Below are 55,778 nucleotides of genomic sequence, written 5' to 3'. Positions count from 1 at the left end.
GTCGGACGGCGAGACCTCGATGTACCCGGACACCCGCGCCGCCCGCCTGGGCAGCGAGGAGACCCTGGTCCACGCCGCCTGCTGCTGATCCAGGGCCGGACCCCCGATCCAGGGGCGTCACACCGGACGACTGCGACGCCCACCTGGACGCGCACTCCGGCACGCTGGGCGCGGGCGAGGCGGTCCCCGCGCCGGACCGGCTGTTCCGCCGGCCGTCTGACGTCTCAGCAGCCCGTCTGCCGGATGCGGGCCCGTACGGCTGCGCGGTCGATCCCGAGCTGTGCCATGAGATCCGCCGCGGGATCCGGCTTCTCACAGTCTAGGAGTGCGAGCAGCAGGTGCTCCGGTGCGATGCGCCGGCTGCCGCTCTTCCTCACCTCGGCGAGGGCGCGCGGAAGGACCGAGCGGGCGCCGGAGGTGAAGGGTGTGCGTTTGCGCGAGGCAGGAATCGGTGGGCGTTCGATTCCCTGGACGTCGATGCCGATCGCGGCCAGTGCGGAGCGGTCGAGGGCACCGAGAGCGGTACGCGCGGTCTCCACGTCGGCGCCGAAGGCCCGGACGGTGACCGAGCCGGGCTCGTGGAGCACACCGAGGAGGAGGTGCTCGGTGCCGATGCGGCGGTCGCCGCGCAGCCTGGCTTCTTCGACCGCCGAGCTGACTGCCGTGCGGGCACCGGCCGCGAAATGTTCGAACACTGTCGTCTCACTTCCCGTACTTGGCGTGGACGGACTGGCGGGACACGCCGAGGGCGTCTCCGATCTGCTCCCAGGACCACCCCTGTTCCCTGGCGCGTGCCACGGCGGCCGCTTCCACCTGCTCGGCCAGCCGGTGCAGGGCGCCCACCGCGCGCAGCCCGACCGCCGGGTCGTGCGACCTGAGGCGTTCTGAGAGATCTCCCGGTTCCATGCTTGTCAGTCTGGGTTGACAGGCCGCCCCTGTCAACCCAGACTGACAAGCAGGTCGCTCCCCACATCACCGGGAGGGCCCCGGTCGGCATCCATTGCCGCCGGCCCCTCATCACCGACCCGGCGGCTGAGCGGCGGAGTCAGCGCGCGAAGATCATGTAGAGAATGACGGTCGCTGTCGCGCTGATGAGCAGGGAACCCAGGCAGCCGATCCGGTTACTGAAGAAGAACATGGTTCCCGTCTACCCCGAAAGACCCTGTAGCCGCATCAGCAGGTTCGAAGGCCCAGGCCAACCGGTGTCCGGCCGGCCCGCAGACGGTGTCCGGGTCCCGGCGGGGCCGGACGGGTGCGGGTGGTGGCGATCCGGTCGGTTCGGTCGGGGTCGGTGCGCAACGCCGTCCAGTGGTGCGCCACCAAGCTCAAGCAGCGGCACGGTCCCGCCGGCCCCCACGACAAGGCCGCCACCGTCCGGTCGGCCGCACCTCCACCACGATCCGTGCCCGCACGGACCAGACCCCGCCTCGAAACTGACGTACCGTCCACCTGTCGAAGCGTGACGACGACGACCACCGGCTCGGCGGGCGCCCATTGACTCCCGTTTGGTGTTCCGTTCCCTGAGCGTTCAACCGGTGCGCCCTGTCAGTGTCGTGTGCGCTTCCTAGGGTCCATGAGGCTTCCCGAAAGAAGGGGCTCATGGACTCACAGCTCGCCATCCGGGCTCGCGGCATCACCAAGTGCTACGGCGATGTCGTCGCGCTCGACGGCGTCGACCTGGATGTGGCGCGAGGACAGATCCACGGCCTGGTCGGTCCGAACGGCGCCGGCAAGACGACGTTGCTCGGCCTCCTTCTCGGCCTGGCCGTGGCCGACAGCGGACGTCTGGAGGTCCTCGGCACGCCGGTGGGCCGGGCGTTCGAAGCGCCGGGCGGCGTCGCCGGGTTCGTGGACGGGCCGGGGCTGTACCCCTCGCTCACCGCCCGGCAGAACCTCGCCGCGCTCGCCGCTCTGCGGGGCGACGGCAGGCGGTCGGCCGGGATCGACGACGCACTGGCACAGGTGGGGCTCACGGACGTCGCCGACGACCGCACCCGCGGCTTCTCGCTGGGCATGCGCCAACGGCTCGGCCTCGCCGCGGCCTTGCTCACCAAGCCGCGGCTTCTCGTCCTGGACGAGCCCTCCAACGGCCTGGACCCGGCCGGGAAGAAGCACGTCCACGGTGTTCTCACCCGGCTCGCGCGGGAGGGAACGAGCGTCGTGCTCTCCAGCCACCGCATGGACGACCTGGAGGCCCTGTGTTCCGAGGTCACGATCCTCGCGACCGGGCGGATCGTCTTCTCCGGGCCGCTGGGCAAGCTGGCCGCCGAGAACCGTGAACTCGACTACCGGCTGACGACGTCCGACCCGGAGCGCGCACGCCGGCTGGCCGCCCACGCGCCGGGAGTCCGCCTGTCCGACGACACCACGCCAGGCCGGGGCGGGGAGGTGCTGGTGGTGCGCGCGCTGGTGCCCGCCCTCGACGACCTGGTGGCGCGGCTCGTCCACGAGGGCGTCGCGCTGCGCGAACTCGCCCCGCTGGTCTCCCCGTTGGAGGCGGCGTTCCTGGCCCTGACCGAGCAGAAGACGGACGCCCAGCGGCAGGAGAACGGTCGATGACCGCAACCACGACCCCCACGGCGAGCTCCACCCCCGCCGCCGTCCCCTCCGCGCGGGCGCACACCACCGCGTCAGGGCGCGTCACAGTCGCCCGGAGCTACCGCTTCGAAGTCGTCAAGCTCCTCTCCCAGTGGCGGATCCGCCTCCTGCTCCTGGCCTGCTGGATCGCGCCGGCGCTCTTCGTGGCCGGGGTGAGCGCGCAGAGCACGCTGCCCACGGACACCCTCTTCGGCCGCTGGATGCACGCCACCGGGTGGGCCGGGCCGCTGGTCACGCTCGGTTTCGCCGGCACCTGGGCGCTTCCGCTGCTCACCTCCGTCGTGGCCGGCGACGTGTTCGCCGCCGAGGACCGGCTCGGCACCTGGCGCCACCTTCTCGTCGCCGTCCGCTCGCCCCGGCGGATCTTCGCGGCGAAGGCACTGGCCGGCCTCACCGTCGTGCTGCTGCTCGTGGCCGGGCCGGCCGTCTCCAGCACGGTCGGCGGGCTGGTGGCCGTCGGCGATCAGCCACTGGTCGGCCTCGACGGCCATCTGCTCGCGCCGGGGGACGCCGCCGGCACGGTCCTGCTCGCCTGGGCCTGTGTGCTCGCCCCGACCCTGGCCCTCGCCGGAATCGGGCTCCTCGGGTCGGTCGCGCTCGGGCGCTCCCCCATGGGTCTGCTGCTGCCCGCGATCGTCGCGCCCGCGATGCAGTTCGCCCAGCTGCTGCCGCTGCCCGTCGCCGTACGCCTCGCCCTGCCCGGTGACGCCTTCCTCACCTGGAACGGCCTGTTCACCAGCCCCGCGCAGCTCACCCCGCTCCTCATCAGCATCGGCGTCAGTCTGCTGTGGGCCGTGGCGGCGACGGCGCTGGCCTACGTCCTCTTCCTGCGGCGCGACTTCACCAATCCCACCGACGACGGCTCGGCGCGCCGCGCGGTCACCACGGCCGCCCTGCCGCTCGTGGGTCTGCTCGGCGCGACCGTCGCGGTCGTGGCGGCGACGACCACGGCCACCGGCTCCGGGATCGAGCGGGCCGAGGTGCAGCACGCGCTCGCCACCGAGTTCGCCCACCTGTACCGCATGCAGACCGACCAGCTCCACCGGCCCGCTGTCACCGAGGCGCAGTTGAGGACCGCGGCGGCGTGCACCAAGGCCGGTGTCCAGGACGGCGCCCGGGGCCCGGGCAACGACTGGCGGTGTGTCGTCTCCTGGCAGCTGCCGGGCGTCGCGGCCACCGGGTCGGCCGTCTACCAGCTCGACATCGCGGCGGACGGGCGGTTCGTCGCCGACGGCGACGGGCCGAAGGAAGTGAACGGCTACTTCCTGGTGCGGACTTCGACCGGAGACGCACCGAACCCGCTGTGGCAGTTCGACGGCGACGTCGACCCGCTCTCCACCTCCCCGGCCTCCCCGGCCCCCTGAACTCTTCCTCTCCGGCCACCCCCCGAACTCTCCGAATCCGCGAAGGAATGACGTCATGCAGATAGCACGCCGCCGCCGGCAGGCCGAGAAGAAGTACTACGACCTGCTGGGCAGACGTGTCAGCCGCCGGGCCACGCTGGTCACCGCCTGCATCACCACGGCAGCCCTGGCCACCGGCACCGCCGTCGCCGAGACCCGCCAGTTCGGCACCGACCAGGTCGGCCAGGTCACCGACAGGGGCCAGGTCGTCTCCGCCGACCAGTACATCGCCCCGTACGGCGATCGCCTCGTCATCGACGACGGCAAGATCATGTCGTCGACGGTCAGCCCCGACGGCAGCCACCTCGCCGCCGCGCTCACCGACGGCGACGCCGCGCTGGTCGTCGTGGACCTCGCCACCGGGCGGATCAAGCAGCGTGTCGGCGCGAACGCCGCCGACGACCTGCGCATCAGCAGCGGCTCCGTCGGCCAGGAGGGCCCGACGTACTCACCCGACGGCAAGCAGCTGTGGCTGGGCCAGGCCGACGGATACACCAGGTTCACCGTGAACGCGGACGGCACCCTCGCCGACCCGGTGACCGTCAAAATCCCGGCCGACGGCGGCAAGCAGGCCCTGGTCGCCGCGGCGGTGTTCTCCGCCGACGGCTCCACCGTGTACGCCGCGGTCAACGGCCAGAACCGGGTGGTGGCGATCGACGCGGCGACCGGGGCCGTCAAGCAGAGCTGGACGGTGGGAAACGCCCCGCGCGGCATGGCCCGGTCCGGCGACAAGCTCTACGTCAGCAACGAGGGCGGACGACCCGCGAAGGCCGGTGACTCCACGCTCAACTCCTACGGCACCCAGGTGCCCGCCGACCCGAGCACCGGTGCCACCACCACCGGCACGGTCAGCGTCATCGACCTGGCCGACCCGTCCGCCGCCGTCGGCACCATCGACGTCGGCCTGCACCCGACCGCCGTGTACGCCCGGCACGGCGCGGTGTTCGTCACCAATACCGCCGACAACAACGTGTCGGTCATCGACACCGCCGGGGACAAGGTCGTACAGACCATCTCCACCCAGCCGTGGCCGGAGGCCTCGGTCGGCTACGAACCCGACGCCGTGACCCTCACCGACGACGGCCACCTGCTGGTGACGCTCGGCCGCGCCAACGCCGTCGCTGTCTACCGGTACACCTCCCCGCAGGAGCCGGTCAGTTACCTCGGCCTCCTCCCGACGGACTACTTCCCCGCCGAGATCGTCACCGTGGGCAACAAGGTCGTCGTCTCCCACACCCGCGGCATCGACGCCCGCCGCCCCGACAGCGCCGGCCGCGGCACCCACGACACGACCTCCAGCCTGACGCAGTTCACCCTGCCCAGCGACCGTGTCATCCGCTCCCAGACCGCCAAGGTCTTCCAGCAGAACGGCTGGAGCCCCGGCTCCGTCCCGCTGGCCAAGGGGCACGGCCACGCCAAGGCGCAGCCGGTCCCGGCACGGATCGGCGATCTGTCGACGATCAAGCACGTCTTCCTGATCGTCAAGGAGAACCGCACCTACGACCAGGTCTTCGGTGACATCCCCCAGGGCAACGGCGACCCCTCGCTGACGCAGTTCGGCGAGAACGTGACGCCCAACCAGCACGCCCTGGCCGAGCAGTTCGGGCTGTACGACAACACCTACGACATCGGCACCAACTCCGCCGAGGGCCACAACTGGCTCATGCAGGCCGACAACCCCGAGTACACCGAATCCTCGGCCGGTGAGTACAAGCGCAGCTACGACACCGAGGACGACGCCCTCGGCCACCAGAAGACCGGCTTCCTGTGGACGGGCGCGCAGGCGGCCGGCAAGAGCGTGCGGGACTTCGGCGAGTTCCAGCAGTTCCTGACGAAGCCGTCCGGCGCCAGCTGGCAGAACCTGTACTGCGACGCCAAGAACATGGACGCGACCGGCCAGGCCACCGCCTACCCCCTGAACTCCTCCTCGCCGATCCCGTCGCTCAACAGCGTGTCGGTGCCCGGCTTCCCGAAGTTCGACACCAGCGTCCCGGACCTGTACCGGTACCAGATCTGGAAGCAGGACTTCGAGAAGAACGGGCCGGCGAACCTGAACATGTTCTGGCTCTCCAGCGACCACACCGGCGGCCCGGCGAGCCCGGCCGCCCAGGTCGCCGACAACGACCTCGCCACCGGCAAGATCATCGACAGGATCTCCCACAGCAAGTACTGGAAGGACTCGGCGATCTTCGTCGTCGAGGACGACTCCCAGGCCGGCCTCGACCACGTCGACGGCCACCGCGCCCCGGTCCAGATCATCAGCCCCTGGGCCCGACACGGCACCGTCGACAGCCGTTACTACTCGCAGATCACGATGATCCGCACCATCGAGCAGATCCTCGGGATCCACCCGATGAACCAGAAGGACAGCGCGGCCACCCCCATGCGGGGCGCGTTCACCCGGCACCCCGACTACACCCCGTTCACCGCCCTGCCCAACCGCACCTCACTGACCGACGGCCTCAAGACCCCGCCGTCCTGCGGCGTGGACACCCCCGCCGCACAGGACCCCGAGGCGGCGGCCGTACCGTCGGCGAAGGTACCGGCGGACAAGAAGTCCCTCGCCGCCGCGTGGGAGGCCTGGAAGTCCAAGCAGCACCTGACCGGCCCCCACGCCATCCCCGACTACGCCAACCCGGCCCAGATGAACCACCTCACCTGGTACCAGACCCACAACTGGACGCGCCCGTACCCCGGCGAGAAGAAGATCCACGCCCCGAACGACGTACCCGGCGCGTACATCCCGTCGCCGGAGTCGGACGGCTGACACACGCCGAACCCGCAAGGACCCCTGCCGGGCCGACCGCCTGCCAGGGGTCCTTTGGTCCGGCGATCAGCCAAGGGCGTTCCGTCGCACCATGCCCCACTCCCACATGCTGCGCATCACCGGCTCCAGCGCCCGGCCTTGGCTGGTCAGGACGTAGCGGACGCGGGGAGGCCAACCGGGGGTGCGGTGACGCTCGATGACGCCCGCACTGGTCAACTGGGCCAACCGGTCGGAGAGAACCTTGTCCGAGCCCACGACCCGTGGGCGTTCGCCCGCTTCGCCGCCTTCCCACGCTAGGGCTATCGGTTCGGTTCCCATGGGGGTGTTCTGCCTGAGGGCGTCGCATCGGCGTCGCGTCGCAGGTCATCGGGGTGATCGATCGGCGTCCAGGGGAAGCGACCGCATCGTCGGTGCGCACGGGGACGGCATCTCCCACCTAGCGCGCGCGGGGCGGTACATCGTGCGCACCGGGCGAGTGGGCGGCATCGCCGGTGCGCGCACCGAGGGCACGCGGTGGGGGCCGGCCGGCCATCACGAGCGCACCCCAGGTGGGTGAGTCCCAGGCGTTACCGCCGATCGGGGTTGATCTCGGTGAACGCTCGTCGGCTGTGCGCCAGCAACTCGCGTACTGCGGGATTGCGCGCGCTCGTCCAGATCAGGGCGAGCAACGCCGGTGTTTCGACATCATCGATGGTGCGGACGGTGAGCCGGTCGCGGTAGCTCTCGCCCATCGAGTTGCTGAGGACGGCGACGCCGAGCCCGCGCGCGGCGAGATCGGCAATGGCGTCCGCAGCGCTTGCTTGCAGCGCGATCGCGGGCTGGAGGCCCTGTGCGGCGCAGGCCTGGTCGAATACCGCGCGCAGGCCGGTACCGGGTGGCATACACACGATCGGGTACGCGGCCAGGTCGCGCAGGGTGACCCGCCGCTGCTTCGCCAAGGGGTGCCCGGCCGGGACTGCCGCGATCAGTCGTTCACTGATGATCGTCAGCGCGTCCAGCCCGTCGGGGGTGGCGGTCGCGGCCCCGATGAGTGCCAGGTCGACGGCGCCGGCACGCACCCCTTCGACGAGCCGGTCGGAGCTGTCCTCCAGCAGTGTGATCTCGACGCCGGGATATGCCTCGTGGAACGCGGCGAGCGCGTCGAACAGCGGGGTGAGGGTGCAGCCGATGACCATCCCGACGGTGAGCCGACCCCGGATCAGGTTGGTCACCTCGCCCACCGCCTGGCCGACTGCCCCAGCGGCGGCGAGTGCGGCTCGGGCGTGTTCGAGCGCGGCCTTCCCTGCGACGGTCAGGGTGACGCTGCGTGCCGACCGGTCGAACAGCTCGGCACCGAGTTCCCGTTCGAGCTGGCGGATCTGGGCGCTGACGCCGGACTGGCTGATGTGCACCCGCTCGGCCGCGCGGGTGAAGTTCTGCTCCTCGGCGACTGCGACGAAGTATTCCAGCTGCCTGAGCTCCATGACTGCGAATTCTAGTACGCAGAAGATCCATCTGTTGGACTTCTGGCCGCCGGGCGACCACGCTGAGAAGCGCCAGAAGCCGACGTCAGGAGGAACCCATGCCGGAGCCGGAGCACGAGAAGGCCATGCGACCCGAGGACATCACGCGCTTGTTCGTCGAGCGATCCAACGCCGGTGACGCGGCCGGGGTCGCCGCACTCTACGAAGAGGATGCCGTGATGGCCTACCCACCCGGCGAGCTGACGGTGGGGCGGGAGGCGATCCGCGTGCTGTGGGAGAAGGTGCTGGCCAACGGCCCCCGCTTCGCGTCGGAGCAACCGCTGCCGACACTGATCAGCGGCGACATCGCCCTCACCTCGACGCCGCCGAAGGACGGGGCCGGCGCGCGGGCACAGGTGGTCAGGCGCCCGCCCGACGGAAGTTGGCTGCGCCTGCTCGACCAGCCGGAGTTCGTCCCACCCACCCGCTGACCACTTCGCCTCCGAGGCTCCGCGAGGACGGGGACTGTGGAGTGGGTTCTCGGACATCGGTCCGCGACAGCAGCCACGGGCGGCGGCCAGGAACGCGGTGACGTTTTCGGGTGTCACCGCTCCCCCGCTTCAGCCCGCGCAGGCTCCGGCCCCCTTCATATGTGGTCGCCTCACACAGTGGCTGCTCGATCAACGGGACCGGCCCGATGCCGCACGAACCGGCCTGGCCCGCCGTACGAGGGACGTAGCGGCCTTCTCCCAGTCGGGATACGTGAAGTCGAACCCGGCCGCGCTGAGTCGGCCCGGCACCACCCGACGGCTCTTGAGCAGCAGTTCCGTGTCCGAGCGCAGCGCGAACGCCCCCAACTCGGCCATCCAGCGCGTCGCCGGCAGCGCCACCGGGACGCCCCACGCCGTGCGCAGCGCCCGCATGAATTCGCGGTGCGTTACGGGGCCGGGCGAGGCGAGGTTCACCGGCCCCTCGAAGTCGTCCCGGGTGATCAGGAACTCCACCGCTCGCACGAAGTCCTCGTCCTGGATCCAGGAGACGTACTGCGCGCCGCCGGCCACCGGACCGCCCAGCCCGAGTCGCACCAGCCGTGACAGTACGTCGAACACACCGCCCCGATCCGGGCTCATGACCATCGCCGAGCGCAGCGCCACCCTGCGGGTCGCGGGAGTCTGCGCCTCGGCCTGCGCCCGCTCCCAATTCTCCGCGATCTCGACGCTGTACGCCCAGTAGTCCGGCACCCCGGGCTCCGATCCGCCGATCACCCCGGTCGCCTCGTCGTGTGCCGCGTCGAAGCGGTGGGCGTAGACCGTCGCCGTACTCATCTGGAGCCAGACGCGCGGTGGCCGCGCGGCGGCGGCGATCGCCTCGCCGACCGCCCGCGTCGACTCCACCCGAGAGTTCATCATGGCCCGCAGGTTCTCGGCGGTGTAACGGCAGGAGACGCTGCGCCCGGCCAGGTTGATCACGGCGTCGCAGCCGTCGATCGCCGCGGCCCAGCGGCCGAGCGTGGCCCCGTCCCAGCCGAGGTCGTGCGCCCGCACGGGACGCCGGGTCAGTACCGTGACCTCGTGGCCGGCCGCCGTCAGCGCACGGTCGAGAATCGTGCCCACCTGTCCGGTTCCCCCGGGCAGCACTACCTTCATCGAACCCCCTCGGCTCTACTCGGCATCAGCGTAACCCTTGTTTTTGAACACGTTCAACTAGGGACGGTGCAGACCGGCATTCCGGCTGACCGGCGACCCGAAGGCGTCCGCACATCCGGGCGCCAGTACCGGCCGGCGAGCGCGAGACCGACGGACACCAGCGCGGATCGCAGCCGGTCGGTCCGCCGGCCCGACCGGCGGAAGAGCCCGGGCACCTGCGCGACGAGGGCTTCGCGCGGACAGCACCCCTACACGCGGACGAACCGGCGCACGTGTGATGGCACCACGACAAGTTCGGCGGCCGTCGGCAGATCCCGGCGAAACGGCGGGCGGGATCCATGCGTGGGATGCGGCCGGCACCCGCAGCCCGAGGCAGGCCACCTCCTGACCATGTCCGGTTGAAAAGTCGCGCTGCGGCGGCGACTTCGGGTTTGCTGTTGTGATCAACAGACGTCCGTTCTGCTGTCAGACTGGAGTTGCTCATGGATGTGACCGGGTCGGGGCATGCCGCGCGGGTGTCCGCGTATGCGACTGTGGGCGCACGGCTGTCCCTGTTCAGCGACCGGCGGCTCGGGGACGCGGTGGCCAACGCGGCGAGCGTCGGTTCCGGCGTCGGCGGCCGGACGGCGGAGATGCAGGTGGAAGGGACACCGGTCTTCGTCAAGCGAATCCCACTGACGGATATCGAGTTGCAGTCGAAGCACGCGCGGTCGACGGCTAACCTGTTCGGCCTTCCCCTCTTCTATCAGTACGGGGTCGGGTCGGCGGGGTTCGGTGCCTGGCGTGAGCTGGCGGCGCACATCATGACCACAAGCTGGGTAGTGCAGGCGGCGTACACGGGATTCCCGCTGCTCTATCACTGGCGGGTCTTGCCGGACAGTTCCCCCGACGCCTTCGCCGACCAGTTCGGGGGTGTCGAAGGGACCGTCGCGCATTGGGACGGGTCACCGGCGGTGCGCCGCCGACTGGAAGCCATCGGACGATCGTCCTTCAGTCTGGTGCTCTTCCTGGAGCACGTGCCCCAGACGCTCGGCGCATGGCTCGGCGAGGCCCGGAACGTGGCCTGGCGGGAGCGGGGCGGCCAGTCGCCGTATCTATGGGTCGAGGACGAACTGCGGCGCGGAACGGAGTTCATGAGTGCGCGCGGGCTGGTCCACTTCGACACGCACTTCTCCAACCTGCTCACCGATGGCCGACAGGTGTACTTCGCTGACTTCGGTCTGGCCCTGAGCCGCGGCTTCGAACTCTCGGCGGAAGAGAACTCCTTCCTTACCGATCATCTCGTGTACGACCGCTGCTACGCACCGTGGCACCTGCTTCGCCATCACCTTCCCGACGGCGTGCGTGGCGGCGCCGACCACGGGGCCTTTCTGCGCGCATGGGTGGCAGGTCATCGGCCCCCCAGCGTTCCGCAAGACATCGGCGCGATCATCGGCCGTCACGTACGGCACGCGATTGTCCTCGATGACTTCCATCACCGCCTGATCACACAGAGCAAGAGCACTCCGTTCCCCGCAGCCGAGATCCAGCGAGCACTGACCGGCGCATCGTCGTTGACGGAGTGAGAGACGGCAGTGTCGGCACCCGGGAGCGGGCGGCAGCCGTCCGGTGAACCGGGGACCTGCCGGCCCGCCGTGGATACCCGGGTGCCGGGCCGGCACCCACTCCAGCGCCTCGTAGCCGGCATTACGGCGGCGCGGGCCGGAAGCGGGGCGGGGCGAGCCGGCGCGGGTGGGCCGGGACCGCCGCCGGCAGGTCGCCGGCGCGGTCGGCTCCGGAGGATGCCGGATGCGCCTGCGCGAGCGAGCAGTTGGTCCCGATGCCGGTGCCGGTGCCGCAACCGGTGGGACCGTCGCGGAGAGGGCGCGCAGATCCTCGAAGGCTCGGAGGAGATGTGCGTCCAAGCTCTGGGAAGGGTCGTCGATCCAGGCTTGAGCCGCGTGGTGAAATGCGGCCCGGCCGGTCTGGCCGCTCCCCGCATGCTGTTGCTGCCTCCGAACGGCCGACGCGACCCGCAGGAGTACGGCGGCCGGGCAGGAGGCGCGGACCAGCCACAGCTGCCGTACGGCCCGCGCTGCCTGGGAGTCACCTGCCTCGGGGAGCCGTTCGGCGCTCGTGCCCCGGCGTAGGCCCGGAACGGCTCGGCTCGCTCCGCGGCCAGGGGCGGGGCGGCAGCGCGTCCGCTACTGGCCGCGCCCCTCGAAGTCCCGTCGCACGGCGGCGCCCTCGTCCTCCGTCAGCCCCGCGCCGTCGGGCAGCGTCAGGACGGTCCCGCAGCGCTGGCATATGTCGGCGTCTCCGGCCGGTGTTCCGCAGGCCTTGCAGTACCGGTTGACCGGCTGATCCGGATTCCGCTGTCCCATGACGCCTCCCAAGTGGTGAGCAGTGCGGCAGTCGCGTACCCGGGGCAGCCAGTCCGATGCCCCGGCGGGTGGCCTGACGTCCGCCATTCGTTCCCCTCGGGCGGCGTGGCCCGGCCCCTGGCGGGCATCGGGCCGACCCCTGGGGCCGGGTGGTCGGCTCTGGCCTCCACCAGCCGGCGCCGCGCCGGTCACGGCCGCCGACGACGCACCCCTCGCCAGCAGGTCAGCGCAGGTCTGGTGGTCGTTGAGGACCAGGCAGGGGACGACGAGGGCGCTCCACGGGTTTCGGGTGTCGGCGTCCGGCGGCACCGGCCACGCTGCCGGCCTGGGAAGCGGGATGGGAACGGCCGGGCGGCTCGGTCGTACGGCACGGAGCGGATGCTGGGCGCGCGGCGTCTCGGCCGGCGTCTCCTCGGCGGCTACGTATGCGCTGCCCGCCTCGGCCGGCACGGCATACGTGGCGCTGCTGTTTCAGCGGGTGGGTGCCGGCAGGTGGAGGCGGCCGTCGTGGACTTCGGCGGTCTGGTCGGCGGCGGTGAGGTGGGTGTGGTCGTGGGTGACCAGGACCGTGGCGGTGGCCCGCTCGTGGGTGAGGCGGGTGATCAGGTCGATGACGGCGGCGCCGCGCGCGTGGTCGAGGGCGCTGGTGGGTTCGTCGACCAGGAGGACGGTGGGGTCGTTCATCAGGGCGCGGGCGATGTTGACGCGCTGGCGCTGGCCGCCGGAGAGCTGGTGGGGGCGGCGGCCGGCTAGGTCGGCCAGGCCGACCGAGTCGAGGAGTTCGAGGGCACGGTTGCGGGCGGTGCGGGGCTTGCGGCCGTCGATCTGGGCCATGACCTGGAGTTGTTCGGCGGCGGTGAGGGAGGGCAGCAGGTTGGGCTGCTGGAAGACGATGCCGATCTTGCGGCGGCGCAGTTCGGCCAGTTCGCCGCGGGTCAGGCGGGTGGTGGGGGTGCCGTCGATGGTGACGGTGCCGGCGTCGGGGGTGATCAGGGTGGCGGCGACGGCCAGCAGGCTGGACTTGCCGGAGCCGGAGGGGCCGACCACGGCGGTCAGGCCGCCCTTGGGGACCACCAGGCTGACCCGGTCCAGCGCGGTCAGGAGGGTGTCGCCGTCGGGGTAGGTGAGCGTGATGCCGGTCAGGTGAAGGCTCATCGGGTGCTCCCCAGGGCGGTCAGCGGATCGACAGAGGTGATGCGGCGGATGGACAGGACGGCTCCGAGGACGCCGAGGAGGATCATCACGGCGGCCGGGAGCAGGACGGTGGCGGGCGTGAGGAGGAACGGCACGGCGGAGCCGGCCACGAGGGCGCCCAGCGCGGCGGCGATGCCGGTGCCGGTCAGGGTTCCGCCGGCGAGCAGGACGACGGCCTGGCCGAGGGCGTCCTTGAGCAGGTTGGCGGTGGAGGCGCCGAGCGCTTTGAGGACGGCGACGTCGGCGCTGCGCTGGATGGTCCACACGGTGAAGAAGGCCCCGATGACGAGGGCGGAGATGGCGAACAGGAAGCCGCGCATCAGCTGGAGGGAGCCGTTCTCGGAGGTGTAGGAGCCGATCGCGGACAGTGAGTCCTCGGTGGAGACCGTCCGTGTGCCGGCCTGCTGGTCGGTGGCCGCCACGTCGGCCGCGGAGGTGGTGTTCAGGGCGATGACGGTGGCGACGGGGCCGTCACCGGTGGCGGTGGGCGGCGCGGTCTTGCGCCAGACACCGAGGCTGGTCCAGATGACCGGGGTGTGGCTGAAGAAGGCGTCACCCCGCACGGCGGCCACCTTCAGCTGCTGACCGGCCAGGGCGAGGGAGTCCCCGGTCTTCACGCCGAGGCCGTCGGCGGCCGTGGTGGACAGCACCACAGCGCTCTCGGTGATCCTGCTGCCGTCCGGGGCGAGGCGGGAGCCGGGCCGTACGCCGAAGGCCGAGACTCCGGCGCTTCTGTCACCGGCGGTGGCCCTGGTCGTGGTGATCCCCAGGGGTTCGGCGCTTTCGACGCCGGGCGCCTCGGACCACCGCTGCCACTGCCGCCGGGTGACGGTGGAGTCGGCGTACGACAGGTCCTGAGCGTTGCCGGGGGCCTGGAAGGCGATTCTGTCGGCGGGCAGTCCCGTGATCGCGGAGACGTTCTGCCGGCCCAGTCCGGCCGTCAGCCCGGACAACAGCCCGACCAGCAGGGTGATCAGCACGATGACGGCTCCCATCAGGGCGAAGCGCCCCTTGGCGAACCTCAGGTCTCTCCAGGCGACGAACACGGCCTCGGTCCGTCCTTTCCGGTGGGGAAGCGGTACGACTCCACCGTCGCGGTCACCCTCCCGTGTCCGCGCCTGGCACAGGACGGCACTTCGGCGGCCGAAAGGCGGCACACGGGTTCTAACTTTCGATGGAGGCCCCCGGGCGCCGGCCTCCGTAACCTGGGACGCACTGTGAACTCCGCCGCCCCTGCCCTGACCCCGACCACCCGGGCCCTGGCCTGGTGCCTGCACCTGCTGGTCATCGGCCTGCTCGTCCTGGCCGCCGGCCGGGCCGTGACCGACGGCCGGCCGCACGCCGGACCGATCGTCGCCGCGGCGGCGGTGTGCGGTCTGGTGTACGCCACCGGGCCGCTCCTGCCCCACCTCCGTCTCTCCCGGCGGGCCGGGGCCTGGTGGCTGGCCGCCGTGGGCGCCGCGTGGCTGGTGCTGCTGGCCCTGTCCCCCGACGCGGTATGGGTGGCGTTCCCGCTGTACTTCCTCCAGCTCCACCTGCTGCCGCGCCGATCCGGGCTCGCCGCTGTGGCCGCCACCGCGGCGGCGGCCATCGCCGGCTTCGCCGCCCACCAGCACTCCTTCGGCCCGGCCATGGCGATCGGCCCCGCGCTCGGCGCGGCTGTCGCCGTCGCGGTGGTGCGGGGATACGAGGCCCTGTACCGGGAGAGCGAACAGCGCCGGCAGCTGATCGAGGAGCTCACCGCCACCCGGGCCGATCTGGCCCGGGCCCAGCACACCGCCGGTGTGCTCGCCGAACGCGAGCGTCTGGCCCGCGAGATCCACGACACTCTCGCCCAGGGCCTCTCCAGCATCCAGCTGCTGCTGCGGGCCGCCGAACGCGCCCTGCCCGGCCGGCCCGACACCGCCTCCCTCCACGTCGACGCGGCCCGCCAGGCCGCCGTGGACAGCCTCGCCGAGGCCCGCCGCTTCGTCGCCGCCCTCACTCCGCCCACCCTGGAAGGCACCACCCTGGCCGACGCCCTGGAACGCCTGTGCACCACCACCGGCACCCGCCACCGCCTCACCGCCCGCTTCCGCCTCACCGGTGACCCCACCGTGCTGCCGACCGCCCACGAGGTCGCCCTGCTGCGCGTCACCCAGTCCGCCCTCGCGAACACGGTCCGCCACGCCAGGCCACCGCCGCCGAGGTCACTCTCAGCTACCTCGCTGACCGCGTCACCCTCGACGTCGTCGACGACGGGCACGGCTTCGATCCCGACCAGCTGCCCGCCCCCGACCCCGAGGGCGGCGGTTTCGGCCTGGCGGCCATGCGCGCCCGCATAGGTGTCCTCGGCGGCACCCTGGCCATCGACTCCGCGCCCGGCCACGGCACTGCGCTGGCCGCCCGGCTCCCCCGCACCCCGCCCACCCGGACCGAGACCGGGGCCCGCACATGACCGACGACGCACCCGTGCGCCTCCTCCTGGCCGACGACCACCCCGTCGTGCGCGCCGGGCTGCGCGCCGTACTGGAGACCGAACCCGGCCTCGTCGTCATGGCCGAAGCGGCCACCGCCGAGGCCGCCGTCACGCGGGCCGCCGAAGGGGACATCGACGTCGTACTGATGGACCTCCAGTTCGGCAGGGGCATGGGCGGCGCCGAAGCGACCGCCCGGATCACCGCCCGTCCGGGCGCACCCCGCGTGCTGATCGTCACCACCTACGACTCCGACGCCGACACCCTGCCCGCCATCGAGGCGGGCGCCACCGGCTACCTCCTCAAGGACGCCTCACCCGAGGACCTGGCCGCCGCCGTCCGCACCGCCGCCGCGGGACGTACCACGCTGGCGCCCACCGTCGCGGACCGGCTGATGAACCGGCTGCGCACGCCGAGGACCGCCCTGACCCGGCGCGAGACCGAAGTCCTCGCCCTGGTCGCCGACGGCCTGTCCAACCAGGCCGTCGGCGAACGGCTCCACCTGACGGAAGGGACCGTCAAGTCCCACTTGGCCCGCGTCTACGTCAAGCTCGGCGTCGACTCGCGCACCGCCGCCGTCGCCACTGCCATCGGCCTCGGCCTCATCCGCCGCTGACCGGGCGCGCGGACAGCGAGGTGCCCGGCCGTACGAAGGGCGCGGACCGGGAGGTCGTGGACGGGTGAGGCGGGACTCCGCTGGGGCGTCCTGAACAGGGGGGCGGTCAGCCGGTCGTCGCCCCGTGGGAGGGGACGCCGGCTTCCCGGGTGGCGGCCCAGGAAGCGAGCAGGCGCAGTCCCTCCTCGGAGGGGGAGCCTGGTTCGGCGGTGTAGACGGTGAGGGTGAGTCCGGGTTCGGCGGCCATCTCCAGGCCTTCGTAGGCGAGGGTGAGGTCTCCGACGGCCCGGTGGTGGAAGCGTTTGGTGCCGGTGCCGTGATGGCGGACGTCGTGGGCGCCCCAGCGGGTGCGGAAGGCGTCGCTGCGGGTGGACAGCTCGCCAACGAGGTCGTGCAGGTCCTTGTCGTGGGGATCGCGGCCGGCCTCGGTGCGCAGGATGGCGACGACGATGTCAGCCGCCTGCTCCCAGTCCGGGTAGAAGCGGTGCGAGGCGGGATCGAGGAAGTTGAACCGGGCGAGGTTGGCCTGGTGCCCGGGGACGGCGTGGACGTCGGCGTAGAAGGCGCGGGCGAGCTGGTTGGCTGCGAGGATGTCCATACGGCCGTTGCGGACGAAGGCGGGCCCGGCGGTGATGGCGTCCAGCGTCCATTGCAGGCTCCGGTGCGGGACCCACTGCCGGGCGGCGCGGCGGCGGGGCCGGGTCAGGGCGTCGGAACCGTCGGCTGCTTGCGCGAGACGGAGGAGATGGGCGCGTTCGGCGTCGTCGAGCCGGAGGGCGCGCGCGACGGCTTCCAGGACGGCCGGTGAGACGCCGGCGAGGTTGCCGCGTTCGAGTTTGGCGTAGTACTCCACGCTCATGTCGGCGAGTGCGGCGACCTCACTGCGGCGCAGGCCGGGGACGCGCCGCCTGCTGCCGGACGGCAGCCCGGCCTGGTCGGGGGTGATCTTCGCGCGCCGCGAGGTGAGGAACTCGCGGACCTCTTCACGGTTGTCCACGACATCGACCGTACGTCCCGCGCGCGGCCGGAGGGATGTACTGCCGGTACACCCCTCGACGGTGACTCCCTGCGTGCGCGAGATGCGGGTTACCTGGATGACGTGGCGCCTTCCGCCCCGCCGGGGAGACCGGCGGGCGGTGGAGGCCGCACCCCGCGCACGGACAGCGAAATCCCGTCCGTGCCGGTCCCGTACCCGCACTACTTGCCTGCCGGTGTCCCCGGTACCGCACGTCACGACACGCAAAGGAGCCCCACGTGCGCGGAGCAGTGATCCACGCCCCAGGCGACGTCCGTTTCGAGACGCTGGACGACCCGAAGATCCTTCAGCCGACCGACGCCGTCATCCGTACGGCCGTCACCTGTGTGTGCGGCTCGGACCTGTGGCCCTGGCGCGGCCTGGAGCCGATCGGTGACCCGCACCCGATGGGCCACGAGTACGTCGGTGTCGTGGAGGAGGTGGGAGCCGAGGTCACTGCGGTCAGGCCGGGCCAGTTCGTCGTCGGCTCCTTCGCCACCTCCGACAACACCTGCGCGAACTGCCGCAACGGCTTCCAGTCCAACTGCGTGCACCGCGAGTTCATGAGCACCTGCCAGGCCGACCGCTTGCGCATCCCCCATGCCCAGGGCACCCTGGTCGCCACCGACGGGCACCCGGCCGAGGAGCTGTGGCCGAGCCTGCTGGCCGTCTCCGACGTCATGGGGACCGGCTGGTGGGCGGCCGACGCCGCCGAGGTCCAGCCCGGCTCGACGGCTGTCGTGGTGGGCGACGGCGCCGTCGGCCTGTGCGCGGTGATCGCGGCGAAGGAGAGGGGCGCGGAGCGGATCATCGCGATGAGCCGCCACGAGTCCCGGCAGAAGCTGGCCCGCGAGTTCGGCGCCACCGACATCGTCACCGAGCGCGGCGAGGACGGTGTCGCCCGCATCAAGGAGCTCACCGGCGGGATCGGCGCCGACGCGGTGCTGGAGTGCGTGGGCACCGCGCAGGCCATGCGGCAGGCCCTGCACTCGGCCCGTCCGGGCGGCAACGTCGGCTTCGTCGGCGTTCCCCACGAGGTCGCGATCGACGGACAGGAGCTGTTCTTCTCCCACGTCGGCCTGCGGGGCGGCCCCGCCCCCGTACGCCGCTATCTGCCCGACCTGATCGAACGGGTCCTGTCCGGCCGGATCGACCCGGGCAAGGTCTTCGACCTCACCCTGCCCCTGGACCGGGTCGCCGAGGGCTACCAGGCCATGGACGAGCGCCGCGCCATCAAGGCCCTCCTCAAGCCCTGACCCCGCACACGCCTCGTGAAGGACCCACTGTGACCACGTTCGCTCTCGTCGGCGCGGGCCCCGGCCTGGGGCTCGCCGCCGCCCACCGCTTCGGCGCGACCGGCCACGGCGTCGCGCTCCTCTCCCGCAGCGCCGGACACCTCGGCACCCTGACGGCGGAGCTGGGCCGCGACGGTGTCCGGGCCCGTGGCTACGCCGCCGACGTCCTTGACCCCGCCTCCCAGGTCACGGCCCTGCGTACGGCGGCCGACGAGCTGGGGCCGGTGGAGATCCTCCAGTACAGCCCCGTACCCCGCGCCGACTTCATGAAGCCGGTGCTCGACACCGCCCCGACCGACCTGGACGATCCGCTGACCTTCTCCGTCAAGGGCTCTGTCACCTGCGTGAACGCCGTTCTTCCCGGGATGCGGGCGCTGGGCCGCGGCACTGCGCTGTTCGTCAACGGCGGCAGCGCGGTGCGCCCGCATCCCGAGCGGGCCGGCACCTCGATCGCGTTCGCCGCCGAGAGCGCCTACGCGGCGATGCTGCACGACGCGCTCGCCCCGGAGAACATCCACGCCGCCCAGCTGATCATCCCTGGCGCGATCCACCCGGACGCCGAGCACTCCAGCCCCGCTGTCCTGGCCGAGCGCCTGTACGCCATCCACACCGAGCGCACCGCCCGAGAGGAGAGCCGTGACGACTATCCGCCTGACGATCGACGGTCAGAGCATCGACGCCACCCTGAACGACAGCGCCGCGGCGCGCGACCTGGCCGCTCTGCTCCCGCTCACGCTGGAGCTGGAGGACTTCCACCGCACCGAGCGGATCGGCGACCCGCCGCGCGAGCTGGACACCTCCGGCGCCCCGGACGCGGTCACACCGAAGGCCGGTGACCTTGCCTACTACGCGCCCTGGGGCAACCTCGCCTTCTTCTACCGGGACGGCGAGCACTCCCCCGGCCTGGTCATCCTCGGCCGCCTCACCGACAGCCGCGGCATCGACCGCCTCGCCACGGCCGACCGGGTCCGCATCCGAGCCGCCTCCTGACCCACCCAGCCATCGCCCAGGAAGAAGAACGAGCGTGAACGTCACCTACGACTTCCACGGCAACACCGCGTTCATCACCGGCGCCTCCTCCGGCATGGGCCTGGCGACCGCCCGCGCCTTCGCCGAGGCAGGCGCCGCCGTCGCCCTCGCCGACATCCACGAAGCAGCCGTGAACCAGGCCGCCGAGCAGCTCACCGACGCAGGCCACGAGGCCCTCGCCCTGGTCTGCGACGTCACCGACGAGGCCCAGGTGGCCGCCGCCGTGGACCGTACGGTGGAGACCTTCGGCCGTCTCGACATGGCCTACAACAACGCCGGCATCCAGATCCCGCCCGCCGACGCCGCCGAGGAACCGGCCGCACAGTTCGACCGGGTCAACGCCGTCAACCTGCGCGGCATCTGGGCCGGCATGAAACACGAGCTGCGTCACATGCGCGCCCAGGGCAGCGGCGCCATCGTCAACTGCTCCTCTCTCGGCGGACTCGTCGGCATCCCCGGCCGCGCCTCGTACCACGCCTCCAAGCACGGCGTGATCGGCCTGACCGGCAGCGCCGCTCTCGAGTACGCCCCGCGCGGCATCCGCATCAACGCCGTCTGCCCCGGCACGATCGACACGCCCATGGTCAGCGACATGATCAATAAGGGTGAACTCGATCGCGCCGAGGCGGAAGCGGGCCAGCCCATCGGCCGCCTGGGCACCGCCGAGGAGATCGCCCAGGCCGTCCTGTGGCTGTGCAGCCCCGGCGCCGGCTTCGTCATCGGCGTGGCCCTCCCCGTCGACGGCGGCTACGTCGCCCGGTAGGGGGAAGGGGCCATGCGTGCACGGGCGTTGACCCGCCTCGGGACACCACACCGGCTGACGACCGGGCGTCACCTACCGCTGTGGGAGCGGCGGCCGTGGCCGCATCGCTCGTCTTTCCCGCCTGGCCGCCGGAGGTTAGTGTTCGGGTTCGGTGGAATGACCCACGAGGGGCTGGGACATGGTCGGTCGTCGGAGCGCGCGTTGACGTCGTAGGTCGTGCTCGACCTGTCATCGCGTGCCGCCCTTGATGTCGCGGCACAGCGAGCCTTCCCCCTGCCTGAGCCGTCGGTACGCCTGTTGTGCGCCGAGGGACGGGCCTCGCTGTCGGCAAGCCAAGGGATCGTCGTGTCGTCCGCTTCCTCCGCTGTATCCGATTCTGATCGACCTGCCCCTTCCAGTCTGTGGCGGGACGGCGACTTCCGTAAGCTCTGGGTGGGTCAGACGTCCTCCCAACTCGGCGAGCAGGCAAGTCTGCTGGTGTTGCCGCTCTTCGCCGTCCTGACACTCAACGCCGGTGCCGGCCGGTTGGGCGTCCTCCGCGCGGTGGGGCAGGCGCCGATCCTGTTGCTCTCGCTCTTCGGCGGTGCGTGGGTGGACAGGTGGCGGACCCGCACGGTGATGGTGCTGACCGACGTCGGCCGGGCCCTCACACTGGGCGCCGCCGCCGTGGCCGGCCTCGTCCATCGGCTCGGCCTGCCCGCGCTGTTCGTGGTCGCCTTCGCCGTCGGGGCCCTGTCCGTATTTTTCGACGTGGCGTATCAGGCGTCTCTCGTGCGGCTGGTCGACCGCGACCAGTTGGTGCGGGGAAACAGCGCGCTCGAAGGCAGCCGGTCCGCGGCACAGATCGGCGGTCCGGCCCTCGGCGGTGCGTTGGTGTCCCTGCTGTCGGCGCCGGCCGCTGCCGCCTCCAGCGCGCTGTTCTTCGCGCTGTCGTTCCTGTCGATCCGACGGATCCGTCGCCGCGAATCGGTCCCGGAGCGCTCGGAAGGTTCCCCTCACCTAGGACGGCGGATTCACGAGGGCATCCGCTTTGTCGTCAGCGACACCTCGCTGCGGACTGTGTGCCTCGCCTCGGCCGCCTTCCAGTTCTCCTTCGCGGCCGTGATGACCGTCTATCTGCTCTTCCTGCCGCGGGATCTGCATCTGTCGGGCACCGCCGTCGGGCTGACGCTTGCGGCGGTGGGGCCGGGCGCGCTTCTGGGATCGGTGCTGGCCGCCCGCCTGCCGAGCCGATTCGGCCACGGGGCGGTGCTCGTGTGCGCGGCGTCGCTCGGCGACGGCGCGTTCCTGTGTGTGCCCGCGCTGCACGGCTCGTCCACGGTGACGGTTCCCGCGCTCCTTGTGATCAGTTTCGTGTTCGGAGCCGGCAGCCAGTTGGTGACTGTCACCGTCATGGCCGTTCGGCAGGCGGTCACTCCGCACGGGATGCAAGGCCGTGCGGCCGCCACGATCACGTTCGCCGGCATGGGCCTGACCCCGCTCGGTTCCCTGTTCGGCGGACTTCTCGCGGACGAGTGGGGGTTGCGCACCAGCCTCCTGGTGACGGCCGCGGGAATGATGCTGTCCCCCGCGCTGATGGCTCTGTCCCCTCTCGCACGCCTGGGACGAGCGCTTCCGGAACTCGCAGGACGCGCCGCCGAGCCAGGGTCTCCCTGATCACCACCGGACCGACATCCATGGCACCGGTGCCGCCGGAGGTTGCGCGCACGCAGCCGGTCGAAGCGATGCGCGGGTGGGATCAGTCACGGCTGGTAGCCGGTGGGCCGGTGACAGCGGTGAGCTGGAGCTTGGTCTCGTCCTCGCTGCCGGGCACGGCGGTCATGATGACGATCTTGAGCTCGGAGTCGCCGTCGGCCAGCACGTCGCAGTCCACCGTGACAGGGCCCACCGACGGGTGGTCTATCGTCTTGTGGTCCTCGCGGTGCGCGGCCACCCCTCCAGTCGCCCATAGCTCGGCGAACCTCTTGTTACCCGCGTTCAGTTCACGGATCAGCGTGGCCAAGCGGTTGTCCTGGGGGAAGCGGCCGGTGGCGCGGCGCAGGTCGGAGACGACGGCGGCGTCGGTGGCATCGCGATCCGCCTCGGTCACCGGCCACAGCGCCAGGCGGGCGGGGCCGGTGTCCACCGGGAACCTGTCACGGGCGAAGTTGCGCAGTCGCGGCGGCGAGGCGGAGGGGTCGCCCAGCAGGGCGGCCCACCCACGGTTCCACCAGACCAGTTGCCAGTCCGCCGCGAACACGGCGACCGCCACGTCCCCGAGGCGGGCGAGCACCCGCTGCATGCCGGGCGGAAGATGGTCCGAGATCGCGCCGCCCGCCGGCGGAACGAGCTGGGCCAGCCGGTACAGGTGGTCCCGCTCGGCGGTGGACAGCTGGAGGGCGCGCGCCAGGGACGCCACCACCGACGCCGAGGGAGTCGTGGACCGACCCTGCTCCAGGCGCACGACGTAGTCGACCGACACCCCGGCCAGGTCAGCCAGTTCCTCACGCCGCAGTCCGGCCGCCCGGCGCCCGCAGGCCACCGGCAGCCCGGCGGCCGACGGGGGCAGCCGCTCCCGCCACGTGCGGATCATCGCGCCCAGTCCGGTTCCGGGTGTCGTCGGCATGCTCTCATCCTCCTGCATCCCCGGGCGTGCGGACGGGCGCAAGGGTGGTACTGGTCTTCCTACCGCCGAAGCGTCCCTGGTCCGCTTCCCTCGCGGAGGCGAGCATCGAACGCATGACCATCACTTTCATCACCGGAGCCAACAAGGGCCTCGGCCGCGAGACCGCCCGCCGCCTGATCCGCTGTGGCCACACCGTGCTCGTCGGGGCTCGCAACCGCGAGCAGGGCGAGGAGGCCGCCGCCGCGCTCGGCGCACGCCACGTCCCCATCGACGTGACCGACGACGCGTCCGTGGCCGCCGCGGCCGCGAACGTCGCCGCACACGAAGGCAGGATCGACGTCCTGATCAACAACGCCGGAGTCCACGGCCCCATCGGCGATCCCGGCGACCTCACCGCCGCCGACGCCCTCGCCGTCCTCGACGTCAACGTCATCGGCGTCGTCCGCACCACCACCGCGTTCTTGCCGCTGCTGCGCCGATCGGACGACCCCGTGATCGTCAACGTGAGCAGCGGCATGGGCTCCCTCGCCCTCACCCACGACCCCGGCCGGCCCGAGTCGCACGTCATCGCGCCCCTGTACACCTCCTCGAAGGCGGCGCTGACGATGTTGACCACGCAGTACGCAAAAGGGCTCAAGGGCATCCGCGTCAACGCCGCCGACCCCGGCTACACCGCGACCGACCTCAACGGTCACAGCGGCCCCCAGACCGTCACCGAGGGCACGGACGCGATCGTCGCCCTCGCCACCGAGAAGCCCGGCTCCGGCACCGGACGCTTCCTCTCCCGCCATGGCGAGATCGCCTGGTCCTGAACCCGGCCGCGCCGGCCTCAGCCATTCCAGGAGACGAGGACACCACAGGTCGGGTCCTGATCAGTCTGCGAGGTTCGCCCGTGTGGCGGGCCTGGACCCGTAGGCCTTCTTGCGTGACGCGAGTGCGACGGGGTTTGCACTGTGCCCGCCCGGGCCGCGCGGCCGCGACCGTGGCCGTGGGGGCTTACTTGCCTTCGACTCGTCCTACCGAGTCGGGTCCGGTCGTCAGTGCCTCGCACGCGGCCTGCCACTCGGAGGTGCCGGGGTGGAACTGGGTGTGGAGGTAGGCCGCGGTGAGGCGGGCGAGGGCGGCGACTCGCTCGGGATTCTCGTCGGTGGTCTCGGCGGCGTCGTATCCCGCGATCCCGCCGAGTCCGTGCTCCGCGTCGAACAGGGTGAGCAGGGTCTTGGGTCCGGGGGCGAGGGTGTAGGGGTCGGCGTGCCAGTCGGGTCCCCTGTCCGTGAAGTGCCGGGAGTCGTCCTTGTCGCCGGCGACGACCAGCGCGGGTGCGGTCATGGTGGAGAAGTCGACGGCGCCGATGATCGGCCACTGTTCCGCCATGGGCCCGTTGAAGGCGTCACCCCCTCCGCCGGGCGCGGCGAGGAGCACGCCGGCCTTGATCCGGGGCTCGGCGAGGTGCAGCACGTTCCCGGTGTCGGGGTCCTTGAGCCCGGCGCCCAGCAGGAGGGTGGCGGTGAAGCCGCCGAGCGAGTGTCCGGCGACGGCGACCTTGGTGGGGTCGAGCCGCCCCGCGAGCTGCGGCACGGTGCGCTCGATCACGTCGAGCCGGTCGAGGATGTGGGTCATGTCCTCGGCGCGGGAGCGCGAGAAGTCGGGTGCGCCGGGTGCGTCGGCGACCAGGTGGCTCAGTGTCCTGGAGGTGAGGTGGGTGGGCTGGATGACGGCGAATCCGTGAGCGGCCCACGAGTCGGCGAGCGGTGCGTAGCCGTTGAGCGAGGAGAGGTTGTTCGAGGGGCCGTGACCGTGGGAGAGGAGGATGACGGGCAGGCGGGTTCCGGTCGCGGGTACGGAGACGCGTACGTGGAGGTCCACGGGACGGCCGGGAACGGAGAGGACCACGGGGCTGAAGGAGAGGACCGGGACGGGTGTGCCCGGGACGTCGGTGCTGGTGGCAGAGGGTGTGCTCACGATGCGGATTCCCTTTCGGTGGCACCCGCCGTCCGCCGGTCTCGCGACCGGCGAAGGGCAGGGCAGGCAGGAGCGACCCGCTTCGGCTAACCTGAACCGGAGCGTCGCTCCATTTAGTATCCGGAGCGTCGCTCCGTTTTGTCAATCGGTGTGGAGGAGTGCGCGATGGCCACCGACAGCCCCACAGGTGAGTCGCCGTCCCGAGGCAAGCGGGCCGACGCCCAGCGCAACCGGCAGACGGTGCTCGCTGCCGCCGCCGAGGTGTTCGTCACCTCCGGCGTCGACGCCCCCATCCGCCAGATCGCGGCCAGGGCGGGCGTCGGGATGGCCACGATCTACCGTCACTTCCCGACCCGGGCGGACCTCGTCACAGCCGTCTACCGCCATCAGATCGAGGCCTGCGTCGAGGCCGGCCCGAACCTGCTGGCCAGTGCCGACTCCCCGCTCGACGCACTGCGCCAGTGGATCGACCTCTTCGTCGACTTCCTCGTCACCAAGCACGGGCTCGCCGATGCCCTGCAATCCGACAACGACCGCTTCGCCGCGCTGCACGCCTACTTCCTCGACCGTCTGCTGCCCGTCTGCGACCAACTGCTCGACGCCGCGGTCGAGTCGGGCGACATCAGGCCCGGTACGCAGCCGTACGAGCTGATGCGCGGCATCGGCAACCTCTGCGTCGGACGCGACGACGACCCCCGCTACGACCCCCGACGCCTGATCGCCCTCCTCCTCCAGGGACTCCAGCGCGGTGATCGATGACCACACCCTCGGGCCGGCCGGTGGACCCGAGGTGAAGATGACGCACGTGAGGTGCTCTGGCGCGGGCTGGTGGGAAGCAGCGCGGCACTCTCGGCGCTCGACCTCGTGGTCGGCGAGGTGATCAGTAGGCCTGCGCGATGCCCGTGAACCGCAGGTCCAGCCGGTCGTCGTCGATCTTCGGGAGCTCCGCTCGGCCGTGGCCCGGTAGGCGCCCTCGTTCCCGCCGAGCCGGACCAGGATCCGGCCACTGCTTCCGTCCGCAGCGCGGAGCGAGGCCGGTCGGCCCGCGCTCCGGCAGGAGTCCGCCGAAAGCACGCCGTCGAAGCCGCAGTTCCGGGCGCCCAGCCCGCTCGCGGCGGCCGTGACCGCGGGGTCGTCCAGGGCGCCCTGCCGCCCCGCCCGGAAAACAGTGACCCCGTAGGAGTGCAACCGCGGGCCGGACGTCAGACCCCAGGCGGTCTCCGGCGTGCCGAGTCCGCGAGCCGCGCGGCGAATGCGCTGACGAGCCCGCGGAGTTCGTCCGGGCGCTCGATGACGAACGGACGGTCGAGCGAGGCGAGTACCGCAGGCAGCCAGTCGAGCCGCTCCACACGCATGTCGACGCGGGACCAGCGCTCGGTCCCCGCGACCGGACCGGCCTCGGAGCCCGCAACCGGGCCGCCCTCGGACCCCGGATCCGGACCACCCCCGGACGGCAGCTCCTCCACGATCGCGACACCCGCGGGAAGCCGGGCCCGGACGTGCTCGGCCGTCCCTTCGACCCGCACCGTCACCTCGTGCCGGTGAGGAGCGGTGGCGAGCCCGGACAGGACGCGCTCCGCCGGATCCCACCCCGCGGGCGGGTCGAACGTGCCGGGCAGGGTCCTCGCCCCGGCGATGCGATCCAGCCGGAACGTACGTTCCGCGTCCGTCGCACGATCCTCACCGGTCACGTACCACCGGCCCGAGTGAGCGACGAGTCCGTACGGGTGCACCGTGCGCTCGCTGCGCCGGCCGTCGGCGGCGATGTACCGGATCGAAACCGGCCGGTGATGACGCACCGCGTCGGCGATCGAGAGCAGGATGCCGGTCTCCGGGGCCGGCGACCTGCCGGACGGAGCCGTGAAGGTGAGAGAGCCGAGTACGGCGTCGAGTCGGCGGCCGAGCCGTTCCGGCAGGACCCGTCGGATCTTGGCCGCCGCCGTCTCGCTAGCCGTGCCCGTGGCGGTCATCAGACCGGCCCGCTGGCCGGCGACGAGGCCGAGCAGTACGGCGAGGGCTTCGTCGTCGCTCAGCATGAGCGGAGGCACGCGATAGCCGGAGGCGAGCCGGTAGCCGCCGTGGCGGCCGCGCACCGACTCGACGGGGACGTCGAGGTCGAGGAGGTGATCGGCGTACCGCCGCACCGTGCGCTCGTCGACGCCGAGCCGGGCGGCGAGTTCGGCCGTGGTCCGCAGGCCGCCCGACTGCAAGAGCTCCAGCAGGGCCAGCACGCGCGCGGTGGGTCGGGACATACCGAGAAGTCTCCCGCGGATACCGGGCGGATTCTGTCCGATATCCGCTCTAGCGTGTGATCACAAGCACCGAGCGCTGGAGAGACCCGTGAACTTCGTTTCGATCCGCATCATCACGGGCGACGTCGCCCGCCTCGTCGACTTCTACGAGCGCGCCATCGGAGTGGCGGCGGACTGGTCCACCGAGGATTTCGCCGAGCTCAGGACCGCCTCGGCGACCCTCGCCGTCGCGGGCGTACGCACCGTGCCCCTGTTCGCGCCGGGCGCCGCCCGGCCGGCCGACAACCACAGCGTCATCATCGAGTTCCTCGTCGACGACGTGGACCGCGTGCACCAGAACCTGACCGGGTCCGTGGAGGACTTCGTCCAGGCGCCCACCACGATGCCCTGGGGCAACCGCTCGCTCCTCCTGCGGGACCCTGACGGCAACCTGGTCAACTTCTTCACCCCTGTCACCCCGGCCGCCGTCGCTAGGTTCGCCCGTCATCCGGAGTGAGGGGCTGATGTCGACCGTGACGAGTCGGCGGCGGGCTGCGTCGTGCGTGCCAGTAGGGTGAGAGTCTGAGGGGAGGAGCGGTGAGAGCGGCGCGCACTTTGACGAGACTCGACGAGGTCGGCACTGGCGACCACGTCTGCCAGTTGCTGGGTCCGGCGGACGATGTCATGGACCGCAGCCGGGCCTTCGTCGCGGACGGGGCCCTGTTCGGCGACAAGGTGGTGATCGTCGGTCCGGCCGCGGAGGCGACCAGCGAGTTCGCCCCCAGGGTGCTCGATCCGGCCCGGCTGGAGGGCTCCCTCCTGGCCGCGGTGCGCCGCGAGGCCGTCAGTGCCGGGCGGGAGGGGTTCCGCTCGCTTCGGGTGCTCCGCCATGTGACCCCGGACGGCTCGCCCGCGCAGTCGGAAGAGCTTCTGCGATGTGAGCTGGACCTGGAGGAGTTCGCCGCCGACAGCGGCGCTCTGGTGGTGTGCGCCTACAGCAGTGCCGAGTGGGGCGCGTCTACACTGGAGAAAGTCAGCTGCGTGCACCCCCACCATCTGGGCAGCCGTCCGGCATCACCCGCATTCCAGGTGTACCGGACGGGAAAGGACGGCTGGACGGTGAACGGGGTTATCGACGCCGAAGGCGCCCCGGCCTTCGCCGCCATCCTGCGAACGCTGCTCGCCCGGACGGCGACAGTGCGCCTGCTCTGTCAGGCCCTGGACTTCTTGGACGCCGCGGGGATGAGCGCCCTGGCCGATGCGGCCGCGCATCTGCCGGACCGCAAGGTCGTCCTGGAAGGAACGAACGAGACCGTGCGGCTGGCCTGGGAACTCTCCGGGTTCGCCGCGCCCGTAGTCCCGGTGGTGATGACGCCGTGACCTCCTCCTCTTCCCGCCCCGCCTCCACGGCTTCCGGTTCCGGGACCGGTTACCGGCACGAGCTGTACCCGTACCGCGGAAGGGACGAGTTCGTCGAGGGCACCATGGGCTTCATCCGGGAAGCACTCGATGAAGGCGAGGCCGTCGTCGTGGCCGTCCCGCACGACAAGGCGTCCCTGCTGCGTGCCGAGATCCCCGACGACGGGGCGGTGCGCTACGTCGACACCACCCCCACGGCGCACCATCCGGGGCGGCTCATCGGAGCCTGGCAGGAGTGGATCGAGGAGTACGTCTCCCAGGGGCGCCCGGTGCGCGGCATCGGCGAATCCCCCTGGGAGGAGGCCCGCAGCCAGGCCGAGGTGGAGGAACTGCGCTATCACGAGTGGCTGCTCAACAAGGCCTTCGCGCACAGCCCCGCCTGGTGGCTGCTGTGTCCCTACGACACCGCCGGCGAGCGGGCCACGCTGGAGAGCATGACCCGCTGCCACCCCGAGATCCGCGCGGACGGCCGCACCACCTCGTGCCCGGACTACAGCCCGCATGCCGCGTTCGACTTCGCCGCGCTGACCGGCCCCTGCGACCCGTACGAGGAATTCTCCTACGTCCCCGGCAGCCTTCCCGCGCTGCGGGAGAAGATCACGGCCTGCGCCGAACGCCTCGGGCTGAGCGGCCGGCGGCTGCGCGAACTCCATCTGGCCGCTACAGAGGTCGCCACGAACAGCATCCGGCACGGTGGAGGCGAGGGCGTGCTGCGCACCTGGAGCGAGGAGCGCCGGCTGATCTGCGAGTTCCGCGATGCCGGGTACATCGAGGACCCCCTCGCCGGACGCTCCAGGCCCACCGGCACGCAGCTCGGCGGACGCGGTCTGTGGCTCGTACACCAGCTGTGCGACCTCGTCGAGATACGCTCCACCCCGCAGACCGGCACCACGATCCGCCTCCACACGGAACTGCCCGGCTGACCGTCGCACACAGGTGTTGCACGTCGTCGCCGACGGGGCACTCGGCTCCCAGAGACGAGGGGAGCCCGATATGGCTGACGACGACTTCTACACACGTGATCGCCCGGACAATCCGCAGTACGTGGAGGACCGCCCGAGGGGCGGGGGCCCCGAGGACACCCACCGGAGGAATCACCGCGGCGGCAAGTCCGTGTGGATGGTGATCCTGCTGATAGCCGTGGTGGTTGTACTCCTCGCCCTTTTCATGCCCTGAGCCGTCCGGTACGTGACCTGGTTCGAGGAGTGTCGCGTCCTCGCGCTAGCCTGCCTCACCATGACGCGAGCCTGGTTCTTACCGGTACTGCTGCTGCTCTGCGGAACAGTCGTTGCGGCTGGACTGGCCTCCAGCGGGAGCCCCGGCGCAGCCGCATCGGCCCTGCTGCTGTTCGTGCTGTTCGCAGGCGTGAACTCGCCTCTGGTCTTCCCCAGATCGATGGGTGCGCCGGAGGCACAACGCCGCAGCACGGTCGACGGCCGGCCGATCGTCTTCTGGCGGCCGGGGTGCACGTACTGCCTGCGGCTGCGCATCCGGCTGGGCCGTAACGCCCACCAGTTGCACTGGGTCGACATCTGGCGGGACCCGGCCGGAGCGGCTGCGGTGAGAGCGGTCAACGACGGCAACGAGACCGTGCCGACCGTCATGGTCGCGGGCCGGCCGCACGTCAACCCGGACCCCGCATGGGTACGCGACCAACTGTCCTCATCGCGCGACCGGTGAGCGCGGTGCCGTAGCGGAGAGGACAGCAGTCCCGGCCCGTGCTCAGCCCGGCGGCCGACGTGCGCTCAGTCGAAACGAATGTGCTTGATCCCTGTCCAGGCCCGCCGCGCGTGCCCCCGTAATGCTCCCTCCCGGTTCGGGGCGAGCGCCAGACCGGCGGTCGCGGCGACGTGCTCGGCAACCTGGGGCACAGTGAGGTGGTCGGTCCATACCTGCTCCGCGAACTCCTCCGCACGCAGACGCTCCAAGCACAGGTCGAGCTTCGACACGGCGAAGCTCTCCCGGCGCAAGGGGGCGTTCTTCCCCGCGATCAGCTGGGCAGCGTGCCCGAAGCCGCGCCGGCGCAGCCGTCGCAGCACCGTCTCGCGCCCGGCCAGCAGTGCGAAGTGCCGCACGTCGTGACCGCGCTCACGCAGCCGGCCGACGGTCTCCAGGAAGTACGCCGGCTCGACCACCGTCATCGGCACGATCACCGTCCCGTGGTGTCTGCTCAGGACGTGGTCCAGTACTTCGAACACCCCCTGCCGCCAGGCCGCGAGGTCCTGGAAGTCTCCACGCAAGGACGGGGGCGTCATCCGGTGCAGTCCGAAGCCGATGTGTTCGGGATCGCAGACGACGCTGTCCGCGAGCCGACGTCGGAGTTCGTAGGCGGTCTGTGTCTTGCCGCCACCGAACGGGCCGTTGATCCACACGAGCATGCACCGCACCTTACGGGGAGTCGGCCTCGCGGGTGCGCGCCTCTCAGATGGCGTACGGCCAGACGGTGAGCATGTACGCGCCGTACCAGCAACCGAACAGCGCACCGCCGGTCACCGCGATCGCGACCGTGGCGGTGCGGACCCGGGCGAGGGCACGGGCGAGCGGGATGAGGAAGAGCACGGCGGGGAGCATCAGACGCAGCTTGGAGTGGTAGAAACTGGTCTGCCCGAGCGTCAGGATCAGGATGGCGGAGCCGTGGACGAGGAGGGGCGGCCAGGTGTTCCGGCGCCAGGTGACGGCGGTGGCGTCGACGAGGGCCAGCAGGAGGATCGCGGTGCTGACGGGCACCCACCCCTCGCCGTGGGCCAGTGTCTCGCCGAGGAAACGCAGGAAGGACCTGCCACTGTCCCAACGGGTGCCCCAGCCGGCCTGCTCGATGCTGAACCAGGCATCCGGCCGGCCCGCCCGCCGGCCCACCCACCAGAGGTAGCCGGGCGTGCCCGTGCAGGCGAGCGCGACGGCCGCGAGGGGGCGCCAGGCGGGACGGCGTGTCCTGGCCAGGGACAGGGCGACGGCCAAGGCGAGGGCCGCCACGACCGCCACGCCGGCCGGCCGCGTCAGGCCGGCCAGCATGGCCGCGGCACCGGCGGTGAGCCAGGCCTCCCGTCGGACGGCCAGCAGGGTGGCGGCGGACAGCGCGAGGAACAGTGACTCGCTGTAGGCCATGACGAAGACGAGCGCCATGGGTTGCGCCGCGGCGAGCAGTACGACCGCGATGAGTGCCGTACGCCGTCCGTGGAGCCGGGTCAGCAGCAGGTCCACGGTGATCAGCGCGGCGGCGAAGGCCAGGTTGGCGGTGACGATCGCGGCCGTACCGTAGTCGAGGCGGGTCACCGTGTGGACGGCACGGATCAGTAACGGGAACAGCGGGAAGAACGCGAGGTCGTTGCCGGTGAGCCGGCCCGAGGGCGCATGGGTGAAACCGTCCGGATAGCCGTGTGCGGCGATCTCCGTGTACAGCCGCCCGTCCCAGGCGAGCAGGCGGTCGCGGAGGCCGGGCCCGTCCGGCGGGCTCATGACAGCCAGGACGACGAGGTGCAGGAGCGTGCTCGCGCCGTAGATCGCGAGCGCGGGCCATGCCTGGCGCACGGACCGATGAGGACGCGCACCTACCCGCTCCTTCGGCAGCGGCTCGCCGATCGACGGTGCCGCGCTCCGGAACGAGCGACGTCTCACCTCGCTTCTCACCGCCTCGGGCCGTGGGACGGGTGTGGTCCGATACTGCGCCTGATCTACGCCCGCGGCGACTCAGATCACCGGCCGGTGGGCTGGTGGGAGCGGTGGGCGAGGCGTCGGGCCTCGTCGGGCCTGCCGGTTCGGCGGGTGCGCGGCCGGTCTCCGGAGTTGGCGTCCGGCCGCGGCGGTACGACCCTGGAAGCATGAACCTCGCCCGAAAGGCGGCCCGGCGATGAGCTGGCCGGGGCAGCTGAATCCTCAGGTGGCGCAGGTGATCGCGGCCTTCGCGGGCATCGGCCTGGTGTGCCTCTACGCGCTGCTGGTGATGCTGGTCCGCAAGCTCCACGGGAGGCCCGTCAGCGGCCTGCCGCGGAGAGACCGCTAGCGCGTCACGCCCTGGTCCACTCGTCCCTCGATCCCCCGGCCCCCTGCGTCCGGCCGGTCGGTGCATCCTGCCGGCACTCGGTGCCGGTGAGCCGTCCGGACCGGAAGAAAAGCGGATGCCCGGGGAGCCGGGACGCGTTACCTTCTGCGCTATGAACGTCACGGGCCGAAGCATCACCGCGACCGCGCGAGCGACCAGCTCGCCGGTTGCCGCCGCCTGACGTCCTTCCCACTCCCACCGGCGACCGGACACGGTCCGCCGGTGGTTCCCTGGCGTTTTCCGCCCGGTTCCGACGCCCGTGCGGACGTGCTGTCCGGTGCCTCCCCCGCCGCACACGCGAAGGAGCCACCCCGTGCACACCGACCAGATCGTACGCACGTTCATCGAGTACTACGAGGACCGCGGCCACCGCCGCGTCACCGGCTCGACTCTGCTGCCGCCGCCAGGAGACTCCGTGCTGTTCACCACCTCGGGCATGCACCCGCTCACCCCCTACCTGGAGGGGCGCCCGCACCCCCTCGGCAGGAGACTGGTCAACGTGCAGCGGTGTCTGCGCACCACGGACCTCGACGAGATCGGCGACAGCACCCACCTGACCGTCTTCCAGATGCTCGGGACCTGGTCGCTCGGTGACTACGGGGGCCCGTCGAGCCTCGGCTGGGGCTACGACCTGCTCACCGAGGGCTTCGGCATCGATCCCGGGCTGCTGCATGTCACGGTCTTCGGCGGCGACGACCAGGCCGGTCCGGACACCGCCTCCCTGGAGCTGTGGCAGGGGCGCGGGGTGCCGGTGGAACTCACCGTCGAGGACAACTGGTGGTCCAACGGACCGACCGGCCCGTGCGGCCCCGACTCGGAGATCTTCCTGTGGACCGGCGACACCCCGCCGGAGTCGACGCCCACCTGTGACGAACGCTGGGTGGAGGTGTGGAACCACGTGATGATGCGCTACCGGCGGCTCGCCGACGGTTCACTCGTGCCGCTCCCCCGGCACAACATCGACACCGGACTCGGCCTGGAACGGCTGGCCTCGCTGTTGCAGGGCCGGACATCGGTCTTCGATTGCGACGTCTTCGACCCCTGGCGGCGCCTCGTACCGGCCCTGTGGCAGCTGGACGAAGTGTCGCTGCGGTTGGTCTGCGACCACATCCGCTCGGCCATTGTGGTGATCGCCGACGGGGTCCGCCCGGCCGGCACCGGTCGCGGCTACGTACTGCGCCGTCTGCTGCGGCGGGTGCTCACCGTGCTGCGGCGGGACGATCCGTCGGGCGGCCTCGGAGACCTGCCGGACGAGCTGGTCCGGCACACCCTGGACCTCTTCCGTCAGGACGGGGATCCGGACGTCGTACGCCGGGTCCTGCTGGACGAGGAGAGGCGTTTCGGCCGCCTCCTGGAACGTGGCCGGCAGGTACTGGCCCGGCCGCGCTTCCGGGGCCCGCTGAGCGAGGAGGACTTCCACCTCCTCCACGACACCTACGGCCTGCCGCGTGACCTCGTACTGAACCTGCGGCCGCAGTGACGGCCTGCCCCGGCCCGGGGGGGGCGGCGATGAGTTTCCCTGGGCCGGAGAGTCTCATCACCGTCATCACCACCGAAGGACACCAAAGGAGCAACACGTGCCTCAGCTGCTGAGAGTCCAGAATTTCAGCGTGTCGAGCGACGGCATCGGTGCCGGCGCGGACCAGAGCCTCGAGCGTCCGTTCGGCCACGTCGCCCCGGAGGAGCTGTTCGCCTGGGCCGGCGCCACGGCGAGCTGGCCCATGCGCACCGATCCCGGGGGCAGCCGCGGTCTAGACGACTACCTCACCCGGGACTTCACACGCAATATCGGTGCCGAGATCATGGGGCGCAACAAGTTCGGGCCCCAGCGCGGGCCCTGGCACGACGACGAATGGCGTGGCTGGTGGGGCGACGAGCCCCCGTTCCGCACCCCGGTGTTCGTCATGACCCACCACGTGCGTCCGTCGTTCACGCTCTCCGACACCACGTTCCACTTCGTCGACGGCGACCCGGCCGCGGTCCTCCAGCGGGCGCGGGAGGCGGCGCAGGGCAAGGACGTCCGGCTGGGCGGCGGGGTCACCACCATCCGGCAGTTCCTCGACGCCGGCCTCGTCGACACCATGCATGTGGCGGTCTCACCGGTGAAGCTCGGTTCGGGACTACGCCTCTGGGAGTCACCCGATGAGCTGCTCGACCGGTTCCACCTGGATGTCGTCCCCAGCCCGAGCGGTGTGACGCACCACCTGTTCTGGCGCAAGTGACCGGTTCTCAGGGCTCGACCGGACCGAGGAGCTGACACAGAAAAAGGGGCTCCGGGCCTCGGTCCGGCTGTGCGACGATGCCGGGAGGAACAGAGAGATCAGGTGGGTGGATGGGCACGATGCACGCGGACGAGGCGGAGACCGACGCCGACCTGGTCCGGCGGCTGCTGCGTGCCCAGTTCCCCGAATGGGCCGACCTGCCGGTCTCCCGGCTAGCCTCCGGGGGCACGGTCAACGCGATCTACCGGCTCGGCGAGGACCTGACCGTCCGGCTGCCGCTGCGTCCCGGCGGCGCCGAGGCCATCGCGCTGGAGGCACGGCTGCTGCCTCGGCTGGCCCCGCTGCTGCCGCTGCCGGTCCCGCAGGTGGTGGCGACCGGCATCCCGGGCGAGGGCTACCCCCTGGCCTGGGCGGTGCACCGGTGGATCGAAGGGCGCAATCCGGTCGAGGGTGAGCTGGCCGAGCCCGGCCTCGTCGCCCGTGACCTCGCGGAGTTCGCGGTCGCCCTCCGCAAGATCGATCTCCCCGGCGGTCCGCGCGCACACCGGGGCGAGCCGCTGACCGGCGCCGATCAGGAGATGCGGGCGTCGATCGAGGCCTTGCACCGCACCGGCGAACCCTTCGACGCCGACGAGATCACCGCGGCCTGGGAGGAGGCGCTCGCGGCACCGCGGTGGACGGGCCCGGCCTGCTGGACGCACTCCGACCTGATGCCGGGCAATCTGCTGCTCACCGGCGACCGCGTCTCGGCGGTCATCGACTTCGGCACCGTGGGCATGGGCGAACCGGCCACCGACCTCATCCCCGCCTGGAACCTGCTGCCCGCCTCGGCGCGCCGGGCGTACCGCGAGGCGGTGGATGTGGACGACGCAACCTGGGCACGCGGCCGGGGCTGGGCGCTGTCCATGGCGGTCATCCAGCTGCCGTACTACCGGACGACCAATCCGGTCATCTCGGCCAACGCCCGGTACGTCATCCGGGAGATCCTGCGCAGCCCCGCGTAGGACAGCACCGCGCAGGCCCCGGCGGTCAGCAGTCCGCCGACGAGGAAGATTCCGCGCACGCCGGCGAGCGACAGCATCAGCGCTCCGAGCATGGCCCCTGTCGCGATTCCGGCGTTGTACGCACCGGAGTTCGCCGCGAGTGCGATATCCGTGCGGCCCGGTGCGCAGTGCAGCATCGCGTTCTGGGTGGCCATGAACACCGGTCCGAGCGCCCCGCCCATCAGGACCAGGAACACCACCGCAGCCACGGGGTGGGTGCCGGTCGCGTACAGGCCGAACATGCCCGCCGCCTGCGTGGCTACGGCGGTGGTCAGCGCGGCCCGCGGACAGCGGTCCAGCAGCGCCCCGGTGATGCTCACCCCGGCCAGACACGCACCACCGAACGCCACGAGCAGGGCGGTGACCGCGTCCGGGGAGAAGCCGCTCACACCGCCGAGGAACCGCACGATGTAGGTGTAGCCCGCGAATGCCCCGGTGGCGGACAAGGTCCCGGCTGCCAGCACCGTCCGGAACCGCCGGGCGTCGGGACTGCTCCCGTACGCGGCGGGTTCTTCCTCCGGACGTGAGGTCGGCAGCGAAACGGCGATCATCACCAGGCAGACGAGCCCCAGAACGGCCGGCACGGCGACCGGGACCCGCCAGTCACCCTGCCGGCCCAGCCAGGTCCCGGCGGGAACACCCAGCACGAGGGCGAGCGAACCGGCGACGGACAGCGCCCCCACCACACGCCCACGCACCCCGGGCGCGAACAGGCCCACCGCTACCGGCCCCGTCACGGCCCAGAACAGCGCCTGGGCGAGCGCGGTCCACAACCGCGCCACGAGAAGCAGCCAGTAGGAGGTGGCCAGCGCTGCAACCGCACCGGACACCACCAGCACGGCCAGGAGCCCCGTGAGCACCTGACGCCGGGGCGCGGCACGGGTGACGTGCGCGAGCGGCAGGGACGCGACGGCCACCGTCACGCCGTAACCGGTGATCAGGAGCCCCACCGCCGGCACTGGCACACGCAGACTCTCGGGGATCAGCTCCAGCAGGCCGATCGGCAGGTTCTCGGCGGTGTTGAAGGTGAAGGCGGCCAGCATCAGGGCCGCGAGCACCGCCGACCTGCGCCACGGAGCCGGACGCGTCGCGGCCCTGCGGACACGCCCCGCCCTCCCCTGCCGCGCCTGCTCCGTCGCACCGTCCACCAAAACACCTCACCGGGCACACCGGCCCCACCGCAACCGAATTCATCGCCGCCGCCCTCCACCTGGTGTGGGTAGACGACCGAGCGAGGAGCGCGGCGGTCGTCTACCCAGTCGCGGGTCACCCGAGGAACCAAGAAGCGGTTGCCTGCCCTGCCGGCAGGGTCAGGCCATGAGATCCGCGCTGGTCGACAGGCCGGGTTCTTCAGGCTCCTCCTCCTGGGCACCTCGCCCACTCTGGCGGTCCATCTCGCGCCATTCCGGCCTGAGCCCAGCGAGGTTCATGGTGAGGAGGTACGCGGCCCCACCGGCGACGAGCACCGGCACGAGCCCGACCGAGGCCACCACCGCGCCGGCGATCAGTCCACCGAGGGGAATACCCGCCCAAGCGAGCGAGTCGCCGAGTGCGTTGACTCTGCCCAACAGTTGGCGCGGCACGCGCTCGAACAGGACGGCACCCAGTACCGGATTGACGAAGCCGGCGCCGAAGCCACTGGCGGCGAACACAGCCAGTACTGCGCACATCGGTGCGTCGGAGGCGAGGATGAGGAACCTGGGGGCTCCGGCCAGAAGAAACCCGGCGAAGAACGCCACCCTGCGCCGCAGCCGGTGAGCCGCCATAGTGGCGATCAGGCTTCCGCCGACGGCAGCGACTCCCATGACGCCACCCATCAGGCCGACCGCGGCCGGCCCATGGCCGGATTCTCTGGCCCAGACGGGCATGAGCACCGCGGTGAACCCTGCGTCCAACAGGTTGGTGATCCCGACCACGACGATGACGCTGAACAGCAACGGCTCGCCACGCAGGAACGAGAGACCCTCGCCGAATCGTCGCCAGTAGCCGGGTCCCGCTTCGGCGCGGGTGGGTGCTTCCTCCGTCGTACGGCCCATGCCACGAGGCAGCGCAAGCCCGATGATCACGGATCCGACGGCGAAGCAGCACGCGTTGACCACCAGCCCTGTCAAGGGGCCGAGCAACGCCACCAGGGCGCCACCGGCAGCTGGGCCGATGGTTGCAGCGAGCCGCTCGGTGACGCCGGTCAGGCCGGTTGCCCGCTCCAAAGGCACTCGGCTGCGCTCTGCCGCATCCGGGACCATGACTTCCTTGGCGAGATCGCCGGGGCCGCGCGACGCACCGATCAGCGCGACCAGGGCCAGCAGCAGCGGAAAGGACATCAGATGCAATGCGTGCAACACGGGAACCGCGGCGGCGGCAGCGGCGCTGGCCAGATCAGTGGTCCAGGAAACGGCCCGCGGTCCGATCCCGTCCACCAGCGGCCCGGTGAATGCCTTGACCACGACATAGGGGGTCATTTCACAAAAGGCGACCAGTCCGGTCTGTGTGGCGCTGCCCGTCGTGACGAGCACGAACCAGGGCAAGGCAACGGCCGAGACCCGCGTGCCGGCCAACGACACGGCCATGGCCGCCAGCACCCCGCCCAACGGCCGTAAGGAGCGGCGGCCGGCTAAGCCCTCGGCGTCTGGGACGGCTGTCGTCACGGCCTCTCCGTTCCTGCGGCTTGCCCAGGGTCGTACGCGCCGGTCGGCGCGCCGGGAGCGTCCAGTTCGGGAAGCACGTGTGCGATGACACCGACCCGCTCTGCTGCCGCCGGTGCGCTTGCCGCCGCCTCAGGGGTGTCCTGCCGATAGCGGGTGATCACCTCCCTCAACTCCTGCTGAAGGGCAGCGGCTTCGTCGGGGGTGAGGCGTAGAGCCCAGTCACTCATGTCGAAGTTGTCGCGCCACGACCTGGGCATCGTCTGAAGGCCGTTGAGTGTCTGTTGAACGCGCAGTGTGTAGGTGGCGGCGACCGACTGGAGGTAGGCCAGCGCTGCCTCGGGTTCCCGGTCGGCCAGGATCGGATCGTCGAAGCACATCATCTGGTGCACCGAACGCCACCAGCGCTCTCGCGCGTTGCCACGTTCGGAGTCTTCCTCGACGAAGCCTGCCGCGCCGAGTTGTCGCAGGTGGTAGCTGGCCGTGCCGGAGTTGACCCCCAGTCGCTCCGCGAGGCGAGTAGCTGTCGACGGACCGTGTTTCCGCAACAACCCGAGCAACTGCACGCGTACCGGATGCGCCAAGGCACGCAGGCCCTTGGCGTCGAGAACAGCCACGTCCGCTTCGACGTGCGGAGCCTCGCGGCCCCTCGTCATGTCTGTCATGTCGCCACCCTAGACCGCAAAGACTTCTTTGCTAAGAACTCTTTGCGAAGAAGTCTTGGTGAAGAATCCGGCCGGGCCCGGGGGTCGGTGTCCGACTCGCGCGTGGTGGGTTCGGCCCCGAGGATGGAGCGACACGATCATCTATTCCTTGGACGGCAGCATGTCGGTGCGACGACTCAGAGGTTCTGGAAGGGCCCGGCGCCGGATCGCCCTGGGGACTGCCCTGGGCGCCCTTCTGCTCGCGGGCGGGCTCTCGGGCTGTGGCGGCGGGAGCGGTCAGGACGGCGGTTCTTCGTCCCCGGCGAGCGCTCCCGTTACGCCGAATGCCTCGTCGTTCTCCGGGACACCGCCGTCGGCGTTGGCGTCCGCCGCCTCTTCGGCGATCAGCTCCGCCCGTGCTGCCGCCTCTGCCGCGGCGTCGTCGGCCTCGGCACGGGCCTCCGAGTTCGAGGCATCCGTGGACGCCGAGACCCAGCGCAGGAGCACGGCGGCGCAAAAGGCCCTGAAAGATGTCGAAGGACGAGGAAACGCGCTTTCCGAAGTCGCGATGACGGGGATGCCGAAAGCCGAGACAGGCGGAGTCCTCGCCGTCCTGGTCAGAATCACCAACAAGACCGGCAGCGAAGCCTCCTACGCCGTGCAGATCGACTTCAAGAACCCGTCCGGCAAGGTGGTCGAGACGCGGTACGTGGGCGCGGAACACCTGAAGCCCGGGGAGAAGAAGCAGCCCATCGCGTTCAGTCATCAGCCACCGGAGCCGAAGCTGACACCCGTTCTCGCCAAGGCGCAGCGTTACTGAACGCTGACGCGGTGCGGTGTGGCGCGGTGCGGTGCGTTTGCGGGGAGCGGGCCGTAGCCGCGTGGGCTACCGCTGGTCGGGCCAGGTGGCCAGTACGTCGCCGGTCTCCTCGTCCGTGAGGGTGACGCGGGCGCCGGGCATGCCGCCGTACTCGCCGATCCAGCGCCGGAACTTGTCCCGCGCGGTCTCCTCACTGCCCCACCAGCCGTGCTGCACCGGTCTGCCGTCGGCGGAGAGCCGCAGATGGTAAGGGCCGGGGCCGGTCATGTGCGGTGGGGCCCTCGGCGCCGGACCGGCTCCCGGATGCTCCCACGGTCAGGCACTTCTCGGCCGGCGTCCGGTCGTCTTCTTGGCCGCGGTTTTCTTCGCCGCCGCCTTCTTGGCCGGCTGTTTCTTCGCGGCCGGCTTCTTCTTCGGTGTGGGAAGTTCGTGCACGTCGGCCGGGCCCGCCTCCCCGGCGCGGGACGCCTTCGCCTTCTGCACCGACTCCTGCAACGCCGCCATCAGGTCGAGCACCTGGGCCGGCTGCTCCGGCGCCGGTGCTTCCGGCAGCGGTTTCTCCTCGCGTTTGGCCTCGATGATCCGTGCGATGCCCTCGGTGTACCGGTCCTGGAACTCCTCCCCTTCGAGCTTGTCGACGGTCATGGTGTCCATGAGGGCGAGCGCGCCCTCGATCTCGCCCTCGGACACCTCCACCGGTGGCGGCAGCAGCTCGGTGGGCTCGCGGATCTCGTCGGGCCAGCGCATGGCGTGCAGGACCAGGACGTCGTCGCGCACCCGCAGCAGTCCCAGCCGTTCCCGACCGGACCAGGCGTACTTCGCCACGGCCACCTTGGCCGAACGGCTGAGCGCCTCGACGAGCAGCTTGTACGGCTTGGCCGCGACCTGGCCGGCCGGCTGGAGGTAGTAGCCCTCGGCGATCCGGATCGGATCCACCGAGTCGAGCGGCACGAACGCGTCGATCTCGATCGCCTTCGCGGTCGGCAGCGGCAGATTGCTCAGGTCCTCGTCGGTGATGGGGATGACCATGGTCTTGGTCAGCTCGTATCCCTTGCCGATCTCCTCCTGGGCGACCTCGCGGTCCTCCAGCTCGCACACCTTGCGGTAGCGGACCCGGCCCTGGTCGGGCAGGTGGTACTGGTGGAACCGGATGCTGTGATCCTCGGTGGCGCTGACCACGTTGATCGGCACCGTGACCAGACCGAAGGAGATCGCGCCGGACCAGATCGTTCGGGGCATGGCTGTCCTTCCGCAGACCCCCCGAGCACCAACAGGCTATGGACGCCGCAGCCGGTCCGCACGCGGAGGCGGCGCGGCCCTCCCCCGGGCGGGGGATCCCCCGGGCGGAGTGCATCAGGGATCTCCACCGGCCCGTCGGGTCACCTGGGCATGCCGCCCCGCTCCGGTGAGGGACGTGCGACCGGCGTTAGAGTCGTGACTGAGCATTGTCACCGAGGAGGGGGCCCCGAGGATGAGCGGGACAGTGACGGCGGTCAGCAGCAACGGCGCGTACTCGTTCACCAAGCCGAACCGGGACAGCATCACGCTGCTCGCCGGGCTCGGTGTGGAGGGTGACGTGCATGCCGGTGTGACGGTCAAGCACCGCTCCCGGGTCGCCCAGGACCCCACCCAGCCGAACCTTCGTCAGGTCCACCTCATCCATGAGGAGTTGTTCGCCGAGGTCGGTGCGGAGGGATTCCGGGTGGCACCCGGTGACCTGGGCGAGAACATCACCACCAGCGGCATCGATCTGCTGGGCCTGCCGGTCGGCACGCTGCTGCGTATCGGCGACGAGGCGGTGCTGGAGGTGACCGGCCTGCGCAACCCGTGCCGGCAGATCGACCGCTTCCAGGACGGACTGCTGAAGCGGGTCGTCGGCCGCGACGAAGCCGGGCGCCTCGTGCTGAAGGCCGGGATCATGAGCGTCGTGAGGGAGGGCGGTGCGGTGCGTCCGGGCGACACGATCCGCGTGGAGCTTCCCAGCGAGCCGCACCGGCGCCTGGCGCGGGTCTGACGTCTCTCCCCCGGCGGGCCGCCGCCCGGCCCGCCGCACCACCTTCCAGGGCCGGGGCGTTGTCGCCTTCGGTGAAAACGGCCTCCCGCGTGACGTCCCTTCACCTCCACCCTGCCGCCCGGCGCGACGTGGTCCCGGCGGGAGCCCGGTGTCCGATGGGTCCCTCCACCGCCGCGGGATACGTGGCGCCCGGCAGCACGGTCAGCGTGACCTCCCGATGCTGCTCGACCGCAGCCTCCCCGACAGGATGTGAGCCGGACGACGGATTGCGTGCGGTATCGCAGAAAATGGGCCGCCTTGTTGTGGTTGGACAATAGTGGGCCTCAGGCAACAATGGGACGGTGTCGGACGGATACAGCGTAAGGACGGGGCACGCCCTCGTCGGACGGACAGCGCTCCGCGTGCCGGCGGGCCGGGGCGGCGGTGGGGCCGTCGGCGGTTCAGGCCGTCCGGGTGCCGGAACTCGGGGCGTCGTCGTCCAGTATCTGCGTCGCCGCGGTGACGCAGAACGCCTCCAGCCCCTCCAGGAGCGCGGTCCGCTTGGCCGCGGGCATGTCCGCCAGCACCTTGTGCAGCTCCCTCTCCCTGCGGCCGCGCAGGTCGACGAGGAACGCGCGGCCCCGGCCGCTGAGGTGCAGCCGCACCTCACGCCTGTCCTGCGCGCTCACCACCCGCTCCACCAACCCGGCCGCCACCAGCCGGTCGCACAGGCGGCTGGTGGACGGCGGGGTGGACGCGAGGGACTCGGCGAGCGTGCGCAGGTTGATGCCGTCGTGGTGTTCCAGGATGTGCAGCACGCGCAACTGGGACGCGGAGGTCGGCGCGGTGGAGGCGCGGCCCCACACGACTTCCAGCAGCTCGACGGCCGTGGTGGTCACACGCGCGACCTCGTCGGGCTCTGGACGGCGGCGGAAGGCAGTCACGGTCACACTCTCGCAGGCACTGGGGCGCCTGTCAGCGTACTAGGCACACGCGCTGGCTACAGATCATCAGGGGCGACCGTCGCAGCCCCTTCACAAGCTCGGCCCGGTGCGCCGCGGCCCGTACGTCGACCGGCGAAGGATGGGTGCGTTTCCTCATGGACGGATGTGTGGCCGCCGAACGCGCTCTGCGCACGGCGGCTCCCCACGAGTTGCTCGACGTCCTGCGCGCCGTACTGGTCGAACGGTACGGCGCGCAGGACGTCGAGCTGTTCATGGCCGACTACGGCCTGACCGTGCTCCAGCCGGTGTCGGTACTGCCGCACACGCCGGAACCGGTGCCGGTGCGCGGCAGCCCGGCCGGGCGGGCCTTCGGCTCACAGACGCCGTACCGCGAGGACCTCGGTGACGGGCGGACGTGCCTGCATCTTCCGGTCAGCGTGCGCGGCGACCGGCTCGGCGTGCTGTCCGTGACCCTGACCGCGGGTGACGCCGGCCGCTGGGAGCAGGAGCTGACGGAGATCGCCGAGGTGCTGGGGCGCGAGGTGCTCGTCGCCGAGCGGGACACCGACCTGTATCTCCAGGCACGGCGCAAGGACCGGCTGACCCTGGCCGCCGAGATGCAGTGGCAGCTCCTGCCCGGCCGCTCCTGCTCGCGTGCCGAGTACGACCTGGCCGCGCAACTGGAGCCCGCCTACGCCATCTTCGGTGACAACTTCGACTGGTCGGCCACCGCCGACCATCTGATGCTGTACGTCACCAACGGCATGGGCGAGGGCATAGAGGCGTCCCTGCTGACCAACCTCGCCATCAACGCCCTGCGCAACGCCCGCCGGGCCGGCATCCCCATCGCCGACCAGGCCGCCCTCGCCGACCAGGCCGTCTACGCCCACTACCGCGGACGCTGCCATCTGTCGGTCCTGTTGATCGACTTCGATCTGGCGACCGGGCGGGCGGACGTGGTGGACGCGGGCTCTCCCCAGCTGTGGCGGCTGCGCGACGGCGTGGTGGAACACGTCGGTTTCGAGGCCCAGCTGCCCCTGGGCATGTTCGAGGAGACCGACTACGTGGCCCAGGACTTCCGGGCCGAGCCCGGCGACCGGCTGGTCTTCGTCAGCGACGGGGTGCATGCCGTGGCCTCCCCTGGAGGAGAGGCGTACGGGGAGTCCGCCCTGGCGCGGGCGATCCAGTCGACCCGGTTGCTGCCCGCGGCCGAGGTGCCGCGCGCCATCCTGCGGGAGCTGGCCGGCCACCGCGGCGAGGCCCTGCCGGACGACGACGCCGTGACCGTCTGTCTGGACTGGCGCGGGAGGCCGCCCGGCCGGTGACCGGCGCGCGCGGTCGTGACGATCGCGTGTTGTTCCCCTCCAGTGCTCACGCTAATGTTTGCCATAAAGCAATAATTGTCTGATGGCTCGTCGTTCGGCCGGCCGCAGGAGCCCACAACAGGGAGACGATGCAGGTGGCGGAGCACGACACGGCCTCCGAGGTGGCGCAACGGCTGGGCGGCTTCCTGGAACGGCGCCGCGAGCAGATCGCCCAGCGATGGGCGGACGCCACGCTGTTCCGTACCGTCTTCATAGTCTCCCGTGGCGAGGCGGTCGAGGCGTGCAAGGCCGTGGTGGACGCCCTGGCCGAGGTGGCCCGCACCGGGCGGCTGGAGGACATCGAGGCCCCCGGTTTCCGCACGGTGAGGGAGCAGCTCGGCCGGATGTCCGCCTCCCGGGCCCGAGCCGGGTCCAGTCCGTCGCAGATCGCCGGTGAGGTGGCCGGCCTGCGCGAACCGGTGACCGCGTTGCTGGACGCCGAGTTCGCGGACCCCGGCGAGGAGCAGGCGCACGCGTGCCGGCTCGCGCTGACGGTCCTCATGGGCACGCTGCGTCTTGTGGTCATGCAGACTGCGGTCAGCGCGGGCGAGGAACTGATCGCCCGGCAGCGTCATCAGCTGCTGGAGGTGGCCACTCCGGTCATCCGGCTGTGGGACGGCGTCGTCGCCGTGCCGCTGATCGGGACCCTGGACAGCGCCCGCAGCCAGATCGTGATGGAGAGCCTGCTGGAAGCGATCGTGGACCAGCGGGCCCGGTTCGCGATCCTCGACATCACCGGTGTGCCGACCGTCGACTCGCTCGTGGCCCAGCACCTGATGAGGACGGTGGCCGCGGCCCGTCTGATGGGCGCGGAGTGCGTCGTCTCCGGTATCCGTCCCGCCATCGCCCAGACCATCGTCCAGCTCGGCATCGACCTGGGGTCGATCATCACGCGGGCCGGCCTCGCCGACGCGCTGGCGTACGCGCTCGGCCGGCAGGGCATCGTCGTCTCTCCGGCCCCTGCCGCGGGAACGACCCCGCGGTGACCCGCTCGCCCGCCCCCCGCCCGGGTCCGGTGCCCGTACTGGCGCTGGGAGACGTCCTGCTGGTCACCCTGCAAGGAGAGCTGCACGACGAGGCGGCCGAACAACTGCGGTCCGACATCGTCCATCGCATCGGGTCCGGCCCGGCTCCGGTGGGCGGTGTCGTGATCGACGTCTCCGGTGTGGAGATGGTCGACTCCTTCCTCGGCCGCGTCCTCGCCGAGATCGCGGCCAGCGCGCGCCTGCTGGCCACGCGGACCGTGCTGGCCGGCATGCGCCCGGCCGTGGCCATCACCCTGGTCGAGCTGGGGCTCACGCTGCCCGGCCTGGTCACGGCCCTGGACGTCGGAAGGGCCCTGTCGCTGCTGACGGACACGGCTCCGGAAGCGCTGCCCGGCCACCCGGCTCACCCGGCTCCGGCTCACCCGGCTCACCCGGAAGAGGGTGCGTGATGCATGATCCCCTCTCCCCCACCGCGCGCCTGCCCATCGATTCGGACGCGGACCTCTACCGGGTGCGCCAGCGGGTGCGTCAGGCCGCCGCCGACCTCGGTTTCCGGCTGGTCCAGCAGACGAAGCTGGTGACCGCGGCCAGCGAACTGGCCCGGAACACCCTCGTCCACGGGGGCGGCGGACACATGGAGATGACGGTGCTCGGGGACGGCGGCCGCCGCGGACTGCGGCTCTCCTTCGTCGACGCCGGCCCCGGGATACGGGATGTCGAACGGGCCATGACCGACGGTTACACCACCAATGGCGGCCTGGGCCTCGGCCTGAGCGGAGCCCGGCGGCTCGTGCGGGAGTTCGCCCTCGACACCGGCCCGGGCCGGGGCACCGCCGTCACCATCACCGACTGGGCTCCCGGCCTGCCCTCACCCCGTACGGGTGCGTCATGAACGCGCGAGCCGTGGCGGTCGTGGCGCCGGTCGCCGACGAGCCCGCGAGCGGCGGTCACGCCGGCATCCGCACGGCCGGCCCGTCCGGCACCCTCGCGGACAGGGCACCGTGCGTGCGGATCGCCTCGCCCGGTCACGGGTCGAGCGTCCTAGGCATGCCGGCGGCACACCGCGTCCCGTGCGACGCCGGCAGCGCCGTACGCCCCCCGCGCGACGACAGCCGTGTGGCCGTACTGACCCCTGACCCTCCGGACGGACGTCCATGACCGCAACCCCCGATGTCTGGAAGATCGCGTCCGTCGGCGACGCGGCCCGGGCCCGAGTGGCCGTCGACCGCGTCGCCACGGACGGCGGCGCGCCGGCGCTGGAGCGCGCCCGCTTGCTGACGTCCCTGACGGCACGGCTGCGCCGCTGCCTCGCCCAGGGCGGCACCTGGGAACTCCGGCTCCACGCCCGGCGGAGCACGGCCGGCCGGGAAGGCCGGCTCGAGATCTCGCTGCGGCGGGCCGGCTCACCGGTGCCGGGCCCGGACGACGAGCCGGTCCTCGTCTGCTCCCTGCCGCACCGGCCCGCCCCGGACGGCCCGGCCGACGACACGACACTGCCCGAGGCCCTGCTGCGCGCCGACGAGAACACCGCGGCCGTACTGGACGTCCTGGACGAACAGGAACGCCTCGTCCGGCTGCACCTGGACGAGCTGCACCAGACCAACCAGGGCGTCCTGGCACTGCACTCCGACCTGGAGGCCGCGGCGCTGGCCCAGCGCGAACTCCTCGAGGCCGAGCGGACCGCGCGCGCCGAGGCCGAGCGGGCACGGCGGCTGCTGACCTTCCTCGGGGACGCCAGCGCCGCCATCACGGCGTCGCTGAGCCATACGGCCATCCTGCGACGTCTCTCCGACATGCTGGTCCCGGAGTACGCGGAGCACCTCGACGTGTGGCTCTTCGACGAGGAGGACGGGGAGCAGCAGGAGTACGGCGCGGACGCGCACCGCATGCAGGAGCGGCCGGACGCCGCGGTGGCCGCCGCCCGTACCGGCCGTCCCCAGCACGCCGCCGCCCAGCCCGGGAGGCTGCCCGGCACCGAGGACCTCCCACCGTCCGCGCCGTCCCCGCAGCGCCCGGTGCTGGCCATCCCCCTGGTGGCGCACCGTCAGCTGGGGGTCCTCACCCTCACCGCGCCCGGGCCGCGCTTCGACGCGGACACCACAGTGATGCTGGTGGAGCTCGCCCGCCGGGTCGGTGTCGCCCTGGACAACGCGCGCCGCTACGAGCAGTACCGCGACACCGCCGAGACCCTGCAACACGCTCAGTTGACCGACCTGCCCACCGTGTCCGGTCTGCTGCTGGCCGCGCGCTACCTCCCCGCCACCCGGGGTCTGAACATCGGCGGCGACTGGTACGACGCCTTCCTCCAGCCGGACGGCAGCCTGCTGGCCGTCATCGGCGACGTCACCGGGCACGGTCTGCACGCCGCCGTGGTCATGGGCCAGCTGCGTACGGCGCTGCGGGCGTACGCCGTCGAGAACGACAGCCCCGGCGACATCCTCACGCACCTGCACCGCATGCTCCGGCACCTGCAACCGGAGCTGTACGCCACCGCCATGATCGCCCGTTTCCGGCCGGGTGAGCCGGAGGTGGTCTGGGCGTCGGCCGGTCACCCGCCCGCCGTGGTGCGCGACGCCGACGGCACCGTACGCGTGCTGAACGCCAAGCCCGGTGTGATGCTGGGCATCCCCGTGCCCTACGCGTACGCGGACCACCGGGCGGACCTGCCCGCCGGCTCGTCCCTGGTGCTGTACACCGACGGCCTGGTCGAACGCCGGGCGCAGGGCATCGACCCCGGCATCGAGCGACTCGGCCGGGCGCTGGGCACACTGAGCACCGCCGAGCTGGAACAGGATCTGGACGCCGCGGCCGACGCGTTGCTCAAGCCCCTGCTGCACGACTCCGAACGCGACGACGACGTCTGCGTGCTGATGTGCCACACCGTGTCACCGTCCGGACCGGTGTCGCGGCGGGAGGCGGGCCGGGGTCCGGCTCTTACCCGGCGTCCTGGAGGCGGACGTCCTCGGGGTAGCGTGGAGGACACGAGGCGAGAGGGTGGATGCCGTGAAAGCTTCTGAACCGCTCCCGTCGGCGGAGGCCCTCCTGCGCGCTGCCGCGCCCCACGCGCTGGTCGCCACGGCCCGCCGCATCCTCGCCGAGGGTGTCGGAGCGCAGGAGGTGACCCTCCTGCTCGCCGACTACGGCCTGACGGTTCTGCAACCGGTGTCCCATCTGCCGCACACCGGCCCCCCGGTCTCCGCCCACGACGGCCCCGCCGGCAGCGCCTTCCTCACCCAGAACCCGGTGATCGAGGTCCTCCAGGAGCCGGCCGGTCATCTGGTGCATCTGCCCATCACGGTGCGCGGCGACCGTCTGGGCGTGCTCTCCGTGCGCCTCCCGGCGGGGGCCGCCGGCCCGGAGACCGTGCTCCAGCTCGGTGGCTTCGCCACGGCACTGGGGCACGAGGTCACCACCGCGGGCCGCGACACCGACCTCTACCTCCAGGCCCGTCGCACCCGCCGTCTGACCCTCGCCGCGGAGATGCAGTGGCAGCTCCTGCCCGGCCGGGGCTGTGCCCGCGACGAGTACGTCATCGGCGCGCATCTCGAACCCGCCTACGCGATCGGCGGGGACAACTTCGACTGGTCCACCACCGGCGACCGCCTCGTCCTCAGCGTCACCGACGGCATGGGGCAGGGCATCGACGCCTCCCTGCTCACCAGCCTCACCGTGGGTGCGCTGCGCAACGCCCGCCGCGCCGGCCTCGGCCTGGCCGACCAGGCGTCCCTGGCCGACCAGGCCGTCTACGCCCAGTACGGCGGCAAGATGTACGCCTCCACCCTGCTGCTGGCGTTCGACCTGGCCACCGGCGCGGTACGCGCGGTGGACGCGGGCTCACCCCAGCTGTTCCGCCAGCGCGACAGCCACACCGAGCGGATCGAGCTGGAGGCGCAGATGCCGCTGGGGATGTTCGAGGAGACGGTCTACGAGGAGCAGACCTTCCAGGTGGAGCCCGGCGACCGGCTCCTCGTGGTCAGCAGCGGTGTGCACATGACCCGGTCCGCGGGCGGTGATCTCTTCGGCGAACACGCCTTGCGCCTGATCCTCGGCGCCACCCGTCCCGCGGCGCCGCACGAGACGGCCCGCGCGGTCGTCGCCGGGCTGATCGAGCACCACGGGAGCAAGGAGCTGATGTCCGACGCCGCCGTGGTCTGCCTCGACTGGCACGGCTCGCCGGCCTGACGGCGAGCGGCACCGGGGGCCGGGGTGCCGCGCTTCAGGGTTCGGGACCGTCGCTCCCCCGGCCGGGGCCGGCCAGAGCGGCCAGGAACGCCCGCATCCCCCGGCTGAGCGCCTCCCGCTCGGCGGGCGCCATGGCCGCGAGGACCGCGGCGAGCGCCTGGGACCTGTGCGCGGCCACCTCGCTGAGGACGTGCCGGCCGGGTCCGGTGAGGACCAGCCGCACCTCACGCCGCCTGTGCGGATGCAGCAGACGTTCGAGGAGACCGGCCGCCTCCAGCCGGTCGCACAGCCGGCTGGCGGTCGGCGGCCCTATCTCCATCCCCTCGGCCAGAGCGGTGAGATTGAGCCCCGGCTGTGACTCCAGGATCCGAAGGGCCCGCAGTTGGTGGGGTGACAGCCGCAGGCTCGCCCCCTGGGCGGCCACCGACCACAGGTTCGCCAGACCGTCCGCGGCATCGGCGATCTCCAGCGCCGCGGACAGAGGGTCGTCGTCCCCCGGTCCGCCCGGCCGGTCGTCCCCCGAGCCACTGAGACGAGTCACGAACACATCGCTTTCAGTAAAGGCCTGCCCATACGGATACCACCCTCATTCAAACGCGGTTACCCGACGAGCCGCCGGGCAAGCACCGCCGGCCGGGCCATCGTAGGAGCCAAGGTGACCGGAACAGCTCGCTCCCGGCCGACAACTGTTGCCTGAGGGAAACTTCTTCGTACCTGCCCGTCCGTGCCCGGGCAAGAGGCAGGGCTTACTCCGTCCGGCGGCCCCGACGAGGCCGGGGACCCGGTCCGGAGGTCACAGGAACCGGCGGACCGGGGTGACGGCGGCCTCCTTGGCACGCTGGAGAACCGCGCGCCGTCTCCACCGGGCGAGGTCGATGGCCACGCTCTGCCGCAGGTCCTCGTCGTAGTCGCGGTCGAGTCCGGCGGTGAACGTCTCGTCCAGGACGGCGAGCATGACCTCTTCGTCGTGGTCCATGGACCTGCGGTTGAAGTTGGTGGAACCGATGAGGGCGGCGACCGAGTCCACCGTGATGATCTTTGCGTGCATCATGGTCGGCTGGTACTGCCGGATGTGCACGCCCGCCTGGAGGAGGCGGGTGTAGTGGTGCTGGCCGGCGAGCTGGCAGGCGCGCTGGTCGGTGTGCGGGCCGGGAAGCAGGATCTCCACGCGCACACCGCGCCGGGCCGTCTGGCACAGCAGGTCGATGAAGTACGTGTCGGGGGCGAAGTAGGCGGTGGCGAGGCGGAAGCGCTCCTCGGCCGAGGTGAGCATGACCCGGATGAGGGTCTGCATGTCCTGCCAGCCGATGCTCGCCGAGCCGCGCACGACCTGCACGACCGACGAGCCGGCCTGGCGGTGCTCGGTGAAGCGGTCGCGGTCGTCGAAGAGTTCGTCGTGGCACTCGGCCCAGTTCTGCGCGAACGCGGCCGCGATGCCGTCCACGGCCGGACCGCGCACCTGGACGTGGGTGTCGCGCCACTCCCCCGGCCCGCGGGCGTCACCGCACCACTCCTCCGCGATGCCGACGCCGCCGGTGAACGCGGTGTGCTCGTCGACGATCAGGGCCTTGCGGTGACAGCGGTGGTTCTGCTTTAACGGCGACAGCCAGACGGGCCTGCGGAACCAGGCCACCTGCACACCCGCCGCGTCCATGAGGTCGAGCAGGTCCCGCTCGATCTCCTTGGCACCGAAGCCGTCGAGCAGCAGGCGCACCCGTATCCCCTCGCGGGCGCGCTCGGCGAGGGCGGTCGCGAAGTCACGGGCGATCTGGCCACGCCAGTACACGAACGTCATCATGTCGATCGTGTGCCGGGCCGACCGGATCGCCCCGAGCATCGCGGGGAAGATCTCGTCGCCGTTGCGCAGGGGAATCAGTTCGTTGCCCTCGGTGGCGGCGATGCCGATCAGCCGCTCCAGACGGCGACGCAGGCGCTGCTTGCGGGCAGCCGCGTCGGACGCGGTGCCACGGGCGGGAGCTGCCGGTATGCCGTCGAGGATCACGCAGGTACTCCGTAGGGCCGGGGAGACGGATGGGTGCGGGCTTCGCCGGACGAGCCCGCAGAAGCACATGCCCGGCGGCCCGTGTCTCACTCCCCCGCCCGCGGCCGTACCGGCCGGCCGTCGGGGAAGACCGCAGGTCTACCCGATCGGGCGATGAGTCCGATGGCCGTGCGTCATGCGCGCCGACTAGGATCTGTCCTCGTGGCAGACGTCCCCGATGAGCTGATCAGGCTGGAACGACGCGCCCAGGAGGAACGGGCCGCGCTCGCCGGCCTCACCGGTGACGAGTACGAGGCGCAGGGGCGTCGCTGGCGGGCGGCGTCCGAGGCGGCGCGGGCGGCCGTCACCCGGCACGCCGAGGCCACCGGGGCCGACGAGCACGAGGTGGAACAGGCCGTGCAGAAAGCTGTCCGGCAGGGTCAGGAGGACCCGGCCGTCGAGTAGGGCGTCGACGGGCGGCCCGCGCCCGGCGCCCACTGTGCCGCTCAGCCGATGGTGACGACACGCGCCCGGGGCGGCGGGGTGTCCGGGACGTTTTCGGCGTTCTTCTCGTCCACGGCACGGGCGGAACGAGGCCGACGGCGGTGCGGCAGGACGGCTGCTCGTACGGCCACGGCGTCCGACCGTCCGTGAGGGCGGCGATCACGTCCGGCCGTGGCCGGGAACGCGGCGCCCGGACGGAACCGGACCGCAGGTCCCCCCCCGCCGCCGATTGGTTCGACGTCCGCGGCGCGGCACAGCGGGACCGCGACCCCGGCCGCCGCGTCGCGGGAGATCACCGGGGCCGGGTCGCACCCCTCGCCCGCGCGATCGCCGCCACCTCCGGCAGCTCGCTGCCCGGTTCGGCGCCGCTCACCGAGCCGGAGTGTCGATGACGACACGGATCGGGGCGGTGTGCGGCGCAGACCCGGCGGCAGCACCCCGGGGACCCCGGCCGAACGCCGCGACGGGCGACGGCAGCTGTGCTCCTCGCCCGCACCCGGCGCAGCCGCCGCCGAGCGGACCGCCGGTCACACCGGACTCAGTGGATGGGCCGCCGTGGCGGACCGCGGCGGCCATGCCTGGGGGGAGAGGATGCCGAGCACGTAGGCGCGGGCGACCAGGGCCGGGCGGGTGGGGGCGCCCAGCAGGTCACGCAGCCGGCTCAGGTGGTAGTCGACCGTCTGCCGGGAGAGGTGCAGCGTGCCCGCGATGTCCGCGTTGCTGTGCCCGGCGGCCAGCAGGGCGAGGATACGTACCTGGCTGGCCGTCAGTGCCGGTTGTGCCTCGTGGCGCAGGCCGACGTGGGTGATGACGGCCCAGACACTGGGCACGCGTTCCGCGGCGTGGCACACGGCGTTCAGGTGGACGCGCACGCGCCGCTGCCGGCTGTCTCCGTCGACGAGCACCGCGGAGGTCCGGGCGCTTCTGCGCCGCCCGCCGACGAGGTCGTGCCAGATCCGGTGCACCGCGGTGCGTTCGGGTGTCCTCGCCAGCAGGGTGTCGGCCGGCAGCCCTATGAGGTCGGAGAGACGGACGCGCAGGAGTTCGGCGACCGCGGTGCCGGCCTCGCCCACCAGTCCGTCGGTGGACAGGCGGACGCAGAGGAGGCCGCTGTGGTCGCGCAGGGCCCTCAGGTCCTCCTCGGCCCGGCGTCGCTGGGCCAGCGCCCGGGTGTAGTCGGTGACGTCGACGTAGATGCCCGCCACACAGCGGCGGCCGCCCCAGCGGACGGGGAAGCGGTACCCGGCGGCCTGTCCGGAGGTTCCGTCGGGGCGCCGGTAGGTGAGGGCGTGCCGCACGGGCCGGCCCTCGGTCAGGACCGCCCGGTCCAGGGCGAGGAACCGGGTCACGTCGTCGGGTTGGTCGACCTCGGCGAGGTGGCGGCCGATCACGGCGTCACGCGTGGTGCCGTACAGGTGGGCGTACGCGTGGTTGGCCCACAGGTAGCGGCCGGTGGCGTCGCGCACGAAGGCCGCGGCCGGGGTGAGGTCGGCGAACGCGGCGTACGGGTTGTCCTCCGGCCGGCCGCTCACCTCGACGGCCGCTCCCCTGTCGCCGTCGCGGCCGGCGCCGTCGTGGCGGGCCGGCCAGTTGACGTGGAAGGTACGGCCCTCGAAGCGCACCTGGTAGGGCGCGTCGGGGGTGCCGGACGGCCCGCCGCGGTCGGCGCGGAGGGCTTCCAGGAAGCGGCGTTCGGTCCCGTCGTCGTCGAACGCGCCGCCCCCGCTGTCGACCACTCCGAGCCCGTCGTCGGCCTCCCACCAGGACACCGGAAGGGGCGCGAGCAGCGTCTTGAAATCGGCCTCGTCCACGGCCCAACTCCTTCAATGGTCCACCACATCACGTTGAGTGACACAGCATGCGTATCCCGTGGCGGAGCAGACATGCGGACCGGGCGGAGGCCGCGCGTGTGCGCACCGGCCGGGCACTAGCGCATCACATGACCTTCACATGCCAACAACTGCCCTTATCAGTACGGCATTTGCCTGAACGATTCGTCTAACCGCGCACAGTTGGGGGCAGTTGGGGCTGGTTCGCTTGAAGGAGACGGCGGGGCAGCTGACTTCACACCGGCGGGGCGTCCGCCGGCCGCCGTATCCCGTCCGGGCGCGGCCCGCGTCCGGGCCTTCGGGACGACCAAGGGAGTTGGGTATCGGTGAGCAAGGTGCTGTACGTGCATGCCAAGGGCGGCCCCCCGGTGGGACATGCCCTCGCGCGGGTGGCCGCGAGGTCCGCGGTGCACCTGCTGGCACTCAGCGAACTGCCCGCCACGGTGGCGGAACGGGCCGCGAGCCTGTGCGACTCGGTGGTCACGCACACCGTTCCGGAGGGACGCGACCTGGTGGAGGTCATCACGGCCCGGGCCCGGGAGGTGAGCGCGGAGGCGGTCGTCACCTTCTCGGAGTACGCGGTGGTGGCGGTGGCCGAGGCGTCCCGGCGGCTGGGGCTGCGCGGTGCCGGGCCCGCCGCCGCGCTCGCCCGGGACAAGCGGCTGATGCGGGCGGCGTGGGAGCGCCGGGGGATACCGCAGCCCCGGTTCCGCGCGGTCACGACGGTGGCCGAACTGGAGCGCGCAGCGGCGGAGTTGTCGTTCCCGCTGCTGCTGAAGGCCGCGTGGAGCGCCGGTTCGACCGCCCACCAGATCATCGAGACGCCCGGCGACGTGCGGGACGCCTGGCAGCGGTCGCGGGCGGTGATGGCGGAGTCGGCGCTGCTCGGGTTCGCGGAGCTGCATGTCGCCGGGGCCGGCGAGGACTTCATCGTCGAGGAGATCGTCAGCGGATGCGCCGAGGAGTGGTTCGACGGTGCCGGCTGGGGTGACTACGTCAGCGTGGAGGGCGTGGTCGTCGGCGGTGCGTTCCGTCCGGTCTGCGTGAGCGGCCGGATGCCGACGGTGGCACCGTTCACCGAGCGTGCCGGTATCACCCCGGCGGCGCTGGGCGGCACGGCCCAGGACAGGATCGTGGAGCTGGCCGGGCGCGCCGTGGACGCCCTGGGTCTGGAGGACTGCGGCACGCACACGGAGATCAAGCTGGGCGCGGACGGCCGTATGTGGGTGATCGAGACGGCGGCGCGGTTCGGCGGCGCGATGACGGTGCCGCAGATCGAGCAGGTCTTCGGTCTCGACCTGGCCGGCATGTTCACCGATCAGCTGCTGGGCGGCTCACCCGCCTGGCCGGCCCGGGCGTTGACGCCGCAGGACGCCGTCGGCGCGACCGGGTCCCTGGTGGTGCTGGCCGTGAACGGCGACGGTTCGCCCTGGGCCCGCCGCCATCTGTGGGACTCCGCGACGGTCGTCCGCTCGGCTCCTGTCGGGGTGGGCAGCACGCTGTCCGTCGTCGCCGAGAGCGCCCTGCCCGACGGCGCCCCCGTGCCGGTGTACGACCCCGCCGCCGGCGCCAACACCATGGCGGCCGTGTGTCTGCTGTCGGCCGACCGGCCGCAGACCGTCGTCAGCGACTTCGCCGCCGTGGTGGACGCCCTGCCGCGGATCCTGCCCACGGACGTCACCGAGGAGGCCCGCGCATGACGCACGCACCGGCCGGGGCGGCCGTGCCCGACGCCGCCACCGGCGACCGTACCGTCATCGGCGCGAACCTGTCGCTGCCGC

Annotated in this window: 56 protein-coding genes and 3 pseudogenes (2 of these 59 running past the window's edge); 35 read left to right on the top strand and 24 right to left on the bottom strand. The window is 71.8% G+C overall.

Features of this window, described 5'->3' with window-relative positions; genetic code table 11:
• Nucleotides 1-88, top strand: the end of a protein-coding gene (locus AB0F03_RS30135; RefSeq protein ID WP_361997517.1) for an FG-GAP-like repeat-containing protein. 1,835 nt of this gene lie to the left of the window's left edge; the window shows 88 of its 1,923 coding nt (coding positions 1,836-1,923); its start codon lies beyond the left edge, outside the window; the stop codon is at nt 86-88.
• 136 nt (nt 89-224) lie between these two features.
• On the opposite strand, the gene AB0F03_RS30130 is transcribed toward AB0F03_RS30135, so the two are convergent.
• Nucleotides 225-695 carry a Clp protease N-terminal domain-containing protein gene (locus tag AB0F03_RS30130; protein ID WP_361997515.1) on the bottom strand — a complete coding sequence of 157 codons (471 nt, stop codon included), beginning with the start codon at nt 693-695 and terminating at the stop codon, nt 225-227.
• Nucleotides 696-702: 7 nt separating this feature from the next.
• Nucleotides 703-906: a helix-turn-helix domain-containing protein gene (locus AB0F03_RS30125; RefSeq protein ID WP_361997513.1), complete on the bottom strand. Its 204-nt coding sequence runs from the start codon at nt 904-906 to the stop codon at nt 703-705.
• A 693-nt stretch (nt 907-1,599) separates the two neighbouring features.
• Between AB0F03_RS30125 and AB0F03_RS30120 the strand changes: the two genes are divergently transcribed.
• The 3 genes from AB0F03_RS30120 to AB0F03_RS30110 are packed head-to-tail and all read left to right on the top strand — an operon-like array spanning nt 1,600 to nt 6,768.
• Nucleotides 1,600-2,559, top strand: coding sequence for an ABC transporter ATP-binding protein (locus tag AB0F03_RS30120; RefSeq protein ID WP_361997511.1), 960 nt, complete (start codon nt 1,600-1,602; stop codon nt 2,557-2,559).
• Nucleotides 2,556-3,962 (top strand): ABC transporter permease, encoded by a 1,407-nt coding sequence (locus AB0F03_RS30115; protein ID WP_361997509.1) that lies wholly within the window; start codon nt 2,556-2,558, stop codon nt 3,960-3,962. The genes AB0F03_RS30120 and AB0F03_RS30115 overlap by 4 nt, the downstream gene beginning before the upstream one ends.
• A 55-nt stretch (nt 3,963-4,017) precedes the next feature.
• The gene (locus AB0F03_RS30110; protein ID WP_361997507.1) at nt 4,018-6,768 is read left to right on the top strand and encodes a bifunctional YncE family protein/alkaline phosphatase family protein; all 2,751 of its coding nucleotides are present in this window, start codon (nt 4,018-4,020) and stop codon (nt 6,766-6,768) included.
• Nucleotides 6,769-6,834: 66 nt separating this feature from the next.
• Here AB0F03_RS30110 and AB0F03_RS30105 read toward each other — a convergent pair whose 3' ends face one another.
• Both AB0F03_RS30105 and AB0F03_RS30100 read right to left on the bottom strand, forming a co-directional pair.
• Nucleotides 6,835-7,086 (bottom strand): winged helix-turn-helix transcriptional regulator, encoded by a 252-nt coding sequence (locus AB0F03_RS30105; protein ID WP_361997505.1) that lies wholly within the window; start codon nt 7,084-7,086, stop codon nt 6,835-6,837.
• A 248-nt stretch (nt 7,087-7,334) separates the two neighbouring features.
• Entirely contained in the window at nt 7,335-8,231 is an 897-nt protein-coding gene (locus tag AB0F03_RS30100; protein ID WP_361997503.1) for a LysR substrate-binding domain-containing protein, read from the bottom strand.
• 98 nt (nt 8,232-8,329) lie between these two features.
• On the opposite strand from AB0F03_RS30100, the gene AB0F03_RS30095 reads away from it, so the two are divergent.
• On the top strand, nt 8,330-8,701 hold the full coding sequence (locus tag AB0F03_RS30095; protein ID WP_361997501.1) for a nuclear transport factor 2 family protein: 372 nt from the start codon (nt 8,330-8,332) through the stop codon (nt 8,699-8,701).
• 189 nt (nt 8,702-8,890) lie between these two features.
• Here AB0F03_RS30095 and AB0F03_RS30090 read toward each other — a convergent pair whose 3' ends face one another.
• Nucleotides 8,891-9,856, bottom strand: coding sequence for a TIGR01777 family oxidoreductase (locus AB0F03_RS30090; RefSeq protein WP_361997499.1), 966 nt, complete (start codon nt 9,854-9,856; stop codon nt 8,891-8,893).
• Nucleotides 9,857-10,338: 482 nt separating this feature from the next.
• On the opposite strand from AB0F03_RS30090, the gene AB0F03_RS30085 reads away from it, so the two are divergent.
• Nucleotides 10,339-11,421 (top strand): protein kinase family protein, encoded by a 1,083-nt coding sequence (locus tag AB0F03_RS30085; protein WP_361997497.1) that lies wholly within the window; start codon nt 10,339-10,341, stop codon nt 11,419-11,421.
• 618 nt (nt 11,422-12,039) lie between these two features.
• On the opposite strand, the gene AB0F03_RS30080 is transcribed toward AB0F03_RS30085, so the two are convergent.
• The 3 genes from AB0F03_RS30080 to AB0F03_RS30070 all read right to left on the bottom strand — a co-directional run bounded on the left by AB0F03_RS30080 (nt 12,040) and on the right by AB0F03_RS30070 (nt 14,459).
• A complete protein-coding gene (locus AB0F03_RS30080; protein ID WP_361997495.1) occupies nt 12,040-12,219 on the bottom strand; it encodes a hypothetical protein in 180 nt (59 codons plus the stop codon).
• A 471-nt stretch (nt 12,220-12,690) separates the two neighbouring features.
• Complete coding sequence (locus AB0F03_RS30075) at nt 12,691-13,374, bottom strand: ABC transporter ATP-binding protein (protein WP_361997493.1); 684 nt, start codon at nt 13,372-13,374, stop codon at nt 12,691-12,693.
• A complete protein-coding gene (locus AB0F03_RS30070) occupies nt 13,371-14,459 on the bottom strand; it encodes an ABC transporter permease (RefSeq protein ID WP_361997491.1) in 1,089 nt (362 codons plus the stop codon). Before AB0F03_RS30070 ends, AB0F03_RS30075 begins: the two co-directional genes overlap by 4 nt.
• A gap of 171 nt (nt 14,460-14,630) precedes the next feature.
• Between AB0F03_RS30070 and AB0F03_RS30065 the strand changes: the two are divergent.
• Nucleotides 14,631-15,850, top strand: a pseudogene (locus AB0F03_RS30065) (sensor histidine kinase).
• Entirely contained in the window at nt 15,847-16,485 is a 639-nt protein-coding gene (locus tag AB0F03_RS30060; RefSeq protein WP_361997489.1) for a response regulator transcription factor, read from the top strand. The pseudogene AB0F03_RS30065 and the gene AB0F03_RS30060 overlap by 4 nt, the downstream one beginning before the upstream one ends.
• 106 nt (nt 16,486-16,591) lie before the next feature.
• Here AB0F03_RS30060 and AB0F03_RS30055 read toward each other — a convergent pair whose 3' ends face one another.
• Nucleotides 16,592-17,482, bottom strand: a complete 891-nt coding sequence (locus AB0F03_RS30055; protein ID WP_361997487.1) for a helix-turn-helix transcriptional regulator — start codon at nt 17,480-17,482, stop codon at nt 16,592-16,594.
• A 257-nt stretch (nt 17,483-17,739) separates the two neighbouring features.
• Between AB0F03_RS30055 and AB0F03_RS30050 the strand changes: the two genes are divergently transcribed.
• The 5 genes and pseudogenes from AB0F03_RS30050 (at nt 17,740) to AB0F03_RS30030 (ending at nt 22,243) form a co-directional block, all read left to right on the top strand.
• Nucleotides 17,740-18,756 carry a zinc-dependent alcohol dehydrogenase family protein gene (locus AB0F03_RS30050; RefSeq protein WP_361997485.1) on the top strand — a complete coding sequence of 339 codons (1,017 nt, stop codon included), beginning with the start codon at nt 17,740-17,742 and terminating at the stop codon, nt 18,754-18,756.
• Nucleotides 18,757-18,785: 29 nt separating this feature from the next.
• Nucleotides 18,786-19,406: pseudogene (locus AB0F03_RS30045) on the top strand (SDR family NAD(P)-dependent oxidoreductase); the annotation flags it as partial.
• 25 nt (nt 19,407-19,431) lie between these two features.
• Nucleotides 19,432-19,785: a cyclophilin-like fold protein gene (locus AB0F03_RS30040; protein WP_361997483.1), complete on the top strand. Its 354-nt coding sequence runs from the start codon at nt 19,432-19,434 to the stop codon at nt 19,783-19,785.
• A gap of 34 nt (nt 19,786-19,819) precedes the next feature.
• On the top strand, nt 19,820-20,587 hold the full coding sequence (locus AB0F03_RS30035) for a glucose 1-dehydrogenase (RefSeq protein ID WP_361997481.1): 768 nt from the start codon (nt 19,820-19,822) through the stop codon (nt 20,585-20,587).
• Between the two features lie 345 nt (nt 20,588-20,932).
• Nucleotides 20,933-22,243 (top strand): MFS transporter, encoded by a 1,311-nt coding sequence (locus AB0F03_RS30030; RefSeq protein WP_361997535.1) that lies wholly within the window; start codon nt 20,933-20,935, stop codon nt 22,241-22,243.
• Between the two features lie 82 nt (nt 22,244-22,325).
• Here AB0F03_RS30030 and AB0F03_RS30025 read toward each other — a convergent pair whose 3' ends face one another.
• Nucleotides 22,326-23,192 carry a helix-turn-helix transcriptional regulator gene (locus tag AB0F03_RS30025; protein WP_361997479.1) on the bottom strand — a complete coding sequence of 289 codons (867 nt, stop codon included), beginning with the start codon at nt 23,190-23,192 and terminating at the stop codon, nt 22,326-22,328.
• 113 nt (nt 23,193-23,305) lie between these two features.
• On the opposite strand from AB0F03_RS30025, the gene AB0F03_RS30020 reads away from it, so the two are divergent.
• On the top strand, nt 23,306-24,004 hold the full coding sequence (locus tag AB0F03_RS30020; protein ID WP_361997477.1) for an SDR family NAD(P)-dependent oxidoreductase: 699 nt from the start codon (nt 23,306-23,308) through the stop codon (nt 24,002-24,004).
• Nucleotides 24,005-24,188: 184 nt separating this feature from the next.
• On the opposite strand, the gene AB0F03_RS30015 is transcribed toward AB0F03_RS30020, so the two are convergent.
• Nucleotides 24,189-25,154, bottom strand: coding sequence for an alpha/beta fold hydrolase (locus tag AB0F03_RS30015; RefSeq protein WP_361997475.1), 966 nt, complete (start codon nt 25,152-25,154; stop codon nt 24,189-24,191).
• Nucleotides 25,155-25,319: 165 nt separating this feature from the next.
• Here AB0F03_RS30015 and AB0F03_RS30010 point away from each other — a divergent pair, with 165 nt between their 5' ends.
• Nucleotides 25,320-25,913, top strand: coding sequence for a TetR/AcrR family transcriptional regulator (locus AB0F03_RS30010; protein ID WP_361997473.1), 594 nt, complete (start codon nt 25,320-25,322; stop codon nt 25,911-25,913).
• A gap of 443 nt (nt 25,914-26,356) precedes the next feature.
• Here AB0F03_RS30010 and AB0F03_RS30005 read toward each other — a convergent pair whose 3' ends face one another.
• A complete protein-coding gene (locus AB0F03_RS30005; protein WP_361997471.1) occupies nt 26,357-27,406 on the bottom strand; it encodes a transcriptional regulator in 1,050 nt (349 codons plus the stop codon).
• Between the two features lie 88 nt (nt 27,407-27,494).
• On the opposite strand from AB0F03_RS30005, the gene AB0F03_RS30000 reads away from it, so the two are divergent.
• The 5 genes from AB0F03_RS30000 to AB0F03_RS29980 all read left to right on the top strand — a co-directional run bounded on the left by AB0F03_RS30000 (nt 27,495) and on the right by AB0F03_RS29980 (nt 30,484).
• On the top strand, nt 27,495-27,902 hold the full coding sequence (locus AB0F03_RS30000) for a VOC family protein (RefSeq protein ID WP_361997469.1): 408 nt from the start codon (nt 27,495-27,497) through the stop codon (nt 27,900-27,902).
• 80 nt (nt 27,903-27,982) lie between these two features.
• On the top strand, nt 27,983-28,765 hold the full coding sequence (locus AB0F03_RS29995) for an MEDS domain-containing protein (RefSeq protein WP_361997467.1): 783 nt from the start codon (nt 27,983-27,985) through the stop codon (nt 28,763-28,765).
• Nucleotides 28,762-29,727, top strand: a complete 966-nt coding sequence (locus AB0F03_RS29990) for a sensor histidine kinase (protein WP_361997465.1) — start codon at nt 28,762-28,764, stop codon at nt 29,725-29,727. The genes AB0F03_RS29995 and AB0F03_RS29990 overlap by 4 nt, the downstream gene beginning before the upstream one ends.
• A 70-nt stretch (nt 29,728-29,797) precedes the next feature.
• Nucleotides 29,798-29,980 (top strand): hypothetical protein, encoded by a 183-nt coding sequence (locus tag AB0F03_RS29985; protein ID WP_356824488.1) that lies wholly within the window; start codon nt 29,798-29,800, stop codon nt 29,978-29,980.
• Between the two features lie 60 nt (nt 29,981-30,040).
• Nucleotides 30,041-30,484: a glutaredoxin domain-containing protein gene (locus AB0F03_RS29980; RefSeq protein ID WP_361997463.1), complete on the top strand. Its 444-nt coding sequence runs from the start codon at nt 30,041-30,043 to the stop codon at nt 30,482-30,484.
• Between the two features lie 65 nt (nt 30,485-30,549).
• On the opposite strand, the gene AB0F03_RS29975 is transcribed toward AB0F03_RS29980, so the two are convergent.
• Both AB0F03_RS29975 and AB0F03_RS29970 read right to left on the bottom strand, forming a co-directional pair.
• Nucleotides 30,550-31,182, bottom strand: coding sequence for an AAA family ATPase (locus tag AB0F03_RS29975; protein ID WP_361997461.1), 633 nt, complete (start codon nt 31,180-31,182; stop codon nt 30,550-30,552).
• A gap of 43 nt (nt 31,183-31,225) precedes the next feature.
• Nucleotides 31,226-32,332, bottom strand: coding sequence for a hypothetical protein (locus AB0F03_RS29970; protein WP_361997459.1), 1,107 nt, complete (start codon nt 32,330-32,332; stop codon nt 31,226-31,228).
• Nucleotides 32,333-32,651: 319 nt separating this feature from the next.
• Between AB0F03_RS29970 and AB0F03_RS29965 the strand changes: the two genes are divergently transcribed.
• The 4 genes from AB0F03_RS29965 (at nt 32,652) to AB0F03_RS29950 (ending at nt 36,069) form a co-directional block, all read left to right on the top strand.
• Complete coding sequence (locus tag AB0F03_RS29965; RefSeq protein WP_361997457.1) at nt 32,652-32,804, top strand: hypothetical protein; 153 nt, start codon at nt 32,652-32,654, stop codon at nt 32,802-32,804.
• Nucleotides 32,805-33,156: 352 nt separating this feature from the next.
• The gene (locus AB0F03_RS29960; RefSeq protein WP_361997455.1) at nt 33,157-34,323 is read left to right on the top strand and encodes an alanine--tRNA ligase-related protein; all 1,167 of its coding nucleotides are present in this window, start codon (nt 33,157-33,159) and stop codon (nt 34,321-34,323) included.
• 97 nt (nt 34,324-34,420) lie between these two features.
• The gene (locus AB0F03_RS29955) at nt 34,421-35,065 is read left to right on the top strand and encodes a dihydrofolate reductase family protein (RefSeq protein WP_361997453.1); all 645 of its coding nucleotides are present in this window, start codon (nt 34,421-34,423) and stop codon (nt 35,063-35,065) included.
• 119 nt (nt 35,066-35,184) lie between these two features.
• Entirely contained in the window at nt 35,185-36,069 is an 885-nt protein-coding gene (locus tag AB0F03_RS29950) for an aminoglycoside phosphotransferase family protein (protein WP_361997533.1), read from the top strand.
• On the opposite strand, the gene AB0F03_RS29945 is transcribed toward AB0F03_RS29950, so the two are convergent.
• From AB0F03_RS29945 to AB0F03_RS29935, 3 genes are all read right to left on the bottom strand, one after another.
• Entirely contained in the window at nt 35,994-37,151 is a 1,158-nt protein-coding gene (locus AB0F03_RS29945; RefSeq protein ID WP_361997531.1) for an MFS transporter, read from the bottom strand. The genes AB0F03_RS29950 and AB0F03_RS29945 overlap by 76 nt on opposite strands.
• Before the next feature lie 267 nt (nt 37,152-37,418).
• On the bottom strand, nt 37,419-38,753 hold the full coding sequence (locus tag AB0F03_RS29940) for an MFS transporter (RefSeq protein WP_361997451.1): 1,335 nt from the start codon (nt 38,751-38,753) through the stop codon (nt 37,419-37,421).
• Entirely contained in the window at nt 38,750-39,415 is a 666-nt protein-coding gene (locus tag AB0F03_RS29935) for a winged helix-turn-helix domain-containing protein (protein ID WP_361997449.1), read from the bottom strand. The genes AB0F03_RS29940 and AB0F03_RS29935 overlap by 4 nt, the downstream gene beginning before the upstream one ends.
• Nucleotides 39,416-39,563: 148 nt before the next feature.
• Here AB0F03_RS29935 and AB0F03_RS29930 point away from each other — a divergent pair, with 148 nt between their 5' ends.
• Nucleotides 39,564-40,214 carry a hypothetical protein gene (locus tag AB0F03_RS29930; RefSeq protein ID WP_361997447.1) on the top strand — a complete coding sequence of 217 codons (651 nt, stop codon included), beginning with the start codon at nt 39,564-39,566 and terminating at the stop codon, nt 40,212-40,214.
• 66 nt (nt 40,215-40,280) lie between these two features.
• On the opposite strand, the gene AB0F03_RS29925 is transcribed toward AB0F03_RS29930, so the two are convergent.
• Nucleotides 40,281-40,481, bottom strand: a complete 201-nt coding sequence (locus AB0F03_RS29925) for a hypothetical protein (RefSeq protein WP_361997445.1) — start codon at nt 40,479-40,481, stop codon at nt 40,281-40,283.
• A gap of 48 nt (nt 40,482-40,529) precedes the next feature.
• Nucleotides 40,530-41,453: a Ku protein gene (locus AB0F03_RS29920; RefSeq protein WP_361997443.1), complete on the bottom strand. Its 924-nt coding sequence runs from the start codon at nt 41,451-41,453 to the stop codon at nt 40,530-40,532.
• 232 nt (nt 41,454-41,685) lie between these two features.
• Between AB0F03_RS29920 and AB0F03_RS29915 the strand changes: the two genes are divergently transcribed.
• Nucleotides 41,686-42,228, top strand: a complete 543-nt coding sequence (locus AB0F03_RS29915; protein ID WP_361997441.1) for an MOSC domain-containing protein — start codon at nt 41,686-41,688, stop codon at nt 42,226-42,228.
• Between the two features lie 440 nt (nt 42,229-42,668).
• Here the strand turns inward: AB0F03_RS29915 and AB0F03_RS29910 are convergent, their stop codons facing one another.
• A complete protein-coding gene (locus AB0F03_RS29910; RefSeq protein WP_361997529.1) occupies nt 42,669-43,106 on the bottom strand; it encodes a MarR family transcriptional regulator in 438 nt (145 codons plus the stop codon).
• A gap of 200 nt (nt 43,107-43,306) precedes the next feature.
• Here AB0F03_RS29910 and AB0F03_RS29905 point away from each other — a divergent pair, with 200 nt between their 5' ends.
• The 6 genes from AB0F03_RS29905 (at nt 43,307) to AB0F03_RS29880 (ending at nt 49,683) form a co-directional block, all read left to right on the top strand.
• Nucleotides 43,307-44,476, top strand: a complete 1,170-nt coding sequence (locus tag AB0F03_RS29905; RefSeq protein ID WP_361997440.1) for a PP2C family protein-serine/threonine phosphatase — start codon at nt 43,307-43,309, stop codon at nt 44,474-44,476.
• 128 nt (nt 44,477-44,604) lie between these two features.
• Nucleotides 44,605-45,501 (top strand): STAS domain-containing protein, encoded by an 897-nt coding sequence (locus AB0F03_RS29900; protein ID WP_361997438.1) that lies wholly within the window; start codon nt 44,605-44,607, stop codon nt 45,499-45,501.
• Nucleotides 45,498-45,950, top strand: coding sequence for an STAS domain-containing protein (locus AB0F03_RS29895; RefSeq protein ID WP_361997436.1), 453 nt, complete (start codon nt 45,498-45,500; stop codon nt 45,948-45,950). The genes AB0F03_RS29900 and AB0F03_RS29895 overlap by 4 nt, the downstream gene beginning before the upstream one ends.
• Complete coding sequence (locus AB0F03_RS29890) at nt 45,950-46,393, top strand: anti-sigma regulatory factor (protein WP_361997434.1); 444 nt, start codon at nt 45,950-45,952, stop codon at nt 46,391-46,393. The genes AB0F03_RS29895 and AB0F03_RS29890 overlap by 1 nt, the downstream gene beginning before the upstream one ends.
• Before the next feature lie 262 nt (nt 46,394-46,655).
• Entirely contained in the window at nt 46,656-48,518 is a 1,863-nt protein-coding gene (locus AB0F03_RS29885) for a SpoIIE family protein phosphatase (RefSeq protein WP_361997432.1), read from the top strand.
• On the top strand, nt 48,496-49,683 hold the full coding sequence (locus AB0F03_RS29880; RefSeq protein ID WP_361997430.1) for a PP2C family protein-serine/threonine phosphatase: 1,188 nt from the start codon (nt 48,496-48,498) through the stop codon (nt 49,681-49,683). The genes AB0F03_RS29885 and AB0F03_RS29880 overlap by 23 nt, the downstream gene beginning before the upstream one ends.
• 34 nt (nt 49,684-49,717) lie before the next feature.
• Here the strand turns inward: AB0F03_RS29880 and AB0F03_RS29875 are convergent, their stop codons facing one another.
• Complete coding sequence (locus AB0F03_RS29875; protein ID WP_361997429.1) at nt 49,718-50,224, bottom strand: MarR family transcriptional regulator; 507 nt, start codon at nt 50,222-50,224, stop codon at nt 49,718-49,720.
• A 252-nt stretch (nt 50,225-50,476) separates the two neighbouring features.
• Complete coding sequence (locus tag AB0F03_RS29870; protein WP_361997427.1) at nt 50,477-51,685, bottom strand: phospholipase D-like domain-containing protein; 1,209 nt, start codon at nt 51,683-51,685, stop codon at nt 50,477-50,479.
• A 201-nt stretch (nt 51,686-51,886) separates the two neighbouring features.
• Between AB0F03_RS29870 and AB0F03_RS29865 the strand changes: the two genes are divergently transcribed.
• Nucleotides 51,887-52,129, top strand: coding sequence for a hypothetical protein (locus AB0F03_RS29865; RefSeq protein ID WP_361997425.1), 243 nt, complete (start codon nt 51,887-51,889; stop codon nt 52,127-52,129).
• A 41-nt stretch (nt 52,130-52,170) separates the two neighbouring features.
• Here the strand turns inward: AB0F03_RS29865 and AB0F03_RS29860 are convergent.
• Both AB0F03_RS29860 and AB0F03_RS29855 read right to left on the bottom strand, forming a co-directional pair.
• Nucleotides 52,171-52,692 (bottom strand): annotated as a pseudogene (locus tag AB0F03_RS29860) (hypothetical protein); the annotation flags it as partial.
• Nucleotides 52,693-52,695: 3 nt separating this feature from the next.
• Nucleotides 52,696-53,979: a PAS domain S-box protein gene (locus tag AB0F03_RS29855; RefSeq protein WP_361997423.1), complete on the bottom strand. Its 1,284-nt coding sequence runs from the start codon at nt 53,977-53,979 to the stop codon at nt 52,696-52,698.
• A gap of 344 nt (nt 53,980-54,323) precedes the next feature.
• Here AB0F03_RS29855 and AB0F03_RS29850 point away from each other — a divergent pair, with 344 nt between their 5' ends.
• Both AB0F03_RS29850 and AB0F03_RS29845 read left to right on the top strand, forming a co-directional pair.
• A complete protein-coding gene (locus tag AB0F03_RS29850) occupies nt 54,324-55,697 on the top strand; it encodes an ATP-grasp domain-containing protein (protein WP_361997421.1) in 1,374 nt (457 codons plus the stop codon).
• On the top strand, nt 55,694-55,778 hold the 5' end (the start) of the coding sequence (locus AB0F03_RS29845; protein ID WP_361997419.1) for a PEP/pyruvate-binding domain-containing protein. Its footprint extends 1,931 nt past the window's final position; 85 of the gene's 2,016 nt are visible here — the first part of the coding sequence; it begins with the start codon at nt 55,694-55,696; its stop codon lies off the right edge, out of view. Before AB0F03_RS29850 ends, AB0F03_RS29845 begins: the two co-directional genes overlap by 4 nt.

This window comes from Streptomyces sp. NPDC028722, assembly GCF_040637655.1.
Taxonomy (GTDB): domain Bacteria; phylum Actinomycetota; class Actinomycetes; order Streptomycetales; family Streptomycetaceae; genus Streptomyces.
Note: the sequence above shows the minus strand (reverse complement) of the source record. Positions and strands in the feature narration are given on the sequence as shown.

Coding starts and splice junctions, on each gene's coding strand:
- AB0F03_RS29900 (WP_361997438.1), top strand. CDS start 44,605: ATGCAGGTGGCGGAGCACGACACGGCCTCCGAGGTGGCGCAACGGCTG.
- AB0F03_RS29920 (WP_361997443.1), bottom strand. CDS start 41,453: ATGCCCCGAACGATCTGGTCCGGCGCGATCTCCTTCGGTCTGGTCACG.
- AB0F03_RS29945 (WP_361997531.1), bottom strand. CDS start 37,151: ATGCTGGCCGCCTTCACCTTCAACACCGCCGAGAACCTGCCGATCGGC.
- AB0F03_RS30090 (WP_361997499.1), bottom strand. CDS start 9,856: ATGAAGGTAGTGCTGCCCGGGGGAACCGGACAGGTGGGCACGATTCTC.
- AB0F03_RS30115 (WP_361997509.1), top strand. CDS start 2,556: ATGACCGCAACCACGACCCCCACGGCGAGCTCCACCCCCGCCGCCGTC.
- AB0F03_RS29925 (WP_361997445.1), bottom strand. CDS start 40,481: ATGACCGGCCCCGGCCCTTACCATCTGCGGCTCTCCGCCGACGGCAGA.
- AB0F03_RS30075 (WP_361997493.1), bottom strand. CDS start 13,374: ATGAGCCTTCACCTGACCGGCATCACGCTCACCTACCCCGACGGCGAC.
- AB0F03_RS29890 (WP_361997434.1), top strand. CDS start 45,950: ATGCATGATCCCCTCTCCCCCACCGCGCGCCTGCCCATCGATTCGGAC.
- AB0F03_RS29885 (WP_361997432.1), top strand. CDS start 46,656: ATGACCGCAACCCCCGATGTCTGGAAGATCGCGTCCGTCGGCGACGCG.
- AB0F03_RS30005 (WP_361997471.1), bottom strand. CDS start 27,406: ATGTCCCGACCCACCGCGCGCGTGCTGGCCCTGCTGGAGCTCTTGCAG.
- AB0F03_RS30025 (WP_361997479.1), bottom strand. CDS start 23,192: ATGCCGACGACACCCGGAACCGGACTGGGCGCGATGATCCGCACGTGG.
- AB0F03_RS29950 (WP_361997533.1), top strand. CDS start 35,185: ATGCACGCGGACGAGGCGGAGACCGACGCCGACCTGGTCCGGCGGCTG.
- AB0F03_RS30125 (WP_361997513.1), bottom strand. CDS start 906: ATGGAACCGGGAGATCTCTCAGAACGCCTCAGGTCGCACGACCCGGCG.
- AB0F03_RS30020 (WP_361997477.1), top strand. CDS start 23,306: ATGACCATCACTTTCATCACCGGAGCCAACAAGGGCCTCGGCCGCGAG.
- AB0F03_RS29965 (WP_361997457.1), top strand. CDS start 32,652: ATGAGCTGGCCGGGGCAGCTGAATCCTCAGGTGGCGCAGGTGATCGCG.
- AB0F03_RS30110 (WP_361997507.1), top strand. CDS start 4,018: ATGCAGATAGCACGCCGCCGCCGGCAGGCCGAGAAGAAGTACTACGAC.
- AB0F03_RS30085 (WP_361997497.1), top strand. CDS start 10,339: ATGGATGTGACCGGGTCGGGGCATGCCGCGCGGGTGTCCGCGTATGCG.
- AB0F03_RS29975 (WP_361997461.1), bottom strand. CDS start 31,182: ATGCTCGTGTGGATCAACGGCCCGTTCGGTGGCGGCAAGACACAGACC.
- AB0F03_RS30095 (WP_361997501.1), top strand. CDS start 8,330: ATGCCGGAGCCGGAGCACGAGAAGGCCATGCGACCCGAGGACATCACG.
- AB0F03_RS29980 (WP_361997463.1), top strand. CDS start 30,041: ATGACGCGAGCCTGGTTCTTACCGGTACTGCTGCTGCTCTGCGGAACA.
- AB0F03_RS30010 (WP_361997473.1), top strand. CDS start 25,320: ATGGCCACCGACAGCCCCACAGGTGAGTCGCCGTCCCGAGGCAAGCGG.
- AB0F03_RS29985 (WP_356824488.1), top strand. CDS start 29,798: ATGGCTGACGACGACTTCTACACACGTGATCGCCCGGACAATCCGCAG.
- AB0F03_RS30120 (WP_361997511.1), top strand. CDS start 1,600: ATGGACTCACAGCTCGCCATCCGGGCTCGCGGCATCACCAAGTGCTAC.
- AB0F03_RS30080 (WP_361997495.1), bottom strand. CDS start 12,219: ATGGGACAGCGGAATCCGGATCAGCCGGTCAACCGGTACTGCAAGGCC.
- AB0F03_RS30105 (WP_361997505.1), bottom strand. CDS start 7,086: ATGGGAACCGAACCGATAGCCCTAGCGTGGGAAGGCGGCGAAGCGGGC.
- AB0F03_RS30100 (WP_361997503.1), bottom strand. CDS start 8,231: ATGGAGCTCAGGCAGCTGGAATACTTCGTCGCAGTCGCCGAGGAGCAG.
- AB0F03_RS29935 (WP_361997449.1), bottom strand. CDS start 39,415: ATGACAGACATGACGAGGGGCCGCGAGGCTCCGCACGTCGAAGCGGAC.
- AB0F03_RS29915 (WP_361997441.1), top strand. CDS start 41,686: ATGAGCGGGACAGTGACGGCGGTCAGCAGCAACGGCGCGTACTCGTTC.
- AB0F03_RS30060 (WP_361997489.1), top strand. CDS start 15,847: ATGACCGACGACGCACCCGTGCGCCTCCTCCTGGCCGACGACCACCCC.
- AB0F03_RS29905 (WP_361997440.1), top strand. CDS start 43,307: ATGGACGGATGTGTGGCCGCCGAACGCGCTCTGCGCACGGCGGCTCCC.